Source organism: Pseudolactococcus hodotermopsidis, assembly GCF_011170085.1.
GTDB lineage: Bacteria > Bacillota > Bacilli > Lactobacillales > Streptococcaceae > Pseudolactococcus > Pseudolactococcus hodotermopsidis.
Genome location: NZ_BLLI01000004.1, coordinates 1 through 57,671, shown reverse-complemented (window position 1 = coordinate 57,671; position 57,671 = coordinate 1). Strand labels below are relative to the sequence as shown.

Genomic DNA, 57,671 nt, shown 5'->3' with positions numbered 1-57,671 from the left:
GCGGGAAATATTTCAGGCTTATTTTGATGATAAGCGTTTAAGTTGACTTAAAATGCCTAGTTTGGCATTTTTTAATACGCCAATACCTAAAAAATGTGATATGATTTAGCGCTATTTGATGAGTAATGTCTTTGTCATGCGTGCCGATGGCGTTGGTGAAAACTAATATCTAGTGGTGTTATGTATATATGAAACGTAATGTTATTTGGGAAAAATAAACAATTTTTCTTAGGCACTAGAATTTTGGTCTTGAAAATGTTATTATAATATAGGAGTATATATATCTTGTTTAGAATAAAAAATAATTGCAGTATTCAAAGGTTTCTTAGATGATGACAACTAAAAATAAAGATGATGAATTAGAAATCACGCTGACTTTTGTTGATGACGACAATGAGGGTAGCGTTATTACTGAAAAAGTTAGAAGAGGTTTACGTGGTTCAAGTCAGACGATTATCTTTGGGGAAGATAAACAACTGAAAAATTATGTTGCTGGTAAAAAGCAAATATTTAAGTGGGAGTTTGGTAAAGAGACGACAAAAACGATTCATCTGACTCATAGACACAGGGTAAGCATGTATATGACGACTGCAACGGTCGTCTATTTAGGCTTGCCTGATAATCTAGCTATTGAGCCAAATATTCAAACAATTATTTGGAACAAGGATAGAGATGAGGTAACAAAAGAAAGTCGCTTTACGCCACACATTGGCTCAAGTTTTTCTGAAGTAGTCAAAACGCCAATCGTTGTGGGCTTTAGACCCGATAAATTAAGTGTTGCGCCGATTGATATGACCTTAGATTATCAAACTGGCAATTCGGAAACGCCGATTGATAAGATTGATTTTGTGACTTATGTTGAAGATTCAAGAGTTTATGACATCAATGCCATCCTCACTTTTTACCGTGATAATACTTATTTCATCCACCGCGGCGGTGAACACGTTGACAATGCGGAGTTGGGTATTTTTTCGCATGTTTTTGAGACGATAATTGTCGGCAGTAGAAATGAGAGTGACCCAACTCATATTGAGTGGCTTGTTGATCGTGAGCAGATTTTGTCGTCAAATCATAAAACAGATCTGCCCATTATTTCAGGCTATTCACTTAGAGAGACGTCTGATATTCCTTTTTCGACTCATGTTGATTTGGGAACAGTCTATGATTTTTTTAGCGACAAATTAAAGGTTGTGCCGTTAGATGAAGACTATTTAGATATTTCAAATGAAGCAGTTGAAGAACGTGATGAGACAACTGTTGGTCCTTTTGATTATGATCCAAAGTCACAAAAAATGACGATTGATTTTGTATCTGAAGAAGATAGCAATAAGATTTTGCATACGCAAGTTATTGATGATGTGACAAATGAATATGCTGTCTCTGATGGTCAAATTAGGGATATTGCCGAGTATAATACCATTTTTCCAACGATTTTTGGCGAAACTTTAAAAGGTTACGAGTTTGTTAGCAGTAGTTTGCAAACGCCAGAGGCTATCTTGACGTTTGCTGCAGATGATGAACTTGAGCAAGTTGCGACGATAAAAGTAAGGGTTAAACATCAGGTTGAGGCACTTGAAACGATTGTTACGATTCACTATGATGGTCTGCCAGAAGCACTGAAACTAGAGGATAATGTTCAGACGATTTCTTGGGAATGTGATAAGGATGAAGTGACTGAGGTTGTTACCTATAAGCCTTTGACTGAGATGCTTGAGGTGTCAAGTCCTGTTATTGAAGATTATGCTGTGGATCAGGAAAATGTTGATGTTGCGGTAGTTGAGACAACTGTTCAGCCCGAAAATATAACATTAACGGTAACCTATAACTTGGTGGTTGAAACGCTTACGGCGCAATTGACTTATCAACGCGCCAATTTGTATTTTCTTGATAATGAACTTGAAGATGAATTGCAGCAGACTTTTGAGATCACGATTCAAGGTAAGCGTGAGGTTGAAAATACTTCTGAGATTTCTTGGGTGCTTGATCGCAAACAAGTGGTTGTGGCAAATGATGAAAATGTTGCCTTGCCAGAATTTTCTGGCTATAATTTGACAACGGCTGGCGAGACGGTTCTTAGTCATACGCTTGATTTGGGGACTATTTTTGATTATTTCGCTGATGAATTGACTAAAATTGCAGCGACTATTTCTGCGGATGAGCTGATTTCTTGTGGGACAACAGATATTGCTGAGAAAAAAGAATATTATTTTGAAGCGCAACCACAAAAAATAATTATCAACTATGTTGATGTGACTGATGATGATAAGATTATCCTGAGAGATGAAATTGATGGTAAGTTCAATCAAACGATTGCTTATGAATTTGTTGATATTGCTGGTTATGATTATATTTCAGGTAAGGAGGAATTACCGAAGTCATTTAATCATTTGGAGGATGTTGCGCAAACGATTACGATTCAACTTAAACATAAGTATGTTCAGGATACTTTTGCGACGACTTTGTTGGTCAACTACATTGGCTTGCCTGACTTGCTAAAGCCTGCGCCTGCTATTCGGACGATTAACTGGAAAGCAAATCTTGATGAGGCAACTGGTATTACGACTTATCAACCAGTGACTGTGCCAAAGACGATTGTAAGTCCGAGTATCGTTGGTTATACGGTTGATGTTGAGACGGTTGTAGCAGCTGAAGCTGATGAGGTCACGACGCGACCTGAAGATTTAGTCGTGACGGTCACGTATCGTCCGATGACGTTTACAGTTACTTTCCATGATGAAAGTATCGGGCAAGTACTGAAAACATTAGCGGTAACAGCTGATGCGTTTGAAAAAGAATTGGAACGTTATCAAGCTAAAGGTTATATTATCAAGGAAAATAATGTCCCAAGTGAGCGTTTGCCTGATGCGGAATATTCGGTTTTCTTAAGTCATAGTACGAAACGTGCGGTTGAGATGCGTCTTGCCAATTTCACGGCTAATTTGCTTGCCAAAGATAATCTTATTGCACCGCAAGAGCTTATTTTGACTGCTGAGATTTCGCGTGATTATTCGTTTGATTTGGTAACTGGAGATGAAGTCCCAAGTGCTGATTTGGCAAAATATGACGGTGCAAGTGCTGAAATTTATAGCTCAAATCAATCACAAATTATAATTGATAGTGCAACGGGTGTTATTAGTTTTGATATACCTGTTGAGGGCGAGATGTTAGGCATAACAGTTGATGGCGATGTGGCTGATTTTGATCATTTGCAAGCTAATTTGACTGTTAATTATGTCCCACCATTTCGGAAAATCACGCTATGTTATGTTGATGATGAGACTACCGAAGAAATAGGGACTGTTGTTCGAGAAGGGGCGGTTGGTTCTGTCATTCAACTTGATTTTGAAAGCGATGAAAAATTGAAAAAGTATCGTTATCATGGCGAGGGCGATTATTTTGATCGAGCTTTTGATGACAATGATACGGCTGACGAAACGGTGACTGTCCATTTGGCGCATCGGCATAGTCAAGGTGCTTTTGCAACAAGTGTTGCGATGTTTTATCGTGGTCTGCCTGAGACTAGGCAACTTGAGCCGACTGTTCAGACAATTTCGTGGACAACTGATACAGATGAAGTGACAGGTGTCATGACCTATATACCGTCTGCACCTGTTACGACTTTAGCAAGTCCTGAGATTTCTGGTTATACGGTTGAAAATGTGGAAAGTTTGACGCTTGAATTGCGTGAAACGACAGCGCAACCTGAATCTATTGAGATGACGATTACTTATGCGGCAAATGATCAGGAAGTGACGATAACTGTCGTTGATGATGATGCTAATGGGGAAGTTGTTGATAGCTACCACATTATAGGAAAAACTGATGCTAGTTTCGAGTTTCAGAAAAATTGGTCAGCTGATTATCTTGATGTGACAGATTATAGTGGTATTTCGACTCGTTATGAGGCAGATGATGACCGAACTATCACGCTTCATCTGAAGCATCAACACACGCAAGGAACGCATGAAACACAAGTTACGGTGGTCTATGCGAATTTACCCGAAGAACTTCAGCTAGCAGCAGTAAGTCAGACGATTGCTTGGGCAACTGATACAGACCAAGTGTTGGGGCTTACGACTTATACGCCACTTACGCCTGTAACGAGCGTGCCAAGCCCAGAAGTTTTGGGGTATAGGGCTGAAAAGTCAGAAATTTTACCTGCTGAACTTCTTGAAACAACGGTCCAACCCGAAGATGTGACGGCAACTGTTGCTTATATTGCAACTGAGAAAAAAATTCTTGTCAATATTATTGATAAGGATAAAGATGATGAAATTATTGATAGCCTTTTTATCACTGGAAAAATTGGCGAACCTTTTGAGTATCAGGGGACTTGTCCGGCTGATTATCTTGATGTGACAGATTATAGTAGTCTTGCGATTTTTTATGAGGAGGCAGATAAAGAACAGATTGTTGAGATTCATTTGAGACACAAGCATACGCAAGGCACGCATGAAACGACTTTGACTCTTAGCTATACTGGTTTGCCACTTGAGCTGACACCTGCGGCTATGATTCAGACGATTTCTTGGGAGTCGGATACGGATGAAGTCACGCATATCACGACTTATAAGCCTATTTCAAATGTTAGTGATGCGCCAAGCTCAGCTAAAGTTGGTCATGTCAACTACACTTTTCTCAGCAAAAAAATTGAAAAACGCATTGAAGGGATTCCAAGTCCACCTGTTGCAGGTTATACGGCTGAGAAGTCAGAAGTTTTACTTGATGACTTGCAAGAAACGACAACCAAGCCTGAAGATATAGTGATGACGGTTGCCTATACGGCAAATACCAAAGAAGTAACGGTAACGGTTGTTGATGATGATAAGAACGGTAAAATTATTGATAGCTATGTTGTCACTGGTAAAACAGGCGAATCGTTTGCTTATCAACAGAAATGGTCAACTGCTTATCAAGATGTGACAGATTATAGCAATATCTCGAACTACTATATAGCTGATGATAATGCGCAAACAGTAACGATTCATCTGATACATCATCATACAAAAGACACGTTTGAAAGCAAAGCGATAGTGTCTTATTTGGGTGTACCTGAGGATAGACAACCTACCTCAAATATTCAGGCGATTTCTTGGGAAGTTGATACTGATGATGTGACAGGCGATGTGCGCTACCGACCGCTGACGACACTTGTTGCGGTGCCAAGTCCAATTGTTTTAGGTTATACGGCTGATACAGCAGAACTTGCGGTGCTTGATTTGGATGAAACTTCGATAAAACCAGATGATATTGAAACAGGAGTAACTTATACGGCTAACGAGCAGAAAGTTATCGTAAATGTTGTTGATGATGACAATGACAATGACATTGTTGACAGGTATGAAGTTATTGGTAGAACAGATGAAGTTTTTGAGTTTCAGACGAATTGGCCACCTGAATATCTTGATGTGACGGATTATAGTACGCTTCCTAAGGTACATCAAGCCCCTAGGGATGAAGAAATCACACAGTTTGTAACGATTCATTTGACGCATACGCATACAGTAGGCACATATGAAACACAGGCAGTGGTGAAGTATGCAGGTTTGCCAAAAGCTAAACTACCAGCACCAACGATTCAAACGATTGTTTGGAACATTGATAGAGATGAAGTGACAGGTGTTACGCTCTATAAACCGACGATGTCTGCGAATCGTGTACCAAACCCTACTATCGCAGGTTATACTGCTGAAATAGCTGGCGTTGCCGCAATTGAGTTGACTGAAACGGAGACGAAACCTGAAAACTTGACAACGACGGTAGCTTATCTTGCCAATGAGCAAAGAGTGATGGTAACTGTCGTTGATGATGACAAACACGCTGAAGTTGTTGACAGCTATACACTTACGGGTAAAACTGGTGAGACGTTTGCCTATCAAAAAAATTGGCAAGCTGGCTATCTTGATGTCACAGATTATAACAATTTTGCGACTACTTATGATGATAATGACGGTATTGATCAAACGATAACGATTCATTTGGCGCATAATCATGTAAAAGGTAGGCTTGAAACCTTGTCAGTTATTGAATACGCTGGTTTGCCTGATGATAAAAAGATTGAACCAAAAACGCAGACGATTTCTTGGGAAGTTGACAAGGATGAGATTACAGGAGTTATGAGTTATAAACCTCTAACGTCTGCTGATCTCATTGTCAGTCAAGTTGTTGCAGGTTATACTGCTGATAAGAAGGAAGTTTCGGCGGCGTTATTTGAGACAACCACTGAACCAACAGATCTCACGACAACGGTAACTTACACGCCTGATATGCAAGGCATAAAAATCACTGTCATTGATGATGATCTGAATGAAACTATTGTTACTTACGTTGTGACTGGTAAAACAGATGAACCGATTGTGATTCATCCAAATTGGTCGGAAGATAACTATCTCGATGCGACTGATTATAGTCAAGTGCCAAATAAATTTGAGCCAGATGAGGAAAATAAGCAAGTCATCGCGATTCATTTGTGGCATAAACATAAACCAGGAACATATGAAACGAGTGTAACGGTAACCTATACTGGTTTGCCAGAAGATAAGCAACTAGAGTCAAGTGTTCAGACAGTTTCATGGGCAACAGATACCGATTTGGCTAGTGATGTGACGACTTATACACCGCTTACAAGTATCAATCTTGTAACAAGTCCTCTTGTCTTAGGTTACACTGCTGAAAGTGCAGATGTTTTTCCAGCAATATTGGCTGAAACGATGACTAAACCTGAAGATATTGAGAAACTTGTCGCCTATACGGCAGATGTTCAAAAAGTAACTGTTAGGGTCATTGATGATGACAAAAACGGCGAACTCGTTGACAGCTATGTTGTTGAAGGTAAGACTGATGAAACTTTTGAGTATCAAGAAAATTGGGCTGATGGTTATCAAGATGTGACGGATTATAGCGCTATCTCAAATCGTTATGAAGCTGATAGCGAAAATGAACAGACGGTAACGATTCATTTGACACATAAGCATAGTTTAGGGACACATGAAACCAGGTCAACTGTAACCTATTTTGGTTTGCCGCAAGCTAAAGAACTTGCGCCGACAACTCAGACGATTTCATGGAAAACTGATACTGATGAAGTGACTAAACTCACGACTTATGCGCCAGTTACGGCTATAAATGCTGTGCCAACTCCTGTTATTTCAGGTTATATAGCTGAAAAAGCTGAAATTTTGCCAGTTGATTTAAGTGAGATGACAACCCAACCTGAAGATTCATCAGAAACTGTGACTTACGTGGCAAATGAGCAAAAGGTGCAAGTGACAGTTGTTGATGATGATAATGATGGCGAGATTCTCGAAACTTATGTATTGACAGGTAAAACCGGTAGAAGTTTCACTTATCAGAAAAATTGGGCGACAACTTATGAAGATGTGACTGATTATCAGCTTTTGCCAACGCATTATGATGATAATGATGCAGCAGATCAACTTGTCAGGTTGCATCTGACACATAAGCACACGCAAGCTAAACTTGAAACAAATGCAAGTGTGATTTATTTAGGCTTGCCTGAGGCGCGTCAGCTTGAAAAAAATAATCAAACACTTACGTGGATAACGGATAAAGATGAGGTAACAGGCATAACGACCTATTATCCTAAGTCAGTTGTCAATGCTGTATCAAGTCCGAGTGTTTCGGGTTATTCGCCTGAAAAAACAGAAGTTTCGGCGATTAACTTAAAAGAAACGACGACCCGACCTGAAGATAGGACGGCGACTGTCGTTTACACGGCAAATGAGCAAAAAGTAATGGTAACTATCATTGATGATGAGCAAAATCAAACGATTGATAGTTACTTGATGACTGGAAAAACTGACGAACCTTTTGATTATCACAAAAAATGTTTGCCTGGCTATGTTGATGCGACGGATTACAACAGTTTTTCTAATTTCTATGATGATAAAGATGGTGTTAATCAAGTTGTCACGATTCATTTGACACATAAGCATACGGCGGCTACCTTTGAAACTTTGCTAACTGTTAATTATGTTGGGTTACCTGAGGATAAGGAAGTGGCAGTACATAGTCAAACGCTTGTTTGGCAAACGGACACAGATGAGGTAACGAGAGTTATCGCATATAAGCCTGTGATGACAGATGTTATTGTACAAAGTCCAGTTATTGCTGGCTATACAGCTAGTCAATTAGCATTTACGCTTGCCTTGACTGAGACAACAACTGAGCCTGAAAATGTCACTGCTACGGTGACTTATGAGGCGAATCATCAAGAAGTCAAAGTTAGTGTTGTTGATGATGAGGCAAATGGCGAACTTATTGATAGTTATGTCCTTATTGGTAAAACTGATGAAGTCTTTAAGCTCCATAAAAATTGGTCAACTAGCTATGTTGATGTGACTAATTATGATAACATTCCAAATTGTTATCAAGCAGATGAAAATGAGCAAATTATAACGCTTCATTTGGTGCATGACCATACGCAAGGCTCACTTGAAACCAAAGCGACTGTTGTTTATGCAGGTTTGCCTGATGATAAGCAATTAATGTCAAATATTCAGACAATTTCTTGGGCAACTGACAAGGACAAAGTGACTAGTATGACGACTTATACACCTGTCACGCCTGTTAAAACTGTACCTAGTCCTGTTGTTGTCGGTTACACGCCTGAAAAATCAGAAATTTTCTTGGCTGAACTGGCTGAGAGAACTGTTAAACCAGAAGAATTATTGGTGACTGTTACTTATACAGCAGATGTGCAAGATGTGACTGTAACTGTCGTTGATGATGATAATAAGGGTGAAATTGTTGACAGCTACATTGTCGAAGGTAGAACTGATGATAGTTTTGAATACCAAGTAAATTGGTCTGATAAATATGTGGATGTAACAGATTATACGCTTCTTTCAAATCGCTTTGCTGCAAGTGGCGGTCAAATGGTAACGATTCATTTGGCGCACAAGCATACGCAAGGAACGTATGAGTCAATGGCAAGAATTGTCTATACTGGTTTACCAGAAGATAAGAAACGTCAGCCGACTGTTCAGCCGATTTCTTGGACAACTGATACGGATGAAGTATCGGCATTTACAACTTACAAACCAGTTGATTCACTGCCGATTGTGCCGAGTCCGATTGTTTCAGGCTATACAGCCGAGTATGAAGAAGTGATGATCGAAGTGGCTGAAACGACAGATCAACCTGAAACGATTGAGATGTTAGTTGCTTATACGGCAAATGAGCAACAAGTGACTGTCAATGTTTTAGATATTGACAATGACGGTGAACTTGTTGATAGTTATGTGTTGATTGGTCAGACCGATGAACCGATTGACTATCATAAAAATTGGTCTGAGAGTTATGAGGATGTGACGGATTATCAGCAAGTTTCAAATCGCTATGATGATACAGTCGAGCAAATCGTAACGCTTCATTTGGCGCATAAACATACACGAGATACACTTAAAACAAGTGCAACCGTCTCTTATACTGGCTTGCCAAAAGCTAGAATGCTTGAACCAATTGTTCAAACGATTTCTTGGGAAAGTGATGAAGACGAAGTGACTGGTGTCACACTTTATACGCCAAGCTCGTCTATCAATTCTGTATCAAGTCCAGTTATTCCAGGTTATACACCTGAAAAAACAAAAATTGACACAATCAAATTAGTCAAAACAACGACAAAACCTGAAGATTTGCTCTCAACTGTTGCTTATACTGCTGATATGCAAAAAGTGACTGTGACGATTGTTGACGATGATGAACGTGGCGAAGTGATTGGGCGTTATGTTACGATTGGTAAAACGGATGAGCCGTTGGAGTACCAAAAGAAATGGTTACCTAGCTATGAAGATGTGACGAATTATGATAGCTTTGTCAATTATTATGAGGCAACGACTACGCGTGGTCAGGCGATTACAATTCATTTGGCGCATAGGCATACATTTGGTACGCTTGAAACAGTTGCGCAAGTTGCTTATGTTGGTTTACCAGATGATAAACAGCTCGACTCAAATGTGCAAACGATTAGTTGGGAAACTGATAAGGACGAAGTGACGGGCATTATTAACTATAAGCCTATTACAGTGGTTAATCCAGTGCCAAGTCCTCCTATTGATTTCTTTAAAGCTGACAAGCCGAGAATTGTTGCACCGAGATTTGGTCAATCAACAACTAAACCTGAAGATGTCTTTGCAACGGTTACCTATACTGCTTTGAGTTTCTATTTCACTTTCATTGATGAAACGATTGGTCGAACGCTTGCTAAGAGCAAATTGACAGCTGCTGAATTTAAAGTCGAATTAGCGCAATACCTGACGGATGGTTATCTGCCATTGCTTGACGGTAAGCCAGTTGATAGCTTAAATCTCAAGGATATTAATTTAAACGAGATACGTGGTTTGGTTCGTTTTGTTCACAATAGTAAACGTGTTGTTGAAACGAAAACTGCTGATTTTTCGGTTACGTTAATGGCGACAGGATTTGAGATAGATAAACAGATAGATTTGACGGCAGAGATTTCGCATGACTATTCCCTTGATTTGGTAACGAATCGAGCGGTAACCACTGCTAATATTGCCAAGGTCGCAAATGCGAGTGCTGAAACTTATCACTCAGACAATCGTCAAGTTGTGATTGATGTTGCAACAGGAGAGATTAGTTTTGACTTGCCGATTAATGGCGAGGTAACTGAGACAATCGTTGCAAGTGGCGAAGCGAATTTTACTAATCTTTTTGGTAATGTGACAATTGTTTATGAGCCAACTTTGCAAAAGATTACCTTGGCTTATGTGGATGATGATGATAATGGTCGAGTGATTGGCACGACAAAACGAGCTGGTTTGTCGGGTTCTGAACATACTTTTGTTTTGGCTGATGAAGCTGATGCCTTACTATCGCATTATGTTTATAATGGCGAAGGGGAGCAGTTTACTTGGATTTTTGATGGAGAGACGACAGCTGAGCAAACTGAGCAGATTCATTTGGCACATCGCCATACATCTGGTACTTTTGAAACAAATGTAGCGGTTATTTATGTTGGCTTACCTGATGAGAAAAAAATTGAACCAGTGATTCAAAAGGTTTCTTGGTCAACAGATACTGATGATGTAACAGGTCTTACAATTTATACGCCGCTTACGACTATTAATACTGTGGTTCATCCTATTGTATCAGGTTATATGACAGCAAAAGCAGAAATTGCGCCTGTCAAATTAACGGAGCGGACGACTGAACCAAAAGATATGTCAGCGCAAGTGACCTATACGGCAACCGAGCAACAAGTGCTTGTCACGGTTGTTGATGATGATACCGATGGCCAAGTCCTTGATAGTTATACCTTGGTTGGTAAAACGGATGATGTTATTAATTATCGTAAGAATTGGGCATCTATTTATGTTGAGGTAACAGACGAGAGCAATTTGCCTAGCTACTTTGAAGCGACTGATGGTGCTGCGCAAGCAGTTACGATTCATTTGGCGCATCGCCATGATTATGGCACTTTTGAAACAAGTAACCGAGTGATTTATACTGGTCTGCCTGAAGCTAATCAGCCTGAGCCAGTTGTTCAAACGATTGCTTGGAAAACTGATAAGGATGACGTAACGGGCGAATTGATGTATCAACTTGTGACAGAAATAACTCCTGTGGCGAGTCCTGTTATCTCAGGTTATACAGCTGATAAAGCGACTGTTCTTGTGACTATGCCACTGGAGAGTCTGACGACACCTGAATCTGTTGAAACATTTGTCAGCTATACGGCAACTGAGCAGACGCTGACGGTTACAATTGTTGATGATGAAAATAACGAGGAGATACTTGACAGTTATACTTTAACTGGTAAAACAGATGAACTGATTGATTATCGCAAAGAATGGTCTGATAGTTATTGTGACGTGACGGATTACAGCAGTTTGCCGACACATTTTCAGGAGACTGCTGCTAATAATGCTCAGAATGTGACGATTCATCTGACCCATAAGCATCACAAAGAATCTTATGAAAGTAAGGTCATGGTCGTTTATGTTGGCTTGCCAAAAGATCGAAAATTAGAACCAAATAATCAATCAATTGCTTGGGAGATAGACTATGATGACGTGACTGATGTAACGACTTATACGCCACTCACACAACCAATTTCTGTACCAAATCCACTTGTTTTAGGTTATGGGACTAAGTTCGCAGAACTCTCTGCGCCGACATTGACTGCAAGAACGACTGAACCTGGCGATTTGACGGCGAAAGTGACGTATACGGCAAATAAACAAAAAGTTGTCGTGATACTTGTTGATGATGAAAAAGATGGCGAAGTAGTTGAGACTTATACGTTAACTGGTAAGACGGATGAACAGATTGTCTATCCTAAAGATTGTCCAGCCATGTATCTTGATGTGACTGATTATCGTCACTTACCAAGCCATTTTGATGCCAATGATAGCGCTGATCAGAAGGCGACGATTCATTTGATTCATCAACATATGCGGGATACTTATGAAACTAAGTTTACCATTAGCTACGACGGTTTGTCGGAAGATAAAAAGTTGCCGCTAAATGTTCAGACTATTTCTTGGAAAACGAATTTGGATGAAGTGACTGGTATCACGACTTATCAGCCAATGCAACAGCCAATTTCTGTCCCCAATCCATCTGTTGTTGGTTATACGACACGTTTTGCTGAGGTAACAGCACCTGAGTTACTTGATACAATAACTCAACCTGAAGATTTGGTATTGACAGTTGCTTATACGGCAAATGCGCAACAGGTAACGGTTACAGTCGTTGATGATGATAATGACGGTGAAATTTTGGATAGCTATCCAGTGACAGGAAAAACGGATGAAACGATTATCCACAAACCTTATCCTGCTCAATATGTTGATGTGACTGATTACAGTCGTCAAGCAACGCGTTATGAGGCAGATGAGACGGTTGATCAGGTGCTGACTATTCATCTTAAGCATAAACATACACAAGTTGACTATGAGACCAAACTAATGGTTGTTTACGTTGGCTTGCCAAAAGCGCAACATTTGGCACCGACTGTTCAGGTTATTTATTGGAAAATTGATACTGACCTCGTAACAGGCGTGATAAGTTATCAACCTGTTACTGTTTTGCAACCGATAGCCTCTCCACTTGTGGTAGGCTATGCAACGGAAAGTTCGGAAGTCGTGGTAGATGCCTTACTTGAACAGCCAACTAAGCCTGAAAATATCGTGTTGACGGTAAACTATCATCCGATTTCGTTCACGCTTATCTGTGACTTTCCTAATCGTATGTTGACGATGACGGTTCTGACAGCCCGAGAATACGAGGTTGTTTTGGCAAGTTATCGTACTAGAGGTTATGTTATCAAATCAACTGATGTACCAAGCAATCCAGCAGAATGCCAAGCTGATACGATTTATTCTGTTCGTTTCGTTCATGGTACAAAACGTGCGTTTGAAACGAAAGAAGTGCAATTCACGGTTGATTTGCTTAAGCAAGGAGCTGAAAGCTCTCAAGAAATGCTCTTAAGCGCTCGACTTTCACGGGAATATTCGCTTGATTTATTAACGGGTAAACAGCTTGCAGCTGATGCTGAAATGGCGTATTTTGATGGTGCAAGTGCAACAACTTATAGCTCAGACAATGCACAAGTCGTGATTGACAGCATGACAGGTGCTATCAGCTTTGAAATAGCTGTTGACGGCTATAATGTTGAAACAACGGTTGATAACGCATTTGTAAGTTTTGATGACCCACAAGCAAATGTGAGTGTTCGTTATAGCTAGTCTTGTCGCAAGATAAGAATTTAAAAGTTAATGTAAAGTTCAATTTACATTAACTTTTTTTAATGCCTGATAAAAAAATCAAAAGTCGCTTTTATTCATCTGATGTTACAATAAAACTGATAGTAGCTTTAAGTCAGATACCTTGAAAATTAGCTTGAAGTCCAAATAAAGGAGGAAAATATGACATATGTAGCCACTTGGGCGACTGAAAAATTAAATAAAAACGAAATTGCCAAACTTGAAAAAGACGGATTGGCAGTTTTTGACGATTTTTCTAAAATAATCAACACACCTTGGGAGAACATCTCAAAATATTACTATATGTACTTCAAATATGCGGGTTTAACGGTGCAAAAGCCGCAAACTGATGGCAAGTTTATGTTACGTGTCAAAATTCCAGCGGGAATGATAACTGTTGCTCAGGCTAAATTGCTTGCTAATCTTGCTTTAAGGCGTGGCGGTGGTTTTCTTGACATCACAACGCGTCAATCTGTTCAATATCATAACATTAAATTTTCTGAACTACTTGATACTTTTTCTGAAATCGAGGCTGTTGGCTTGACAACACGTGGTGCTGAAGGCGATATTAATCGAAATGTTATTGGTAATCCGCTTGCGGGCATTGATAAGTTTGAATGTTTTGATGCGACACCGACACTCATGAAAGTACATACTTTTTTTCAAGGAAACACAGATTATTCTAATCTGCCACGCAAATTTAAGATTTCTGTTTCGGCATCTACGATGAACTCTGCCAATGCTGAAATTAATGATTTGGCATTTTTGCCTGCGACTAAGAAAATTAACGGTCAAGTCTATAAAGGTTTTGCCGTAAAAGTTGGCGGTGGTTTGGGCGCTAAGCCTTATTTAGCGCAATATTTGGACTTGTTTGTTAAGCCCTCTCAAGTGGTTAAGGTAGCTGAGGCAGTTGTGCGCATTTATCGTGACCATGGTTATCGTCGCAATCGTGCCAAGGCTCGAATTAAATTTTTACTGGAAGATTGGGGCGTTGCAAAATTTACAGATGAGTTACTTAAACTCACTGGACCACTTGCATCGGCAGGCGAAAATATAACGACTTCTTGGTCAAATGGTTTAGTTTTAGGTGTTCACCCCCAACGTCAATCAGGCTATTCTTATATTGGTGTTAGTGTGCCAACAGGTCGGATTGCTGCCAAGGATCTGGCAGAATTTGCCAAAATCGCTGAGCAGTATGGTCGTGATGAAATTCGTTTTGATCACTCGCAAAATCTGCTGATACCATTTATCAAAGATACTGATTTGGCGGAAGTTGTTGCGCAACCGATTTTCGAGAGGTTCTCGCTTGAAACGTCGCGTTTTCAAGATTACGGCATGACTTGCACAGGTAACGAATATTGCAATCTTGCCTTGACATCAACCAAAGATATTTCACGTCAACTTTTGACTTATCTGGACGATAACTTCCAGTTTGAACGTCCTGTTCGTGTAATTTTGACAGGCTGTATGAATGCTTGTGCCCATCGCAATATTGCTGATATTGGCATTCAAGGTGTTGCTGCGCGTGATAAAAATCGTCAGCCGATTGAGGCGTTTACAATTGCTATTGGTGGAACGTTATTAAATGACGGACACTTTAATGAGGACATCAAAGGCAAAGTACCTAAGTCAATCTTATTGCCAGTGGTTAAGGATTTGGTGTCAGTCTACGCAGAACAAAAACACGAAAATGAAACTTTTTATGACCTTTTTGAGCGAATTGGTCTAGTACCATTTCAAGATAAATTGAGTGAGAGTCTAGCGCGACATGACCAATAAAGTTTATCTCGTCGGTGCAGGAACTGGTGACCCTGAACTTTTGACGTTAAAAGGTTTGCGCTTGTTAAAATCAGCTGATGTAGTTGTTTATGATCGCTTAGTTAATCAAATTTTATTGTATCTAACCAAGGAGGAAGCCCAATTGGTCTACGTTGGTAAAGCTCCTAATGCGCATGCTAAAAGCCAATCTGAAATCGAAGACTTACTTGTGAATTTTGCCAAAAATAATAAATCAGTTGTTCGTTTGAAAGGTGGCGACCCCGCTATTTTTGGTCGCGTTGGCGAAGAAATGGCGCGTTTGCGAGCTGAGAATATTCCCTATGAAGTCGTACCAGCTGTGACTGCTGCAAGTAGTGTGAGTAGTTATGCGGATATTGCGATTACGCAGCGTGGTATTGCGGAGCGTGTTTTGATCATGACCCCGCATGAAACTTTGGCAGATTTTGCTGATTTAGATTTGGTCGCTACATTGACAGCGACAACACTTGTTTTGTATATGGCTGTTGGGAATTTACCAGCTATTTTACAAGCTCTATCAAGTCAAGCTGTTCCTGAAACCATGCCGATTGCTGTGATTGAAAATGGCACATTACCAAGTCAGCGAACAATTCTCTCAAATTTGGGAGACTTATCAGCTAATCTTGTTCAAAAAGCACCAAAAAATCCAGCACTGATAGTTATTGGTCATGCTGTTAAATTTGGCTCTGACAATTCATGGTTTCAACAATTACCAAAATTTGGCAAGCGAATTTTGCTTGTCAGGCGGCAACTACCAAAATTTGAAGAAATAATAAAATTTACGTCACAAGGTGCAGATATTTGGCTGACCCTTGTTGGAGAAAAGCGCCAAAATCGCTTTGCTAATCTTGACAAAGTAAGACTAACACAGAATTTTGATGAAATCGTTTTTCGTGACGGTACAAGCCAAGCAGATTTGGATGCGTTAATCTGATGAAGAAGGAAATTTTTACTTTCAAACGGCTTGTTCTTGTTATTGCGACAACGGTTTTCTCATTTTCTAGCTCAACCACAGCTTTTTTTACAATGGGACTAAAATCGCTGATTTGGTTAGCAGTAGCAGCCGTTTTCTATTTTCTGCCTTTTGCGATTATCAATTCCGAGTTTACCAGTGCCTATCCCAAATCTCAAAGCTCGCTTTATGATTGGTTGGCGGATAATTTATCGGCGAAAATCGCTTTTATCACGACTTTTATCTGGTATGCTAGCTATTTTGTTTGGATGACGTCACTTTTTCTCAAACTTTGGATTCCTTTTGGTTTGCTTATTTTTGGAAAAGATATATCGCAAATGACTACGATTTTTGGGGTTTCTGCTAAAATGGTGCTGACGATATTGACGATATTTGGCATTGTAATGCTAACGACCATTATCAATCGCGGTTTTTTGAAAATCGCAAAGCTCATGTATGTATCAAGTATTTTGATGATTGGTCTCCTGATATTGACAGTTGGGACAAATCTTATTTTGTCACTTAGTCACCCAGACATGATTCTGCCGAATCTGAAAAAAGCAGCAACCTCTAAAACTTTTTTTGAAACGACAAATCTGACAGGTTTTATCTCACAGTTGCCTTTTTTGATTTTTGCGATAACCGCTTTTGGTGGGCTTGACACCGTGTCAAGTCTTGTCGAGAAAGTCGGTAATCAGCACAATAAATTCTCCAAAGCGCTCTTAGCAGGTGGCGGTATCGTCTTGATTTTCTACTTTTTGGCTATTGTCAGCTGGAGTATGGGGACGACTGTCACGACCAACACGCAGACACATCTCGGTAATCTCATGTATGCGCTAATGTCTCAGCTTGCACGTAACATTGCGCCAAACAGTCCGCTGATTTCGGAACTCTACGTCCGCTACACCGCCCTTGTCATGTTTACCGCCTACCTCGCGCTCCTTGCTACGATTGGTTATGCGCCGTTGAAGGTTTTGCTCCATGCGGGTAACAGGCAGATTTTTCCAGATAAGTTGCTGAAAACGAATGAAAACGGTATCCATTTTAAAGCAGTTCGTGCGCAAGCTATGATTATAGGGGCTTTTGTCTTGCTGGTTTCAGTCGGTACACCTCTTGTGACCACGCTCTATAATCAGTTGACCTTGATGACAAATCTCGCAAGAAGTTTGCCCTATTTGCTAGTTGCGACAGCCTATCCATTTTTCAAGGAAAAATTTACCTCAGATTATCTGAAATTAGTCAAACATTCAGCAGTAGCAAGGGTGTTAGCAAGTTCAGTTGTCATGACCGTTTTACTTGCAATTGGTTTTGAAATTTACACAACAATCGTCTCTAATGGTGTGATAGCAACGCTGTTTCTCATCATCGGACCCCTTATTTTTGCCATTTTAGCCAACTACTTATATGAAAGAAAAGCCAATGAAATCAATCCTCTACGTCGTTCACGGCAGTCAAATTCCTGAAAAAAATGCGCAATTAGCTGATCTTCTTATAAAAGTTGGTCAAGAAACAGCAACAATTATAAATTTGCAAGAAATTGCTTATTTGGAGCGCCAAACTGATACGATTGAAATTGTCGCTGAACGCTTGATAGAAAAGGGGACTAGCGAAATTCTTGTCGTGCCAGTTTTACTTTTTCCAGCCATTCACACCTTGGTTGATATACCAAACGAACTAGCCTTTATTGCAGAAAAATATCCGCATGTTCAAGTCACATTACTCAAAAATTTTGGCGACGAACAGCCGATTTTTGAGATTCTCAGTGATAAAGTGGCGCAAATTACCTCAGATGAGGTGATATTATTGGCACACGGTACGCGACATTTTGCAGAATCTTCAGTTATGTTAGAGACTATTGCCCGAAATCTCTCAGAAAAAACGAGTAAAATTGTTCGGGCAGTAGATTATCTAGGTAAAGGCAATTATGATAAAGCAATTAGCGAAAATTTAGAAAATAACATTAGTCAAACCGTTATTCCTTTCTTTTTGTATGACGGCGATTTGGTTAAAAAACGCATTCATAAGAGCGTTTGGGCGATTGACCCGACGATTGCTTTTACGACACCGCTCAATTTTGATTCTCGCATGATAACTGCACTTGCCGACATTATCCGCGAAAGGAAACAGTATGATACCGATTTTATACGACTTACGTGACACAAAAATCCTTGTTATTGGTGGCGGAAAAGTCGCAACGCGCAAGATTTTACGGCTATCACAAGAAAATGCGGACATTACCGTGATTGCACCTGACATTTCTCAGACGATAGCAAGTCTTGTCTCAGCTAACAAAATATTGCGCAGACCCTTTCAAATAGGCGATACCACAGGATATGATATGATTTTTATCTGTACGTCTGATCAACTAACCAACCAAAAAATTGTCAAAGAAATTCAGCCTTATCAATTGCTCAATGACACGACCAATCACGATAAGTCAACCTTTTTTTCGATGGCAGAAATTGATTATAAAAATATTAAAATAACTCTGAGTTCTGGTGGTCTCAACCCATCTGAAATTAAAAAAATAAAAGAAAAGTTAGTCACATTTTTACATGAAAAAAATTAGAATCGGTACGCGGGAAAGTCCGCTTGCCATGCGCCAAACACAGATTATCATTGACTTGCTCCGAGAAAAAATCGGGCTTTTTGACTATGAAATCATTTCAACCAAAACCTTGGGCGATAAATTATTAGATATTTCTTTGAAAGAAATTGGCGGAAAAGGTGTCTTTGTTAAGGATATTGAGGCGGGACTTTTGACGGGCGAGATTGATCTGGCGGTGCATTCGGCTAAAGATATGCCTTTCAAACTTCTGTCGGGTTTGACGATTGGAGCAATTGCGCCAAGGGCTGTGGTAAATGATGTGCTGATTTTTAGAGATTCAGCTGTTAAGTCTTTAGCTGATTTACCGCCGAATGCTGTGATTGGCACGTCAAGTTCACGGCGAGATTTGCAACTTTTGGCGCTGAGAGCAGATTTAAAAATCACAGATAGTCGTGGCAAAATAGAAACGCGATTAGCTAAGCTCCAAAATGGCGAATTTGATGCGATTATCTTAGCCGAGGCAGGACTTGCGCGCATGGCTTACTTAAAAGACTTGACTTTTCAGCGTTTCAGCATTTCTGAATGTGTGCCAGCTGTCGGACAAGGAGCTTTAGCAGTTGAATGCCGAAAAGATGATATTGAAATGTTGACTATATTAGAGAAAATCACAGATAATGTCTCTGCACAAGCAGTTGCCATAGAACGCGAATTTCTCGAAGTTTTAAATGGCAATTGCGAGTTACCACTTGGTGCCTATGCGGAAAAAATTGGCGAAACTTGGCAATTAACAGCTTTTTTAGCAGAAAATCGCGAAATTTCGGGGAAAAAAGTCATCTTGATGAGTGAAACCCCTCAAAATTTAGGTAGAAAAGCAGCGGAAAAATTGTTATGGAAAAAATGATTTATACAGGTTTACCACGGCATTTCAAACGCAAGGCGGAAAATTTTGCCAAACGTGGCTTTGAGCTGATTTCAGTTCCTTTGATTGAAATTCTTCCTATTTCCTTTGACGAACCGGAATGTGAGTGGGTTTTATTAACGAGCCAGTCGCCTCTTGAGTTTTTGTCGTCGTTTTTTTTAGCAGATAAGAAAATCGCTGTGATTGGCAAGGAAACGGCTGCAGCAGTGACAGAAAAGTTAAATCGCAAAGTTGATTTTATCTCATCTGTTGCCACTAAAGTTGATTTTGTGCAGTCATTTTCTAACGCCAAGCCAGTGGGGGCGATTTTTTATCCCAAGTCCAACTTAGCAGATAATTATATCGAAAAACACTTACCCAACCTCATATCTGCCAGTGTTTACGAAAATCATTTGCCTGAAAATGCGAGAGAAACGCTTAAAATTCAGTTATTTGATGCGCAAGTCAAGGCTTTGTATTTCAGCTCGCCGTCAACTTTTCAGCGTTTTATTGATATGGAAATAAAAGCTGAAAATCTCAAATTTTATGCTGACGGTAGGACGACACGGGAATTTGTGGCTAATTATTCTTCTAAAAATATTTAAAATCATGCGAGCAAATCGTTTTTTTTTACGTATAAGATAGTGAGAGGTTATCTTATGCTAGTGGCACTTGGCGAAACGAACGAAATTGTGAATTTGCTAGAGATCAAGAAAAGTGATTTGGCTGAATTGTCAAAACAGTATTTGCGTTGTCCTGCTTGCAAAAGTCAGGTTCGTTTAAAAAATGGTGCTGTCAAAATGCCACATTTTGCACATATTTCTTTGCAAGTTTGTCAGCATTTTTCTGAAAATGAAAGTTTTCAACATTTAACCCTGAAAAAGCGTTTGTACCAGTGGTTCAAACAGACCGAAAGAGTTGTTGTTGAGCAGTTTTTGCCTGACTTGCAACAAACGCCAGATTTGCTAATCAATAATCAAATTGCCATTGAAATCCAGTGCAGTCATTTGACAACGCAACGTTTGCGCGAGCGAACTGACAATTATCGAGTGCATGGCTATACTGTTTTATGGCTTATGGGAAAGGACTTGTGGCTAGGCGAGTCGCTTTCGACACTCAAGAAAAATTTACTTTATTTTTCGCAAAATGCTGGCTTTTATTATTGGGAATTGGACTTAAAATATGAGAAAATTCGTCTGAAATATCTAATTCATGAAGAGTTGACTGGAAAATTGCAGTATTTGACACGAGAATTTGATTTTGGTTCTGAAAATTTACTGCAAATTCTAAGAACGCCATTTGATAAAACTTCTGCAAAATTGGCGATTAAAATTCAGCAGAATATACCAAAATTTATCGCACGCCAACTTTATTATCAGAATCCCAAATGGTTGAAAATTCAAGAAAAATATTATCGAAATGGTCGGAATCTCTTGACTATCGCGAATTTCCCAATCACGATAGCACCCGTTGGTTTGAAGATGTTGACTTGTCAATTTGAAGCGTTATCAAGTGATGATTTTTGTCAAATAACAGCTGACCTTACAAGTTACTACCACCATTTTCTAAATTATAAAAATAATAAAATGGTGTATCCGCCTGCTTTTTATGCTAAAATAGAAAGTGAAAAAGGAGCAAAAAATGGTAAAAAAACGTGATGAAATTGATGAAAAATATAAATGGGATTTGTCAACAGTTTTCGCAACGGATGCGGACTTTGAGGCAGAACTTGCGACGATAAACGATAAGCTGGATGGTGCGCGAGATTTGGTGGGGCGTTTGACGCAATCAGGTGCGGAATTGTTGCGCGTGACGGAGTCTGAGCTTGCACTAGAGCGGGCGGTTGAAGGGCTCTATGTTTATGCGGCAATGAAAAATGACCAAGATACAACTGTTAGTCTTTATCAGGAATATCAGGCCAAAGTGACATCGCTTTATGCCAAATTCAGTGAAGTTTTCGCTTTTTATGAGCCAGAATTTATGACCTTGTCAAGTGAAAAATTGGCAGAATTTGTCGCAAGTGAACCTATGCTTGAAAAATATACTCATTTTTTTGAAAAACTATTGGCAAATAAAGCACATGTTTTGTCAAATGTTGAAGAAGCCTTGCTTGCAGGTGCCAGTGAGATTTTTGGTGCGGGTGCTGAAACTTTTGAAATTCTTGACAATGCTGACATCATTTTCCCAACAGTCAAAAATGACAAGGGCGAAACCGTGCAATTAACGCATGGTAATTTCATTTCTTTGTTAGAATCTCCTAATCGTGAGGTGCGAAAGGGTGCTTATCAGGCGCTTTACAGTGTCTACAAGCAATATCAACATACCTATGCGAAAACGCTCCAAACCAATGTTAAGGCGCACAATTTTACTGCTAAAACGCGCAAATATCGCTCAGCGCGTGAGCTAGCACTTGCTGCTAATCATGTGCCAGAGACGGTTTACGATACGTTAGTTTCGGCGGTCAATAAACATTTGCCTTTGTTGCAACGTTATCTGAAACTTCGGGCGGAAGTCCTTGGTATCACTGACCTTAAGATGTCAGATATTTATGCACCTTTGTCTGACTTAGATTACAATTTTACCTACCCAGAAGCCATTATCAAAACACAGGAAACACTAGCGATTTTTGGTAGCGAGTATAGTAAAAATGTCGCACGTGCTTTCAATGAACGTTGGATTGATGTTGAAGAAAATAAAGGTAAGCGTTCAGGTGCTTATTCGGGTGGTTCTTATGATAGCAATGCTTTTATCCTTTTAAATTGGCATGATACGTTGGACAATTTATTTACCTTGGTGCATGAAATGGGGCATAGCATGCACTCAACTTTTACACGTGAAACACAGCCTTATGTTTATGGTGATTATAGCATTTTTCTCGCCGAAATTGCGTCAACGACTAATGAAAATATCTTGACTGAGACTTTACTTGCAGACATAACGGATGATAAAACACGTTTTGCTGTACTCAATCATTATCTTGACGGTTTCAAAGGCACTGTTTTTCGTCAAACTCAGTTTGCTGAATTTGAGCATGCCATTCATCAAGCCGATCAAAATGGGACTGTTTTAACGAGCGACTATCTTAATAACCTATATGCGCGTCTCAACGAAAAATATTATGGTTTGAAAGCGGTTGACAATCCTGAAATTCAATATGAATGGGCGCGGATTCCACATTTTTATTATAATTATTATGTTTTTCAATATGCGACTGGTTTTGCTGCGGCAAGTGCTTTGGCAAATAAAATTGTCCACGGAAAAGCTAGTGACAAGGAAAATTATCTCAATTATTTGCGTGCGGGAAAATCAGATTATCCGCTAGATGTGATTAAACGTGCTGGTGTTGATATGTTGTGTGACACCTATCTTGAGGAGGCTTTTGCTGTTTTTGAGGAACGTTTGACTGAGCTTGAAACGCTTGTCAAAAAAGGTGCGCACAAATAAATGACAGAAATTAGAACTTTAAAAAGACAAGACGAAGTCGCTTTCATGCGATTTCAACAAGAATTATTGACTGAAAATAACATTTTTGTGCAAATAACAGAACACACAGATTTTGTCGCTTATCTTGATGACTCTAAAAAATACGAAACATCGCCGAACAGCCCTGAGCATTCGACGATGACGGTTTATTATCATATCACGGATGAGGGCGATATTGCTGCAAGTATCACTTGTTGTTGGCAGCTTGAACAAGGTAATTTGAGCCAAATTGGTCATATCAGCTATCGGACAGCTTTGTCTTATCGAAAACAAGGTATTATGACCGAACTTTTACAGTTTGCATTTGAAAAATACCGTCAGCGTGGTATTTTTGACGTGCTAATTACAGCGCTTGAGGACAATCTTCCTAGTCGTAAGACGATTGAAAAAGTTGGTGGTTTGCTTGAAAATATTATCGAATTTGATGAAAATGGCAAAACAAAACGTTTAGCGCGTTATTGGATTCATCTGAAGAAGGCAAAAACAGTCAAATCTTACACGAAGCATGCTAATCCTAATATGCGTAGACCTGTTGTTAAGCCTGAAATTGTTGACTTTATGAGAACTGAGCAAAAACAGTTGCATGGTTTTTTAGCTGAGATTGAAAATTTTGCACATGCTGAAAACGTGCCAGTTATTCCGCATGAAACGGTTGTTTATTTTCAATTTTTATTGCAGAGTTTGCAGCCTAAAAACATCCTAGAAATTGGGACAGCGATTGGTTTTTCTGCACTTTTAATGGCGCAAGCCTCGCCAAGTGCTAAGATTACAACCATTGAGCGAAATTCTGAAATGGCTGATTTGGCGCGTGAAAATTTTGCCAAATATGATGTGCGTAGGCAGATAAAACTGCTTGAAGGCGATGCGGTTGATGTTTTGACGAGTCTGAGTGATACCTATGATTTTGCTTTTATGGACTCAGCGAAATCAAAATATATCGTTTTTTTGCCAGAAATTTTAAAACGTTTGTCAATCGGCGGTATTGTTGTCATTGACGATGTTTTTCAAGGTGGCGATGTGACTTTGGATGAATCTGAGATTAAACGTGGTCAACGTGCGATTTATCGTGGTTTGCGAAAATTGTTTGAGGCAACTTTAACAAATCCAGATTTAACAGCGACTTTGCTCCCGCTTGGTGACGGCATTTTGATGATTCGTAAGAATATAGCAAGCATTAATTTAGCTTAATTTAAGTTATTAAATAGAATTTGTGGTATAATGATCAAGAATGATTATGAAAGGTAGTAAAAAATGAAATTGAAAAAAATGGGGCTTGTTGTTGTGACAGCTCTTTCGGCGATGATGTTGGTGGCGTGTTCTAAAGATAGTACAAATACTGATATTGTGACGATGAAGGGGGACACGATTACTGTTCTTGACCTTTATGAACAGGAAAAAATTCAACCAACAACTGGTGCAGAAACGATTTTGCAAAATATGACATTGAACAAAATTTTTGAAAAAGAATTTGGTAAAAAATTGACGAAAGCTGATGTTCAGAAAGATTTTGACAAACAAAAAGAATCTATCGGGGAAAATTTTGTAGCTGCTTTGGCGCAGGCCAACTTGACTGAAAAGAGCTTTAAAGCGTCTATTCGCGCTGGACTTTTGCAACAAATGGCAATCAAAAAAGACATCAAAATTACAGATGACGATTATAAAAAAGCTTTTGAAACTTATCATCCAGAAGTTGAGGCTTATATCATCTCAACGCAAAATGAAGAAGAAGCTAAGACAACAATCGCTGATGGTAAAAAAGATGGTGCAGCTTTTGATAAGACGGCTAAAGAAAAAGAAGCTGAAACGAAGTTCACTTCTGCTGATACGCAAGTACCAATTGAGGTAAAAGAGGCTGCTTGGAAGCTCAAAGAAGGCGAAATTTCAGCCGAACCGATTCCTGTTGCTGACCCAACATATGGCACAACTTCTTATTATGTTGTTAAAATGATTAAAAGTTCTGACAAAGGAACTGACTGGAAAAAGTATAAAAAAGAGCTTAAAGAAGTTATTACGTCAGAAAAAATGTCTGATATAACTTTTGTGAATAGTATCTTTGCCAAATATTTGACAAAATACAATGTTAAAGTGAAACCAGAAGAGTTTTCAGCGATTTTCTCAGATTATGAAGCAGCAGTGACAGCTTCGACTGAAACCTCTAAATAATCAAAACAACCAGAGAGATAGCGGTGGTGAGAGTTATCGGTTTTTGATGTGTGCAAATTATATACTTGCTTAATTATAAAAAGCGAACGTAACTTTTGAGATAGATTAGTCAACGGCGAAGTGGTGGCTCTAACCAAAAGTGTTAATTTTTATAGTTAAACGACTATAACGTGTAGAGCTAACTACCTTATCAAATGCTATACCTTAACCAAATGATTGGTTGAGGATACTGAGACGATGATTCATCGTGAATAAGGGTGGTACCGCGGTTTTGCGCCCCTTGCTTACGGTGTATTGTTGTCTTTTATATTTGATAAAAACTTCACAAAGATACTTGTCATGAAGAAGTATCAAATTTGAACGGAATCCTTGGTCAAGCGGTGGCAAATTTGAAATAACTGATAAACTCGGCAATCATCAACGGCATTTTATGGGAAAGTTCCAAGCCTTTTATGATGACGAAGCCTGACGGCAGTCAGATTTTGGAGATTTAAAGTAACTCTTTCAAGTTGCGAGGTGACTTTGGCAAATAAAGCTATTTAGCTTTTTCAAGGCGAAACTCAAGATTAATAATCTCGGACTTGCTGTTCAAGGTGATTTTTGAGATACGGATTTTGAGCTTTCGCAAGAATGGGGCAACTTAGTTCGACTTATAACCTTGAAGTTTACGATAATAACTTTGCTGTTGCAATTGATTTTGTTAAAACAATAACATATACTTAATAATTAAAGGAAAAATAAAATGAAAAAAATGACATCCCAAGAAGTACGCCAAATGTTCCTAGACTTTTTCAAGTCCAAAGGTCATACAATCGAGCCATCAGTGAGCTTGGTGCCAGTCAATGATCCGACTTTGCTTTGGATTAACTCGGGTGTTGCGACGCTCAAAAAATATTTTGATGGGTCAGTCATTCCCGAAAATCCTCGGATGACCAATGCGCAAAAAGCCATTCGGACAAATGATATTGAAAATGTTGGGAAAACAGCGCGTCATCATACCATGTTTGAAATGCTGGGTAATTTCTCAATTGGCGATTATTTTCGTGCGGAGGCAATTGAATGGGGCTTTGAGCTTTTGACAAGTCCTGATTGGTTTGATTTTCCAGCGGATAAGCTCTACATGACTTACTACCCTGATGATAAAGATTCCTATAATCGTTGGCTTGAAGTCGGCGTATCAGCGGATCATTTGATTCCAATTGAAGATAATTTTTGGGAAATTGGTGCTGGACCAAGTGGACCAGATACGGAAATTTTCTTTGACCGTGGCGAATCATTTGACCCCGAAAATATTGGGATTAAACTTTTGGCTGAAGATATTGAAAACGACCGTTATATTGAAATCTGGAATATTGTTTTGAGTCAATTTAACGCTGATCCAAGTGTGCCGCGTAGTCAATACAAGGAATTGCCGCATAAAAATATTGATACAGGTATGGGGCTTGAGCGCATGGTTGCGGTCATTCAAGGGGCGCATACCAATTTTGAGACGGATCTGTTCATGCCAATTATCCGTCAGATTGAGCAACTTTCTGGCAAAACTTACGATCCTTATGGCGATAACATGAGTTTCAAAGTCATTGCCGACCATATTCGCTCGTTGGCTTTTGCTATTGGCGACGGTGCCTTGCCTGGAAATGAAGGGCGTGGCTATGTTTTGCGCCGTTTACTTCGTCGTGCCGTTATGCACGGTCGAAAACTTGGGATTAACGATACTTTCCTTTACAAGTTGGTCAAGATTGTTGGCGAAATCATGCAGTCTTACTATCCAGAAGTGCTTGAAAAACGTGACTTTATTGAGAAAATTGTCAAACGTGAGGAAGAAACTTTTGCGCGTACGATTGATGCGGGAAGTAAACTGTTTGACGAAGTTGTTGCTAAGCTGAAAACTGAAAATAAGACGGAGATTTCAGGTAACGATAGTTTCAAACTTTATGATACTTACGGTTTCCCGCTTGAATTGACGAAAGAGCTGGCTGAGGATGCAGGTTTTACCATTGACCAAAATGGTTTTGATGTGGCGATGAAGGCGCAACAGGAACGTGCGCGCGCAGCCGTTGTCAAAGGTGGTTCGATGAACAAACAATCAGAGGTCTTGACGGCGTTACAAGACAAGTCTGTTTTCTCTTATACAGAAAACACGTTGGTAACAACTTTGACAGCTATTATTCAAGAGGACAAGCGTGTCAAAACGGCAAAAAATCTAGCGCAAGTCGTCTTTGCTACAACACCGTTTTATGCTGAAATGGGCGGTCAAGTTGCTGACCACGGTGTCATCAAAGATGCGGCGGGCGAAATTGTCGCAAACGTCACAGATGTACAGAAAGCGCCGAATGGTCAGCCGTTACATACGGTTGACATCTTGACAGAGCTGTTTGAGGGTGAAACTTACACGCTTGCTATTGATCGGAAACGTCGCAATGGGATTGTCAAAAATCACACGGCAACACATTTGCTCCATGCCGCGTTGCACAATGTTTTGGGGAATCACGCCACACAGGCTGGTTCACTTAATGACGTTGACTTTTTGCGTTTTGACTTTACGCATTTTGCGGCGGTAACGGCTGATGAATTGGCTGAAATCGAACGTCAAGTTAATGAAGAAATTTGGCATGCACTTGACGTTTTGACCGTTGAAACGGATGTTGCAACTGCCAAGGAAATGGGTGCTATGGCGCTCTTTGGCGAAAAATACGGTAAAGTTGTGCGTGTGGTTACCATTGGCGACTATTCAGTCGAGCTTTGTGGTGGGACGCATGTGGCAAATACAAGTGAAATCGGTCTGTTCAAGATTGTCAAAGAGGAGGGAATTGGCTCTGGCACACGTCGGATTTTGGCGCTGACTGGCAGACAAGCCTTTGAGGCATTTAAAGCACAAGAAACGATTTTGAAAGATGTGCAAATTTTGGTTAAATCGCCACAGCCTGCGCAAATCGTTGCCAAAATCGAAAACTTGCAAGCTGAGCTGAAATCAGCTCAAAAAGAAGTCGACAGTTTATCAGCGAAAATGGCATCAGCGCAATCTGATGAGCTTTTCCAAAATGTTCAAACTGCAAACGGTACAAGCTATATCGCTGCTAAAGTGGCAGCAAGTGATGCGGGGGCATTGCGTCATTTGGCGGATGTTTGGAAAATGAAAGAGAGTTCAGAGATTTTAGTGCTGGTTGCGCAAATTGGTGAGAAAGCGACTCTCTTGGTGGCAAGTAAGTCAAGCGACATCAAGGCTGGTAATCTGGTCAAAGCGCTTGCGCCGTTTATTGACGGTCGTGGGGGTGGTAAACCTGATATGGCCATGGCTGGTGGGACGAAACCTGCGGGAATTGCTGAACTTCTTGACAATGTTGGGGCGAATTTGTAAGGAGTAAATTAAATAGAAAGAATGAATGAGTATGCAAAAAGAAAAAGTTTTACTTTTAGGAGCGAATGGTTTCCTTGGTAGTCATGTGACGGATGCGCTGATTGCTGAAGGTTTTTCGGTGCGGGCGATGGATATGTTTTCTGACTTTAAGAATGCACGGTTCAATCCTAGCGTGGACATTGAGATGGTTTCGGGCAATTTTTTGAATCAAGCTGATGTTGAGGAGGCGATTGGGGGTGTTGACTATGTTATTCATCTTGTGACAACGACGAATCCAGCAACTGCTGAATCTGATCCCTTGATTGATATTGATACCAATATCCGTGGCAGTGTTGAGTTATTTCAAAAAATTGTGGCGAACGGCAAGATTAAAAAAATTATCTATTCTTCATCCGGCGGGACAGTTTATGGTGATCAGGATGTCAATCATCCGATTTCGGAGCTTGAGCATACTTGGCCTGTATCGCCGTATGGCATTGGCAAGCTGACGATTGAGAACTATCTGCATTATTTTGACAAAAAGTTTGTACAGCCATACACAGTGTTTCGGATCGCTAATCCTTACGGCGAGCGCCAGCCTAAGGTTCGTAAACAGGGGGTTATTCCCATTTTTATGGACAAAATTCTCAATGATGAACCAATCACGGTACTTGGCGACGGCGAAATGGTTCGAGATTATATCTATGTTAAGGATGTTGCGCAAGTGATTGCCAAGTCCTTAAAGAAAGAGTTGCAGCATAGTATTTATAATCTAGGATCAGGAAGTGGGCATTCAGTTAATGAAATTGTTGCCGAAATCGAGAAAGCGACGGGGAAAAAGGCTAAAATTGACTACAAACCAGCACCGTCAACTTTTGTGAATTTTTCTGTTTTGGATAATACACGTTGCGCAAAAGAATTTCCTGAGGTCACTTTAACTAGCTTAGATATTGGTATTAAACATCTCATCAGAGAAATTGAAAGTGAGTAGTCCTTTGCAAATCCCCGTCATCGGGGATTTTTTGGTATAATGAAATTATGATTTATGGAAATGGTGTTGATAATATTGAATTATCGCGAATTGCGCGGGCTTTGGAAAGAAATCCCAAATTTGCGACGCGTGTCTTGACTAAAACGGAGTTGCTCAACTTTGAAAGTCTGTCGCCACATCGAAGAATTGAATTTTTAGGTGGCCGTTGGGCGGCTAAAGAGGCATATGCCAAGGCTTACGGTACTGGAATTGGTGGCAAACTATCTTTTCAAGATTTGGAAATTGTCCCTGACAAGCTAGGTGCGCCGAAATTTACGAGACATCCCTTTTCAGATAGGGGAGCTGCCCATCTGTCAATCAGCCATAGCAATTTGGAGGCTGTGGCATTTGTAATATTAGAAAGTCAAGATAACGTATGAAACCGAGTACACATCGACCAACACAGGCGATTATTAATCTGGCTGCGATTCGGTCAAACATCGAAAATTTTAAAGCATATATCAATAAAAAAACTGAGATTTGGGCGGTTGTTAAGGCAAATGGTTATGGTCATGGTGCGATTCGTGTTGCGCAGTGTGTAAACGATTTGGTCGAAGGTTTTTGTGTCTCTAACCTTGATGAGGCGATTGAGCTACGCAGTCATGGCATTGTTAAACCGATTTTGGTGTTGAGTGGCATTATGCCCGAGGATGTCAAGATTGCGATAAATTTGCGTGTGACTTTGACAGTGCCGTCATTGGCTTGGTTCAAACTTGTTGTGGCAAATCTTGACGAGACTATTGCGATGCAACATCTGAAATTTCATATCAAGGTTGATTCGGGAATGGGTAGAATTGGTGTGACAAGTGTTGATGAAGCTAATGCGATTATTGACTTGGCAGATAAACTTGGTATTGATTTTGACGGTATTTTCACACATTTTGCGACGGCTGATGAGCTTGCCAAAGAAAAGTTTGACCAACAAAAAATGATGTTTGATAACATTGTGGCTGATTTGCTACGTCGGCCGAAGTACGTGCATTCGAGCAATTCTGCGGCTGGTATTTGGCACAAAGAGTCAATTCAGGATATTGAGCGTTTAGGCGAGGCGATGTATGGCTTAAATCCGAGTGGTCACACGCTTGAGATGACTTATAATATAACGCCAGTGCTTGAGTTAAAATCAGAATTAACGCACGTGAAAGTGATTCAAAAAGGTCAAACAGTTGGTTATGGGGCAGATTTTGTTGCGCCAAAAGAAACGATTATTGGGACGGTTCCGATTGGTTATGCAGACGGCTGGACACGTGACATGACTGGATTTTATGTGCTTGTCAATGGTAAAAAATGCTTGATTGTTGGGCGTATTTCAATGGACCAGATGACAATTGAACTAGATGAGAGGTATCCGATTGGTAAAAAAATAACATTAATTGGTCAAAATGGTGATGAAAAAATAACAGTAGATGACATTGCAGCGCATCGTGGGACAATTAATTATGAAGTTGTCTGTTTGTTAAGCGATAGAATCAAGCGGAAGTATATAAATGACTAGAGATATTTTACGTGGAGATGTTTTCTTTGCTGATTTATCGCCTGTTATTGGCAGTGAACAAGGGGTGTCAGACCAGTCTTGATTATCCAAAATGATGCGGGAAATACCTTTGCACTGACAACAATTGGTGCTGATTCAGTTATTTTATGTGAGCAAATTAGAACAATTGAAAAATCGTGATTACGTGATAAAACTGGCGTTTGTCAGTCTTGCAATTACGAAGAGTTTGTCTATTTAATTTTAATCTTTTTTGTTATATATCTGTAATAGAAAAATAATAAAATAACAAAATAAAATGCCGATTACCATATTTACAAGTATGAACATCCGTGATATAATATATTTTATAAGGTAATAGAATTACTGTTACAGCCAGTGAGACACAAAAGGGAAAAGTTTGTCTCACGTTCAGAAATCCATGGGGGATAAGACTATGATAAAAATCTACACAGTGGCATCGTGTTCGTCTTGTAAAAAAGCAAAAGAATGGTTGCGGGAACATGACCTCGAATACGAGGAAGTGAATCTGATTACGGATCAGTTGACCAATGAGGAAATGCTTCGGATTCTGTCTTTGACAGAAGAGGGAACGGAGGAAATCATTTCACGGCGCAGTAAGGCATACGCCAAGCTCAACATTGACTTTGATGAGTTGTCAATTAGCGCCTTGCTTGAAATTATCGAAAAAAATCGGACTTTACTAAGACGTCCACTGATTATTGATGATAAACGTTTGCAAGTTGGTTACAATGAAGACGACATCAGGAAATTTCTGCCACGCTCAGTTCGGGAAATTGAGTGTCAGACGGCTGGGAGCAATATTAAAGAAGAAATGTTATCACAAGGAATTATCTAAATTAGATAAAATAACAGAAAAAACAGCAGAAATTTTGCTGTTTTTTTGTTAAAATGGTATTTATATAAAAAAATTTGGAGAAGAAAATGACCTTAATTGATGGCAAAGCGCTCGCTGATAAGATGGCGATTGCGTTGAAAGTAAAAGTTGATGACCTAAAAAACTTTGGTGTGACACCTGGTCTTATCGTGATTTTGGTGGGTGAAAATCCTGCCAGTCAAGTCTATGTGCGCAATAAAGAACGTCGTGCGACAGCTGCTGGCTTTAATTCGGAAGTGATTCGGTTGGCTGAAGAAACGACAGAGACAGACTTATTGGCTTTGATTGCTGAGTTAAATGCTGATGGCAAATGGCATGGTATTTTGGTGCAGTTGCCCTTGCCCAATCACATTTCTGAAGAAAAGGTGCTGCTCGCCATTGATCCAGATAAGGATGTGGACGGTTTTCACCCGACCAACATGGGGCGTCTGTGGTCGGGCAATCCTGTCATGATTCCCTCAACGCCTGCGGGAATTATGGTCATGCTTGATGAGTATGGCGTTGACCTTGAGGGCAAAACTGCTCTTGTTATTGGGCGCTCGAACATTGTTGGCAAACCCATGGCACAAATGTTGCTGGATAAAAATGCGACGGTAACGATTGCGCATTCGCGGACGAAAAATCTGTCTGAATTGGCTAAACAAGCCGATATTTTAGTCGTGGCAATTGGTCGTGGTAATTTTGTGACAGCTGATTTTGTGAAAAAGGGAGCAGTTGTTATCGATGTCGGCATGAATCGTGATGAAAACGGTAAATTGATAGGTGATGTCAAGTTCGATGAAGTTGAACCACTTGCAAGTCTGATTACGCCAGTACCTGGTGGCGTTGGGCCGATGACGATTACCATGCTCATGGAGCAGACTTATGAGGCAGCTAAACGGACTTTGACTAAAAATTAAGATAATCTAAACGGGAAAAACTACCCGTTTTTTGATATAATAGTGAGTATGACAGAATATTTGAGTGTGTCAACATTAACAAAATATTTAAAGACCAAATTTGACCGCGATCCCTATCTGGAGCGGGTTTTTCTGACGGGTGAAATTTCAAATTTTAGGCGTCGGCCTAAGCACCAGTATTTTGCGATTAAGGACGAGAAATCGGTCATTCAAGCGACCATGTGGGGTGGTATTTTTGCAAAGCTCAATTTTGCGCTTGAAGAAGGCATGAAAGTCAACCTTATTGGGCGCGTACAGCTTTATGAGCCGAGCGGTTCTTACTCGATTATTATCGAAAAAATTGAGCCAGACGGCATTGGTGCGCTCGCCGTTCAGTTTGAGCAACTCAAGAAAAAACTGACTGCAGAAGGACTTTTCAATCCCGATTTCAAGCAAGCGATTCCGACTTTTTCGCGTAAGATTGGCGTGGTGACAAGTCCGAGTGGCGCGGTTATTCGCGACATCATAACGACCATCAATCGCCGATTTCCGATGACGGAAATTCTCCTTTTTCCTGCGAAAGTTCAAGGAAATGGTGCAGCTGAAGAGATTGTGTGTCGCATTCGCGAAGTAAATGAACGTGAGGATATTGACACGCTGATTATCGGACGTGGTGGTGGGTCTATCGAAGACCTCTGGGCATTTAACGAGGAAATCGTTGTTCGTGCCATTTTTGAGTCACGGATTCCTGTGATTTCGTCAGTTGGACACGAAACGGACACGACTTTAGCTGATTTTGTGGCAGACAGTCGAGCAGCAACACCAACAGCAGCAGCAGAACTTGCCACAGCAAACACCAAACTTGACATTTTACAATATCTGACAACGACAGAAACGCGTTTGACTTCAGCGGCACAACGTCACATCAATCATCGACGTGAGCGATTGGTCAGATTGCAGGAGTCAGTTATTTTTCGTCAACCAGAACGTTTATATGACGGTTATTTGCAGAAATTAGACAGTTTGACAACAGCATTGACCCAGCGTTTGCGCCAAAATTATCAAGAAAAGCAACAAGCACAAGCAATTTTAACAAGTCGTCTGACCAGTCTCAGATTAGATGAAAAAGTAGCGGTTAGAAGGCACAATTTGACACGTGAAACGGCCTTGCTCAAAAGTAATTTTGCTAACTTTTTTGACAATAAGAAATCACAAGCTGAAAAAGCTTACGAAAATCTGACCTTGATTGACCCCGAAAAAATCGTTAAACGTGGCTTTTCAATTGCACGAACGGCGGAAAATAAAGTGGTTAAATCAGTCAAAGAGGTCAAAAATGGCGACACATTGAATTTAGAATTATCAGACGGCAAGATAAATGTAGAGGTGAAAAATGGTTAAAAAAGTAAGTTTTGAAGAAAATTTGACAGCGTTAGAAGAAATTGTTAAGCGTTTAGAAAATGGCGATGTTGCCTTGGAAGAGGCGATTGCTGAATTTCAAAAAGGGATGAAATTGTCAAAAGATTTGCAAAAAACGCTAAAGGCTGCCGAAGATACTTTGGTAAAAGTCATGGCAGATGACGGCACTGAACAGGTTTTCGATGCAGAGTAGAGATTTTGTGTCAGAATTGACCGCCATTTTTGCTGATTTTTATGGTGCTAAGTCTCTTGTTGCACCCTTAAATGAGAGTATTCAGTATTCGATAAAAGCTGGTGGTAAGCGAATTCGCCCCATACTTTTGCTTGAAACTTTGCAAGGTTTTGGCATAGATATTTTAGAAGAACATCTCAAAGTGGCGGCGACGGTTGAGTTGATTCACACCAGCTCGCTGATTCATGACGACTTGCCAGCCATGGATAATGATGATTTTCGTCGTGGCAAGCCAACCAATCACAAGATTTTCGGCGAGGCGCAAGCGATTTTGGCGGGAGATGCGCTCTTACTTGACCCTTATTTGCTTTTGGCAAATGTTGCTTTAGCACCAAGTATTGTGGTCTCACTCGTGAAAGAACTAGCCCTAGCCTCTGGCAGTTATGGCATGGTAGCAGGGCAAGTATTGGATATGGCAGGCGAAAATCAAGCGCTGACATTTGCGCAACTCAAACAAATTCATGCCTTAAAAACGGGAAAAATGTTGACTTTTCCATTTGTTGCAGCTGGCATCATAGCGGAACAATCTGATGAGGTTATCTCACAACTTCGCCATTTAGGTGAAACAGTTGGTCAGGCTTTTCAGATTCGTGATGATATTTTAGATGTTACGGCAACATTTGCCGAAATCGGAAAAACACCAGGTAAGGATGAAGTTGCTGACAAATCAACCTATGTTAAATTGTTAGGTTTAGCGGGTGCTAAAGCAGAATTGGCTGAAAATCTTGACAGTGCTGAAAATATTTTACAGAAAATTTCTGAAAAAGCAACATTTACATCTGAAAATGTATTGAAACAAATTGAAAGATTAAGAATTGACTAAAGAACGAGTAGACGTCCTAGCCCTAAATCAAGGACTTTTTGAGACACGAGAACAGGCAAAACGTGGTGTTATGGCAGGTTTGGTCATTAATGCGCACAATGGCGAGCGCTTTGACAAGCCAGGCGAGAAAATTTCTGATGCGATTGACTTGATGCTTAAGGGCGAAAAAATGCCTTATGTTAGCCGCGGTGGCTTGAAATTAGCCAAGGCATTAGCTTTTTTTGAGATTTCTGTTGCCAATCAGACGGCGATTGACATCGGTTCGTCAACGGGTGGTTTTACAGATGTTATGTTGCAAAATGGTGCAAAACGTGTTTATGCGGTTGATGTTGGCACGAATCAGTTGGCTTGGAAAATCAGACAAGATGAACGGGTTGTCGTCATGGAGCAATTTAATTTTCGTTATGCTAAAATGGCAGATTTCAGTCATGGTGCGCCTAATTTTGCCTCAATTGATGTTTCTTTTATCAGTTTGGCGCTGATTTTACCAGCTTTGCATGCTATTTTGTGCAATGGTGGTCATGTTGTTGCGCTGATTAAACCGCAATTTGAGGCGGGACGTGAGCAGATTGGCAAGAATGGAATTATCAAGGATGCCAAAATTCATGAAACTGTTATTGAAACTGTTGTGAAACTGGCAAATGACCTAGGCTTTTCAAGTCTTGGGCTGACAAGTTCTCCGATAAAAGGTGGCCATGGCAATATTGAATTTCTGCTCCATTTAATCAAAGAAAATAATCCGATAGATAAGGTAGTTGAGCTGATAAAACCAGTCGTTGCAACTGCTCATGGAGAATTAGATGAAAAAGAATGAACGCATTAAACAAATTGAAAGCTTGTTGATTGCGCGTGAAATTAAGACACAAGATGACTTGGTTAATGCGCTTTTGGCATTGGGAATCGAGGTAACACAAGCAACTGTTTCACGTGATATGCGTGACCTTCGTTTGATAAAAGTGCCCGCAAAAATGGGTGGTTATCGCTATGCCTTGCCTGAAACGAGCCGTCAAAATGCTGATATTGAACTACTCAGCTCAGAAATTGAAACAATCAAGATTCAAGGAAATCAGCTTGCGGTAAAAACTAGACCTGGATCGGCAATGATTCTCAAAAATCGTTTGATAAGGCGTTTTGAGCAGTTGATTTTTACGGTACTTTCAGATGATGATACTGTTTTACTTATTGCAAATTCGGATGAAAATGCTGTGAAAATTCATGAAAATTTGACAAATTGATTAGAGGTAGTAGCTAGCCCAACAGCTAAGCGATAACTCGCTAAGCCACGTTGTGTCTAGCTACTTTCCTAAGCTCTTTGCGACTTTGTCGCTCAATCGCTAAAGGAGTAGCCATGTTACAAGAAATTTCAATCAAAAATTTTGCTATTATTGATACGATTTCGATGCAGTTTGACCAAGGCATGTCGATTTTGACTGGGGAAACTGGTGCGGGTAAGTCGATTATTATTGATGCGATGAATCTGCTTTTGGGCTCGCGGGCTCAGACGTCTTTTGTGCGTCATGGTGCAGATAAGGCTGAAATTGAGGGCTTGTTTTTCTACAAAGATAGTCCTGAAATCTCAGATAAATTGGCGGAACTTGGCTTTGAAAATACAGGCGAGTTGATTTTGCGGCGGGAAATTTTTGCAAATGGTCGCTCATCTTGTCGGATTAATGGTGTGATGACACCATTGTCAAATTTGCAAGCGCTGGGGAGTTTTTTGGTTGATATTCATGGTCAACATGACCACCAAGAATTAATGAGTCCTGCACATCACTTGACGATGTTGGACGAGTTTGGTGACAAGGCATTTCTGGAAATTAAACAAGCGTACATTGAGCAGTTTACGACCTATAAAAATTTGCGGCAAAGATTAGTTACACTCAAAAAAAATCAAGCTGAATTTGCCCAACGGATTGATGTGTTAAGTTTCCAAATTGAAGAAATTTCCTCTGCTGAGATTGATGTCAAGGCTGATGAACAATTCTATCAAAGACGTGATGTTTTGACGCATATCAATCATATTGCTGAGCATTTAAATTCGGCATATTATTCACTAGATGATGATGAAAATTCGAGTTTGGCCATGGTCAGAAATGCTATGAATGAATTGGAATCGGCTAGCAATTTCGATGAAAAATCTTACATGAAACTTTCTGAAAAAATTGCTGAGGCTTATTATTTGCTTGAAGATGTAGCAGCTGATTTGGAAAATCAGATTGATGATTTGGCGTTTAATCCATCTGAGCTTGCTATGATGGAGGATCGGATTTCGACATTGACGACGCTTAAAAAGAAGTACGGTCCTGAATTGTCTGATGTTTTAGTTTATCTGGAAAATTGTCAAAAGGAGCTTGAGTCGCTCACTGGCGATGAAAACTCGTCTGAAAATCTGGAAATTGCTTTCAAAAAGGCTGAAAAGGCTTTGATTGCTAGCAGTATACGCTTGTCAGAGTCTCGGGCAACCATTGCCGAAAAACTTGAGAAGGATGTCAAGCACGAACTTGCCGATCTTTACATGGAAAAGGCTGATTTCAAAGTTAGCTTTGAGCCTGCAAAATTCTCCAGAAATGGTAATCAGCACGTCGAATTTTTCATTCAAACTAATCCGGGCGAAGGTTTTAAACCACTGGCCAAAACGGCATCTGGTGGCGAAATGAGTCGTATCATGTTGGCAATAAAATCAAGCTTTGCTCGTCAAGAAAATAAAACATCAATCGTTTTTGATGAAGTTGATACAGGGGTTTCCGGACGTGTGGCACAAGCTATTGCCAATAAAATCTATAAGATTTCACAAAGCGGACAAGTTTTGTGTATCTCACATTTACCACAAGTTGTGGCGGTTGCAGATACGCAATTTTACATCGAAAAAGTACAGCTTGCTGACTCGACAACCTCAAGTGTCAGAAAATTGAGCGAAAATGAACGTGCAGTAGAGATTGCTAAAATGCTTGCAGGCGACGATATTACACCCGAGGCCATGGCACAAGCCAAAAAATTATTGGAAAAATGAAAATGAATCGTGAAAAAATTAAAAAAGCAAAAAGAATTGTGATTAAAATAGGCACATCTAGTTTGATTTTGCCAAATGGTCATCTTAATCTGAAAAATATTGACGACTTAGCTTTTACTTTGTCAAGTCTGCAACATGAGGGATATGAGATGATTCTTGTCACATCTGGTGCTGTTGGTGTCGGGTTGAATGTTCTTGAAATGGTAAAACGACCAACTGATATGGCGCAACAGCAGGCCTTGGCAGCTGTTGGGCAAGTTGAGTTGATGAGCTTATACAATCAGCTATTTTCACGTTATCAACAAAAAGTTTCGCAGTTATTGTTGACACGTGATGTTGTTGATTTTCCAGAAAGTCGTAAAAATGCGACAAATGCGATTAATGCGCTTCTTTCGCTTGATATTATCCCGATTATTAATGAAAATGATGCGGTGAGTGTTGAGGAAATGGCACATCGGACTAAATTTGGCGATAATGATAAACTTGGTGCGCTTGTCACGGTGCTGACGGATGCTGATTTATTGATTATGTTATCAGATATTGAGGGGCTTTATGATAAAAATCCTAACATTTTTGATGATGCCAAGTTGATTGAAAATGTTACAGAGATTACTGAAACAATTATGAAAACAGCTGGTGGTGCGGGAAGTCGTTTTGGTACGGGTGGCATGACGAGTAAGCTAGAGGCGGCAAAAATTATTTTTGATGCTGATAAACAAATGGTGTTGACCAATGGTGCGCGTATTCGTGAAATTCGTGATGTGATTGACGGGAAAAAAAGAGGAACTTATTTTGAAAAAAGTGAAAATAAAAAGAGAATCTTATGAAATAGTGAGTGAGGAATTTGCTGAATATCTTGAATATGGCATTGCTGATGAAAGAATTAATTTTCAGCAAACCAAGGCATTTGGTGACTTGCAAGAAGTGCTTGGTCACAAGGTATTTTACTTTGTTCTTGATAACAGTGGCTTCCAAGCTGCGATATTAGTCACGCTTACCAAAATACGTTTTGGTTATCTAGCTGAGGCGTATGGCAATCCATATTTTTCGGAAGATCTAGCAGATAATCAATACTTGATTCGCAGTCTTAAATCATTTTTGAAAAAACGAGGTGTTTTGAAACTTGTCATCCATTCTAATCAAATGATTGAAAAATATGATGATAATTGGGAAACAATTGGCAAATTTAATCAAGATTTGACTGATTTTTACGCCCAAATAGGTTTGTCTGAAAGTCAGCTAACTGATTTTGAAAAGGGATTTCATTTCAATTATAGTAAAAACTTGGCTGATTTTGAGTTTTTGTCTCAGCTTGAAAAGTCTTACAAGAGAAAAGGCTTACAAACTGTTAAAAAGGCGCGAAAGCTGGGAATTGATATTGTTGAAGCGACTTTTGATGAGTTAGATGATTTCAAGAAAGTTGTTGATGAAGCGGGAGAACGTCGAGATTTTCAAACGCGAGATTTGACTTATTATCAGTCGGTTTACAAAGCTTATGGCAATGATGTCAAGTTTATATTTGCTAAAATGAATTTTCAAGAGGCGCTTGAGGCGAATCAACTTGAAATTGAGGAAATTAAAGTTGCCATTGACAAAGCTCAGGTAAAAAATAAGATGAAAAGCTTGGATACACTTTATCAAAGACTGGCGCGTGCGGATAAATTACAGTTAGAATTTGAAAAATTTGTTGAAAAATATGGCAATAAGTCTGTTATTTTATCAGCAGCACAATTTTTTATTATGCCATGTGAGATGACATATATGTTCAGTGGCATGTATGATGAGTTTCGTGATTTTTCAGCACAATTTTTAATTCAAGATGAGATGCTAAAATTTGCCTTTTATGAAGAAATTGATACTTTTCATTTTTTAGGTGTCAATGCAAAAGATGAGTCAGATCAAGGCGTATTGAAATTCAAGCAAAATTTCGGAGGCTATATTTGGGAATCTTCTGGAAATTATGAACTTATTGTCAAGCCGATTCTATATAAAGTGACAGAGATTTTAAAAACAATTACAAAACGTTAGGAAACTTAGCATGAAATTTCAAACAGCAGTCCCTGCGGCTGAACATGATGAATTTGTCGGAAAAAATCCGCTCAATCATTTGTTACAATCAAGTACTTGGGCAAAGGTAAAAGATAATTGGGACTCGAAAATTGTTGGTGTTAGGGATAATTCTGGAAATTTACTTGCCTCTTCTCTTGTTTTGATAAAAAAATTACCACTTGGTTTTACCATGTTTTATACGCCACGCGGTCCGATTATGGATTATGAAAATGTTGAATTAGTGACATTTTTCTTTGATAATCTCAAAAAATTTGCCAAAAAACATCGGGCGCTTTTCATCAAGAGTGATCCAGCAGTCATTTATCGGACTTCAAAATTTGGTCAAAAAGAAGTTGCTGAGATTACGCCAGAATCTTTGGAAATTATCAACAATATCAAGGCTTCTGGTGGGCAACATGTTGGGTTTAATCTGACGATGAGTGAGACGATTCAGCCCCGTTTTCAGAGCAATGAGCCATTGAATGAAAAGATGGATTTGATTTATCCAAAGCATGCTAAGCGTATCATGAAAGATGCTGTGAATCGTGGTGTGACAGGTCGTCGTGTGGGACTTGATAAAGTGCAAGCTTTCAGCGATGTTGTCAGCATGACTGAGAGTCGAAAAGGTGTTGCGCTCCGCAATCATGACTATTTTGAGCAACTGATGACACTTTATGGCGAGGATGCTTATTTGCATTTGGCAGAGGTTAATCTCAAAGAAAAATATGCGGCACTTCAAGCGCAATTTGTGCAACTCGAAAAGGATATTGCGGCAACACCTGAAAATCAGAAAAAACGGTTTAATCGCTTAAATGATCAGAAAAAATCAACTGAGAAATATCTGAAAGAATTTGCTGATTATGACACAACGAGTGATAAAGCAACAGTTATTGCAGGCATTTTGTCAATTAAATTTGGCGATACTATGGAAATGCTTTATGCAGGTATGAATGATGATTTCAAGAAATTTTATCCGCAATATTTACTTTATCCTAAAGCATTTGATGATGCTTTTGCTAGCGGTGCGCACTGGGCAAATATGGGAGGAGTTGAAGGCGATTTAGCTGATGGTTTATCGAAATTCAAGAGTAATTTCAATCCTGATATTCAAGAGCTTATCGGAGAATTTAACTTCCCGGTTAATAAATTATTTTATGGTTTGAGCAATTATGCTTATAAATTTCGCAAAAAAATGAGGTAATCAGATGATTGAAACACTTGGAAAAAAAGCTAAGGCAGCTGCTTTTGAATTGGCAAAACTGACAACACTTGAAAAAAACGATTTTCTTTTGAAATTAGCGACGGCACTTGTTAGGCAAACTGATTTTATCTTGAGCGAAAATGCTAAAGATATGATAAATGCACAGAAAAATGGTATCAACGACATCATGCTTGATCGCTTGCGCTTGACATCTGAGCGTCTTTTAGATATAGCTGAGGGTGTTCGGCAAGTGGCGACTTTACCAGATCCTATCGGACAAATCATGAGTGGTTATACCAATCTTGACGGTCTCAATATCTTGCAAAAGCGTGTGCCTTTAGGGGTTGTTGGGATGATTTTTGAGAGTCGACCAAATGTTGCAGTTGATGCTTTTTCCCTGTGTTTCAAAACTAATAATGCCGTTATTTTGCGCGGTGGCAAGGATGCGATTCATGCTAACAAAGCGCTTGTTCAGGTCATCAAAGAGACTTTAAAAGCTGAAAATTTACCTGAAAATGCGTGTGGGCTTGTGACGGATACAAGCCACGAAGTGGCACGCCAAATGATGCAAGCCACAGAATATCTGGACGTTTTGATTCCACGTGGAGGTGCGAGCCTTATCCGCACAGTCAAGGCGGCATCTCGTGTGCCGATTATTGAAACTGGGACTGGCAATGTCAGCATTTATGTTGATGAATTTGCAGATTTAGAGATGGCGATAAAAATCGTTATCAATGCTAAAACGCAACGTCCAAGTGTTTGTAATGCGGCAGAAAGTCTTGTTGTTCATGAAAAAATTGCAAGTGACTTTCTACCAAAATTGCAAACGGCGATTAACCAAGTTCAGCCAGTCGAGTTTTATTTGGATGATATGTCAGCGAGATTGATAACGGGTGTTCCTGCAACGGATGAAGATTTTGGGACTGAATATTTGGACTATAAGTTGTCTGTCAAGGTGGTTGCTACCATTGATCAAGCGATTAAACATATCAATCGTTATAGTACAAAACATTCGGAGGCTATCATTACTGAGAATCTTGGTCATGCCGAACAATTTCAGGCGCAGATTGATGCTGCAGCGGTTTATGTCAATGCCTCAACACGCTTTACAGATGGGTTTATTTTCGGACTCGGCGCTGAAATCGGTATTTCCACACAAAAACTCCATGCTCGTGGTCCAATGGGACTTGAAGCTTTGACTTCTTATAAATATCTTATCAATGGTCAAGGGCAAATTCGAGGTTAAAAAGGCAGATAACATTTTCAAATTACCAAAATGTTACATTTCCTTAAAAATCTGGCTATTACCAGTTTTTTTTGGTATAATGGTAGTTGTTTAGAAAGTGAGATGATATGACGAATCAGACAAATTTCAAGCATGATACTGTTCTACTTCATGAAACCGTTGATATGCTTGAGATTAAGCCTGATGGTATCTATGTTGATGCCACACTTGGTGGTGCTGGTCACAGTGATTATCTGCTGAGCAAGCTCACGACGGGGCATTTGTATGCCTTTGATCAGGATGAAAATGCTCATGAAAATGCTAAAATAAGATTAAAAATGCAGCTTGACCAAGGATGTGTCACGCTGATTAAAGATAATTTCCGAAATATTCGTCAAGCACTCGCAGAACTTGATGTAACTGAATTTGATGGTATTCTTTATGATTTGGGGGTGTCTAGTCCACAATTTGATGATAGTCAACGCGGTTTTTCTTATAAAAAAGAGGCTCGTTTGGACATGCGCATGGATCAGTCGCAAGAGTTGAGCGCACATGAAGTTGTCAATACCTACGCTTTCAACGATTTGATGCGAATTTTCAGTCGGTATGGCGAAGAAAAATTTTCCAAGCAAATTGCAAGGAAGATTGAGCAAGCACGCAGTGTAAAAACGATTGATACAACTTTAGAATTAGCTGAAATCATCAAGTCTGCGCTACCACAAAAAGAACTCAAGAAAAAAGGACATCCAGCCAAAAGAATATTTCAAGCCATTCGTATTGAAGTCAATGATGAACTTGGTGCAGCGGCTGAATCTATTGAAACGGCGATTCATATGCTGAAAAAAGACGGTAGAATTTCAGTGATTACCTTTCATTCCTTGGAAGATAAGCTGACTAAGTCGCTGTTCAAGGAATATGCAACGATTGATATTCCGCGTGGCTTACCTATGGTACCAGATGAGATGAAACCTCTCTTAACCTTGGTTAATCGTAAGCCAGTATTAGCTAGTCAAGCAGAGTTAGAATTTAATAATCGTGCGCATTCTGCAAAATTAAGGGTGGCACAAAAAAACTAAAGTAGAAAGGAGAAAACTTGAAATGGCAGCAAAACCAAAAGAATATTTTGATATAAGAACAGCAAAAGAAAACGGAAGCTATAATATATCAGCTGATTCAATTGCCCCAGAGCTTTTGAGAAGAAAATTTAGCAAATTATCAACTGTCGAAAAAGTTTTCTACCTTTCGATTATTTTTTCAGCGGTCATGCTTGCAGTTGGGATGGTTTTTGTCAGAACAAAAATTATTGAGGTTGAGCAAAATACATTGGAAATTCAAACAGAAGTTTCGACTAAGGAAGACACACTCAAACTTTATGACCAACAGATTAATGAGTTGATGAATCCTGATCGTGTCTCAGGACAAGCCAAAGATAATGGCCTCAAATCTAATAATGAAAATGTAATAAAGGCAACGAAATAAATGATAGATTTTCTAAAAAAACTTTTTAAATTGCCATTTAGAAAGGTCGCTAAAAATGCGGCTAAGTCTCATTTGACCCCAGAAGCCAACCGTAAACGGATTGCGCAGGACATTTTGATTCTCGCTATCCTTGTGTTTACGGTTTTTATCGTTAGATTTTCGTGGCTTGTGGTCACAGATTCTAGTAATGGTGTTAAGCTCTCAGAGCGTGCAACAGCAAATTATTCTGAAACAGTCACAATTTTTGCTAAGCGAGGCTCAATTCTTGACCGTGAAGGTACGCCTATTGCAACAGATTCTAGTGATTACTCGGTTTATGTTATCTTAGATAAGGCTTATGTTTCTGGTGATGGTAAAAAACTTTATGCTGCGCCAGCAGATTTTGCTAAAATCGCCAAAATTTTTAAAGATAAGTTGGAGTTAGATGAGAGCTATACTAAAGAACAGTTGAGTCGAGAAGGTGTCAGTCAGGTTGAATTTGGCACGAAAGGGAAACACATTTCCTATACTAACAAGGAAGAAATTGAAGAAGCTGCCAAAGCCGTAGGTATTACGGGAATTGGTTTTACATCGCATTTGGCACGTTCTTATGGTGGAAATTTTGCATCAAACTTTATCGGATTAGCTGGTTTGAAAGACGGGGATGATGATACCAAAGGTTTAGTTGGTCAATTTGGAATAGAGGCTGCCCTAGATGATATTTTATCTGGTAAAAATGGTGTTGAAACATTAGAAAAAGATAAAAATGGTCAAGCTTTGCAAGGGGTAGCAAAATCAATTGTCCCTGCTAAGGATGGTGAGGATGTTTATACGACACTCTCAGCGCCTTTGCAGATTCAGTTAGAACAGCTTATAGATACGGCTTTGGAAAATTCAGGAGCTGAGGAAATCGTTGCGACGCTTGTCAAGGCTAATACAGGTGAAATCTTAGCAACAACTCAACGTCCAACTTTTGATGCGTCAACACAGACTGTTATTGGACCAAAAAATGATAAGAAATCAGACAAAGAAAATCTTTTTTATCAGATGAACTTCCTTTATCAAACAGTTTTTGAGCCGGGTTCTACCTTTAAGGTATTCACTTTAGGTGCAGCGATTGATACTAATAAATTTAGTGCTAATAGTACTTATGTTTCAGCACCGTTAGAGGTAGCAGATACTATTGTTCGCGACTGGGATGTTGAGGATGTACCGTCTGGTAATAGGATGACTTATGCCCAAGGTTTCGCTCACTCTTCAAATGTTGGCATGTCGAATCTTCAAAAGGCAATGGGAGATGAGGTTTGGGATGATTATCTGAAACGTTTCAAATTTGGTGTGCCGACACGAATGGGCGTTATCGAGGAAAGTTTTGGTAATTTACCTGAGCCCAATATTGTTGCTCAAGTCAACTCATCTTTTGGTCAGGGGGTTAGTGTGACGGAACTCCAAATGCTCCGCGGTTATACAGCGATTGCCAATGGTGGTGAGATGCTAGAGCCACATTTTATTTCCAAAATAGCAAATATCAATGATAATACTGAGCGTGTAACTAAACGTGAGATTGTCGGTAAACCTATTTCTGAAAATGCGGCAGATTCCGTTTTGAAGTATATGGTTGGTGTCGGAACGGATAATGTTTTTGGTACGGCTTATAACTGGTTTGCTGGTGAGCCATACTTTCGTGTTGGTGGTCGAGAAGTTTCGGTCAAGACTGGTACAGCAGAAGTTGCAAATCCGACTGGTGGCTACTATAAAGGCCTTACTTCTTATCTTTACTCAGCAGTTGCTATGGTACCAGCTGAAAATCCTGATTTCATTTTTTATATGACGGTTAAATTGCCTAGTAATTGGACTTTGGCATTTATTTCTGATGTGGCAAATCCTTTGTTGGAACGTGCCTATGAACTGAAATCATCACTTGATACACAAGTAACCTCAAATGATAGGGTCAAAGAGGCGAAAATTACTTTGAAAGATTATAAGGGGAAAGCGCCTGGCTTGACACTTGAACAATTACGTCGACTAATTTTAAAACCAGTTGTTATTGGTAGTGGTGATGCAATTACTGAGCAATCTATCGAAGCAGGCACAAAATTAGGTGCTAATGAACGTATTTTATTGTTGACAAATGGTGAGATTACGATGCCTGATATTTATGACTGGTCCAAACAAGATGTTGAAACTTTGGCAAAATGGACAGGACTAGAGGTAATTTTTGAGGGCGATGATGTAGGAAAAGTCACGGAACAAAGTATTAAAATGAATGAAGAAGTCAAGAAAGGTCTGAAATTGACCGTGACTTTGAAATAAAAAATTAACGGAGATTTGCGAAAAATAATATGATATTAAACGCTATTACCGCTGGTATTGTGGCTTTGATTATGACGAGCCTTTCAATTCCAGCCTTTATCCAATTTTTTCAGAAAAAGAAAATTGGTGGTCAACAAATGCACGAAGATGTCAAGCAACATGCCGATAAAGCTGGGACACCAACTATGGGGGGCTTTGTTTTTGTTGTTGTCAGCTTAACGATCTCCTTGTTTTTTGCGCTGATTTTTGGCAAGTTGACACCTGCTTTTATTACGATGTGGATTGTCTATGCTGTTTATGCAGTTGTTGGCTTTTTGGATGATTTTCTGAAAATTTTCAAGCAAGTCAATCAAGGCTTGACGACGATTCAAAAGTTCACGGCGCAGATTATTACGGGGATTATTGCTTATTTGGTTTATGCGCATGAAAGTGGTGCGAATTATCTCAATATTTTTGGATACCCGATCAATCTGGGTGTTTTCTTTGTACTGTTCCTCGTTTTTTGGCTCGTTGGCTTTTCAAATGCTGTTAATCTGACGGACGGTATTGACGGTCTAGCCTCGATTTCAGTTGTCATCTCCCTCCTTGCCTATGCGGTAATTGCCTATCATCAAAAACGTTTCGATGTCTTGCTGATGATTGTCACGGTCATCGGGAGCCTGCTAGGTTTCTTTGTGTTCAATCATAAGCCAGCCAAGATTTTCATGGGCGATGTCGGCAGTCTTGCACTGGGCGGCTTACTTGGGATTATCTCGATTATTCTCAATGTTGAGTGGACACTCCTCTTGATAGGGATTGTCTACGTTCTTGAAACGCTAAGTGTCATCATACAAGTGCTTTATTTCAAGCTGACTCACGGCAAGCGCATTTTTCGCATGACACCAGTACATCATCATTTTGAACTTGGTGGTTTTTCGGGCAATGGTAAACCTTGGTCTGAGTGGCAAGTTGACTTCTTTTTTTGGAGTGTTACCTTGCTTGGATCAGTGCTTGCGCTAGTCATTTATTTCATACAAAATTAAGTCTTGATTAACAGAGACTTTTTCTTTGATTAAAAAAGAATAAAGCGTATAATAAAAGTATAGTAAGTATTTTTAAAATCGAGGAGGAAAGTCATATGTCAAATACAATCAATGCAGGTGTCGCAGCAGTTAAGGTGTTGGAAGAATGGGGAGTGAAACACATCTACGGCATTCCTGGTGGGTCGATTAATTCGTTCATGGATGCGCTTTTGCATGAAAAGGATGAAATAACTTATATTCAAGTGCGTCATGAAGAAGTGGGTGCTATGGCTGCGAGTATGCACGCTAAATTCACAGGGCATATTGGCGTGGCTTTTGGTTCAGCTGGACCTGGTGGGACGCATTTGCTCAATGGTCTTTATGATGCGCGTGAGGATCATGTGCCTGTTCTTGCTATTGTTGGGCAATTTGCGACGACTGGCATGAATATGGATACTTTCCAAGAAATGAATGAAAATCCGATTTATGCGGATGTTGCTGTCTATAATCGCACTGTTACAACGGCTGAACAGTTGCCCCATATCATAGATGAGGCGATTCGTCAGGCTTATGCTAAAAATGGTGTTGCTGTCGTTCAGTTGCCTGTTGATCTTGGCACGAAAGAGATACCGAGCCAAGCCTTTTATTCGGCAGCGAATGCGTACAGGAAATTGCCGCGTCCTAGTCTCCATTTTGCTGACATTGAATCAGCAGTAGAAATTTTAGAAAATTCTGAAAAAACGGTCATCTACGCAGGCATCGGGGCGCGTGGCGCAGGGGACGACATTGTTGCGCTTGCGCGCAAAATCAAAGCGCCTGTCGCTGTGACGGGAATTGCTTATGATGTGTTTGACTCAGACTTTGAGGGCTTGCTCGGTTCAGCCAATCGTGTCGCTATTAAGCCTGCAAATGATGCCTTTCCAAATGCTGATACAGTTCTTTTTGTTGGCAATAATTATCCATTTGCCGAAGTTACAAATGTTTTTGAAAATGTCAAAAATTTTATCCAAATTGATCTTAATCCCGCTAATCTCGGCAAACGTCATCATAATGATGTGACTATTTTGGGCGATGCGGGAGATGCCATTCGTGAAATAACGCGACAAATTAGTGAAAAAGCTGAAACGCCTTGGTGGCGCGCTAATCTTTTGAATATCCAAAACTGGCGTGATTATGTGACTAAACTTGAGACGAAAACGGCTGGTAATTTGCAACTTTACCAAGTCTATCATCAAATCAATCAACATGCCGCTGCTGATGCGATTTTTTCTATTGATGTTGGCGATGTGACGCAAACTTCTGTTCGGCATCTGCACCTCAATCCTAAACAAATGTGGCGGACGTCTAACCTGTTTGCAACGATGGGGATTGGCATTCCTGGTGCGATAACAGCAAAACTTGATTTTCCTAATCGCCAAGTCTGGAATCTGGCTGGTGACGGCGGTTTCAACATGGTTATGCAGGATCTCGCGACCCAAGTTCAGTATAACTTGCCGATTATCAACCTCGTTTTCAGCAATCAGCAGTTCGGCTTTATCAAAGATGAGCAAGAGGATACAAATTCAGGTTATTTCGGTGTCGAGTTTGCTGGTGTTGAGTTTGCCAAAATTGCAGATGCCATGGGTGCAAAAGGCTATACTTTAACAAGGTTAGCGGATGCGAAAACTGTTTTTGAGCATGCCTTAGCTGATGTGGCAAATGGGTTGACCGTCTTAATTGATGCCAAAATCTCAACTGATCGGCCGATACCAGTTGAAAGTCTGATTTTGGACGATAAAATTCACACAGCAGCTGATATTGCTGCTTTCCGTAAACGTTATGAGGCTGAGGACTTAGTGCCATTTGCAGATTTCCTAAAAGCTGAAGGGATTGAACCTGAATATAAGGCAACAGATTTGGGTGGTTTCTGAAAATAGTGCTAAAATATGATATAATAATCTCATTGCTTGTGAGATTATTTTTATTATCTCACGATAATTTTTGAAAAGGGTAAGAAGAAAATGATAATCACAAAAACTTTTTCATTTGATATGGCGCATATGTTGGATGGTCATGATGGCAAATGCAATAATTTGCATGGTCACACTTATCAGCTCAAAGTTGCGTTACAAGGTAATGTTTGCCAAACTGGTGCGAAATCAGGTATGATACGAGATTATGGCGACATTAAGCAGTGTGTCAAGATGACGATTTTAGACTTTTTCGACCATGCTTTTGTTTATGATGAAACGCGCGAGATTGAAAGGCAGATTGCGACGCTTTTGGCAAATGATGGTAGGAAAATTTATCGGCTGACAAAGCGAACAACAGCAGAAAATATCAGCCAAGTTATTTTTAGACTGCTGAAATCTCACATGCCTGAGTTGACTTATATTGAGCTGTTTGAAACTCAGAGTAGTTCTTGCATTTACGGAGAAGTTGATGAAAAATAACCAAGGAAATTTTCCAATTGTTGAGATTTTTGAGTCAATTCAAGGCGAGGGTGCAAATACCGGCCGTCCCGCTATTTTCATCCGCCTTGGCAAATGTAATCTGGCTTGTCCATGGTGTGATACTGATTTTAATACTTTTGAAACTTGGACGTTGGCGCAAATCATGATAGAAATTGCCCCTTTTCAAGCTAAAAATATCATTATCACAGGTGGCGAACCAACGGTTCATCAAAATTTAGCGTTTTTAGTTTCAGAATTAAAAAACGCCAATTATCAAGTTTGGTTAGAGACAAATGGCTTGTTGGATGTACCAAGGCAAGTTGATTATGTGGCGACAAGTCCCAAACGTCTGTATCGTAAAATGTATGAGAAACATAGTATTTCAAAGGCAAATGAAGTCAGAATTGTTATTGATGACAGTGAAACGAGCTTTGAGTTTTGTCAATTTATTGAGCAAAAAATCGCAGCTGAGCATTATTTTGTTTCACCTTGCGAGGTAGACGGCGTGATTAACTGGGAAGAAACTGTGCGTGTTTTGGGGCAGTTGAATAATCGCCAAAATCGCTTGAATAATTGGTTTTTGAGTATTCAGACACATAAGATAATGGCTATTCGTTAATGGAAAATTTGTTAGGATTGTAAATACCGTAGCTAAATTTGGCGAAAATTAGCTTGAGATTACATAGGGTATCTTTGAGTATACTTTAAAGTTTAGGAGAAAAAGATGACAATTAAAACAATTATTTTTGATTTAGATGACACCTTGCTGTCGGATTCGGCAGCGGTGCAACTTGCTTTCGAGAGAACAACGGCTTTTGTGGCAGAAAAATTTCCGCAAGTTGAGGCGAAAATACTTGAGGAAGCGCTGAGAAAACGGGCGATTGATCTTTTTTCGACTTATGATTTCTATGATTTTACTGTGCAAATCGGTATTAGTCCATTTGAGGGACTTTGGGGCGAATTTTCTGATCAAACTTTGCGATTTCCTGAAATGGCGCGTCAAATCAATGCTTATCGCCAAATAGTTTGGACGACGGCTTTGGCAGATGTTGGCATCTCAGATAGGCGGTTAGTGAAATTGTTGAGTTTAATGTTTATTGCGATTCGGATGGAAAATTCAATTAGCTATGAGGATACTTATGCTACTTTGGCGCATTTGTATGAGACATATCAGCTAATTCTCTTGACGAATGGTGCGCCTTCTTTGCAAAATCTTAAACTTAATAAAGCGCCTAAATTCCGAAAATATTTTGATAAAATCATCATTTCAGGTGACTTTGGCAAGGGTAAACCATCGCTAGAAATTTTTGATTTTGCCATTTCTCGTGCCAAAGCTGATAAAAAAACATCAGTCATGGTGGGGGATAATCTATTTACAGATATTTTGGGGGCAAATACGTCAGGCATTAGGTCAATTTGGCTTAATCGTGATAATCTGCCTGCAAATGAAGCAGTCACACCAGATTTTACAGTAACAAGTTTGACGGAAGTTGTCGAATTAGTGGAGAAAGAAAATGGCAATTGATAAGAAATATTTAACCAATCGTGTCACGGGAGAAATCGGGCAAGCGAGTGCGATTCATTTTCCAAAAACAAGACAAGAAGTTGTAAAAATCATCCAAGAAGTCAGGGATAATCAGCAAAAACTCATCACAATTGGCGCACATACTGGACTTTCAGGGGCAACATTTCCCGATGATAATCAGGTACTGATGAGTTTGGAGAAACTTAATAAAATCGTCAAACTAGACATTGAAACGCAGACCTTGACGGTTGAGGCGGGCGTGACAATCGCTGAAATTTCAAATTTTCTTGCTGATACACCGTATTTTTATGCACCAGATCCTGGCAGTAAAGCCGCAAGTATCGGTGGCAATGCGGCGACAAATGCGGGTGGTATGCGTGCTGTCAAATATGGTGTGACACGTGATAATATTCGGGGTATGCGCGTGGTTTTAGCTGATAGTAGCGAGATTCAAGTCGGCTCTATCAATCGAAAAGATAGCTCGGGGTATGACCTCAAAGATATTTTTATTGGCAGTGAAGGCACCCTAGGGGTAATAACCGATCTGGACTTAAAAATTCAACCTAAACCACAGTTTACGCGTGATATTTTACTTGGTTTTGAGTCACTGACAAGTCTTGCGCCGAAAGTTTTTGAGATTCTTTCGTCAGGGCTTGTGCCTGCCACTTTGGAATTTTTTGAGCGTGATAGCATTGCCTTTTCAGAGCGTGCCTTGGGGCTTGCTTTTCCAAAAATCGTTGGCCAGGCTTTTTTGCTAATTACTTTGGATGGTAATGATAGTGTCCAACTTGATAAAGAGCTGACTTATTTGACAACTTTGAGTGAGCATGCCTTGGTTTTGACTAAAGAAACACGAGAAAATGTTTGGCAGCTTCGAGGGGCGATTGTCTCATCAGTTGAACTTGAAACGATTCAAGAACCTTTGGATGTTGTTGTACCGATAAATAGCGTTGCACCGACGATTTTGGCGCTCAAAAAAATGGCAAAGGCTGAGGCCTTGTCAGCTATCTTTTTCGGACATGCTGGTGATGGCAATATCCACGCCAACATTCTCAAAAATCAACTGACTGATGAAGAATGGATAGGAAAACTGAACAAATATTTGGATCAACTTTACGCTTATATCGCAAAAGTTGGTGGTAAGCCGTCGGCTGAGCATGGCATTGGTATTTTGAAAAAGAAATATTTTCAAAACTATATCGGGAAAAATGAACTTAGCGCAATGAAACGGTTGAAGTCTGTATTTGATCCAACGAGTCTGCTCAATCCTGGTAAAATATTTGATTAAGATAAGAAGTTATGACAAGTTCATAACTTTTTTAAGTTTCAGATAAGATCTGCATAAGTTTCAATTTAGCTATAAATGATATTATAATAATATCAAACAGATTTGAGAGGATTATGATGCAAGCCCTTAAGAAATTTTTGACGAAAAAACGTTTGCGCAACATTGGGACAATTCTTGTCGTTTTTAGCTTGGGATTTGGTAGTGGTTTGCTAGCAAAGTCGCAAGTTAAATCTAAAATTCCTGAAAGAATTAAGCGGCAGACTTTTGATGTTCAGTTACCAAGTGGCAATGACAGTCGTAATTTTAGGACGATACGTCCGGATGTTGAAAGCGGACCGACTGCTGATTTGGCTGATAAATTAACGGCAGGAACTGAAACTGGCACATTTTAAATGTGAGTTTAATTAAGGAGAAAAAATGGATTTTATAAGACGTGCTTGCTTATTTAGCAAGGCAAAAATTGGGCGGACGCTACTTTTGATTGTGACTTTTTCAGCGATTCTGATTTTTGTTTTATCAGGACTTGTGATTCACAATTCGGCTAAAAAAGCAATTGAAACTGCTAAAAAGGAAACGGGTGCAACGGTCACTTTGTCGGTCAATCGTGAGGCGATGATGAAAAAGGCGCGTGAAGCGATGTCTGAATCATCTGAGGGTAAAAATATGATGAAGCTTGAAATGACACCAGTCAAATTATCTGATGCGACTGCTATTTCTGAGCTTTCGGGTGTTAAATCTTACAATTTTGTCAAAGAGGCAACTGCAACAAAAGGCAACATTGAACCAGTTGCTAATAATGAGAAGGCAACTGAGCCAACGATTGAACAAGGTGGTGTTGAAGTTGAAGAGATAGAAGGTGACGGTGGTCGTCAAGCAGGTGGTCGTGGTGGAAAAGTTGAGATGAGTGGTATGACGATGCCTGATTTTACCATTTCTGGGACGAATAATCTTAAAACGGTCAATGCTTTTGCGGATGGGAGTAGTGAGCTGACGAGTGGTCGGCTGCTAACAGCTAATGATGAAAAGACAAATAATGTTGTGATTGAGGCTGATTTGGCTGAGGCAAATGACCTGAAAGTTGGCTCAACATTTACAATCACTGACGAATCAGATAAAGTCTATACTTTGACTGTTATCGGTATCTTTAAATCAACAGCGAGCGCTGATAGCATGGGGATGACTTTTAACTTTATGAACCCGAGCAACAAAATGTATACGAGTTTGACTTTTGCAAACACGCTTGAAGGGACGACTGATACACTTGAAAGTGCAACCTATCACTTGGAAAATCCTGAAAAGAGCGAGAGTTTTGTCAAAGCCGCTCAAAAATTGGTTGACACCGAAACTTACAGTGTGACAAGCAATGATGCCATGTACCAACAAATGCTTGCTCCACTCAATAATGTTGCGAAATTTGCGCGCAATATTGTTCTTTTGGTGGCGATTGCTGGCACGATTATTTTAAGTCTTATTGTTATCTTAACGATTCGTGAACGCCGTGGCGAGATTGGCATTCTCATGAGTATGGGCGAAAGCCGTTTCAAGATTATCGGTCAATTTTTTGTTGAACTTTTCCTTGTTATGCTTGTGGCGGTCGGACTTGCGGCAACATCTGGTAATCTTGTTGGCAATGCGATTGGCAGTCAGCTTTTGAGTAGCCAAACGGCAAAAACGGCAGAAACAACTAGCTCTGGTCAACCACAAGTCGGTGATGTTCAAGTTTTCGATACAAATGGTGGCGGTCATGAAAAAGGCGGTCGAGCTAGCAGAAAGCCATTTGGACAAAGTGCAGCTGAGATTAAAGAAATCAATGAATTAAATGTGAAAATGACTGGCTCACAACTTACAATTTTGGCAGCCATTGCGCTTGGTATTATCGTGGTTGCGATTATCATTGCAAGCCTTGGCATTATCAGACTCAATCCAAAAGAAATCTTGACGGGAGCTTAAATATGACACTAAAAATTGAAAATTTGACGTATTATTATACGCAAAATGCTGATGATTATCTGTTCAAAGATGTTACGGAAACTTTTGACGAGGGTGTCATGTATGCGATTCTTGGCAGTTCGGGTAGTGGAAAAACGACCTTGCTTTCATTATTGGCAGGACTTGATACGCCAAAATCTGGTACTGTTAAATTTGATGAGACTGACATTAAAAAACAGGGACTTACTAAGTACCGTCTTAATACTGTTTCAACTGTTTTTCAATCCTTTAATCTTCTGACTTATATGACTGCTTTTCAAAATGTTAAAACAGCTATTAATATTTCAGGTGTTAAATATGCTGATGAAAAACAAGCAATTATTGATATTTTTGCTAAGGTTGGCTTGGGCGAAGAGTTGATTTATAAACCTGTCAAGCAACTTTCAGGCGGACAACAGCAACGTGTGGCGATTGCGCGGAGCTTGATTACCAAGTCGAAAATTATCATCGCTGATGAGCCGACAGGGAATCTTGATGAACAAACAACGCAAGACATTGTTAAAATTTTCCAAGATATTGCTCATAATGAAAATAAAATCGTGATTGTTGTCACACATGAAAATGAAGTTGCTAAGGCGAGTGACGTGATTTATGAATTGAAAGATAAGGTATTTGCTCGGAAGTTAGCTTAATAAAAAAACTCATCAGATTAGAAAAATCTGATGAGTTTTTTATATCAGTCCAAAATGCTGACAAGCCTTGAAAATGCCATCATTTCCGACAATATCTGTCACATAATCAGCTTTTTCCTTGAGTAAGTCAACGGCATTTCCCATGGCAACAGCAGTGCCAACCGCCTCAAACATCTCAAAATCATTTGCCTCATCGCCGAAACAAATCGCTTGGTTGGGCGCAATATTCATGATTTGGAGCATTTCGTGAATGCCCGTTGCTTTGCTCGTGTCAGTTGCATGAATATTGACGACGTTTGGCGCAACTCTCACAGCAACAATGTCAGGTAAATGAAGTTCAAAAGGTTCGCCGACAGGGATAATGCAAGAAAATTGCAAAATGCCTTTAGGCAACGCCTGTCCTTGTTGAAGTCGCAAAATGCTTGTCGCTGTTTGGCTTGGAAAATCGTCGCCCTCAAAGCCATAAATATCTGATTTTGTCTCAACTAAAAAGGGAATTTCTCGTTCAGTCAAGCGATTGCTGATGTTGCTAATATGTTTGGCACTCAAGGTTTTTTCGTAAATATCAGTGCCTTTATAAGTAACCAGTTGCCCATTTGAGCTGATTAGACTGTCAAGTTGGAGCTGTTTGATGACTGGCTCAACCATATTTTTATTGCGTCCAGTTGCGATAACAGGCTCAATTCCATTTTCCTTGAGCTGTAATAAAGCCTGTTTAGCGGAGTTTGGAATGCGCTCGAAAAGTGACAAATGATGTGGCAAGTCATTATCAGCAAGTGTTCCGTCAATGTCAAAGAAAGCGATTTTGTAGTCTGTCATTTTTAAAATTCCTTTCGATATTTATTTTAATTTATTCCGTAATTTTTCAATAAAAAGATAAGTTGCAGGACAAGTCAAAGTGTTTTTGAGTGTCAGATGATTAATCTGATAAAATTTTTTGCGATCAGTATGTGGGAACTCGCGACAAGCTTTGGGGCGAACATCGTAAATATCACAAAGATTATCACATCCCAAAAACGGACAAGGCATGCACTTAAAAATTTTGTCACCGTCCTCATCAACTTGTAGATAAGTTGTCTCAAAATTGGCGAGTTTCAGTCGCATATGTTTTGCGATTCGCTCAATATCAGCCTCTGTAAACAATGGTCCTAAAGATTTGCAACAATTAGCACATTGGGTACAGTCAATTTCTCTAAAAACAGCCTCATGTATTTCTTTTGTCAATTGATCCAGATTTTTCGGTGGTTTCTTTTTGAGAGATGCCAAAAATTGTTTGTGCTCTTTTTGCTTTTGAAGCGCTAATTCCTTATAATGTGCAATATCCATGTTTCTTATTTTATCATAAAATGTGATGAAAACTTCTGTTTTGTTATGGATTTTATGGAAAATAGTTGGAAAAGGGCTTGTGTTTTACATTTGTTTTATGTATAATGGTTTAGTTGGCGGTGTCAACTTATCAATCTTACTATTTGGAGGTCAATATGACTGGTGCTGATATTTTTCTTATTTTATTATTTACGATATGGTATGTTTTAACGATTGTGCAAATTTTTTTCGCGCTCGGAACTGCTTACCGTCGGACGAAACGCGGTGGTGATAACGGTGTTGCACTTTATGGTTGGATGTTTGTTTACGCTCTTGCAAGCATGGTACCAGGTTTAGGTATTTGGCTTTGGCTTAAAAGTAAAGATGATCAAAATAATTAACCCAAAACACTGTCAAGCGAAATTGAAAATGTCCCAAAAAAAGTCTAAACATGAGTTACGTTTTGCTAAAGCAAAATTTGCTTTTAGATTCCATTTTTGATATGATTGAGTTATGATTTATGCTGAATTTTCAGCTTGATATTC

44 protein-coding genes and 2 pseudogenes (1 of these 46 running past the window's edge) are annotated in these 57,671 nt (G+C 39.6%); 44 read left to right on the top strand and 2 right to left on the bottom strand.

What is annotated here, in order from left to right; genetic code table 11:
• From Hs30E_RS01465 to Hs30E_RS01255, 43 genes and pseudogenes are all read left to right on the top strand, one after another.
• On the top strand, positions 1–27 hold the 3' end of the coding sequence (locus tag Hs30E_RS01465) for a formate--tetrahydrofolate ligase (protein ID WP_172207449.1). It extends 1,644 nt beyond the left edge of the window; only the last 27 of its 1,671 coding nucleotides appear in the window; its start codon lies off the left edge, out of view; its stop codon occupies positions 25–27.
• A 305-nt stretch (positions 28–332) separates the two neighbouring features.
• Positions 333–13,733, top strand: a complete 13,401-nt coding sequence (locus Hs30E_RS01460) for a mucin-binding protein (protein WP_172207448.1) — start codon at positions 333–335, stop codon at positions 13,731–13,733.
• A gap of 180 nt (positions 13,734–13,913) precedes the next feature.
• On the top strand, positions 13,914–15,530 hold the full coding sequence (locus tag Hs30E_RS01455) for a nitrite/sulfite reductase (RefSeq protein WP_172207447.1): 1,617 nt from the start codon (positions 13,914–13,916) through the stop codon (positions 15,528–15,530).
• Positions 15,520–16,482, top strand: a complete 963-nt coding sequence (cobA, locus tag Hs30E_RS01450; RefSeq protein ID WP_172207446.1) for a uroporphyrinogen-III C-methyltransferase — start codon at positions 15,520–15,522, stop codon at positions 16,480–16,482. The genes Hs30E_RS01455 and cobA overlap by 11 nt, the downstream gene beginning before the upstream one ends.
• A complete protein-coding gene (locus Hs30E_RS01445; protein ID WP_172207445.1) occupies positions 16,482–17,963 on the top strand; it encodes an amino acid permease in 1,482 nt (493 codons plus the stop codon). The genes cobA and Hs30E_RS01445 overlap by 1 nt, the downstream gene beginning before the upstream one ends.
• The gene (locus Hs30E_RS01440) at positions 17,905–18,657 is read left to right on the top strand and encodes a sirohydrochlorin chelatase (protein ID WP_172207444.1); all 753 of its coding nucleotides are present in this window, start codon (positions 17,905–17,907) and stop codon (positions 18,655–18,657) included. The genes Hs30E_RS01445 and Hs30E_RS01440 overlap by 59 nt, the downstream gene beginning before the upstream one ends.
• The gene (locus Hs30E_RS01435; protein WP_172207443.1) at positions 18,629–19,069 is read left to right on the top strand and encodes a precorrin-2 dehydrogenase/sirohydrochlorin ferrochelatase family protein; all 441 of its coding nucleotides are present in this window, start codon (positions 18,629–18,631) and stop codon (positions 19,067–19,069) included. Before Hs30E_RS01440 ends, Hs30E_RS01435 begins: the two co-directional genes overlap by 29 nt.
• Positions 19,056–19,949: a hydroxymethylbilane synthase gene (gene hemC, locus Hs30E_RS01430; protein WP_172207442.1), complete on the top strand. Its 894-nt coding sequence runs from the start codon at positions 19,056–19,058 to the stop codon at positions 19,947–19,949. The genes Hs30E_RS01435 and hemC overlap by 14 nt, the downstream gene beginning before the upstream one ends.
• Positions 19,937–20,551: a uroporphyrinogen-III synthase gene (locus Hs30E_RS01425; protein WP_172207441.1), complete on the top strand. Its 615-nt coding sequence runs from the start codon at positions 19,937–19,939 to the stop codon at positions 20,549–20,551. Before hemC ends, Hs30E_RS01425 begins: the two co-directional genes overlap by 13 nt.
• A gap of 54 nt (positions 20,552–20,605) precedes the next feature.
• Complete coding sequence (locus tag Hs30E_RS01420; RefSeq protein WP_172207440.1) at positions 20,606–21,604, top strand: competence protein CoiA; 999 nt, start codon at positions 20,606–20,608, stop codon at positions 21,602–21,604.
• Positions 21,588–23,390 carry an oligoendopeptidase F gene (gene pepF / locus Hs30E_RS01415; protein WP_172207438.1) on the top strand — a complete coding sequence of 601 codons (1,803 nt, stop codon included), beginning with the start codon at positions 21,588–21,590 and terminating at the stop codon, positions 23,388–23,390. The genes Hs30E_RS01420 and pepF overlap by 17 nt, the downstream gene beginning before the upstream one ends.
• Positions 23,391–23,813: pseudogene (locus tag Hs30E_RS11455) on the top strand (GNAT family N-acetyltransferase); the annotation flags it as partial.
• Between the two features lie 135 nt (positions 23,814–23,948).
• Positions 23,949–24,617 carry an O-methyltransferase gene (locus tag Hs30E_RS11060; protein ID WP_172207466.1) on the top strand — a complete coding sequence of 223 codons (669 nt, stop codon included), beginning with the start codon at positions 23,949–23,951 and terminating at the stop codon, positions 24,615–24,617.
• Between the two features lie 63 nt (positions 24,618–24,680).
• Complete coding sequence (locus tag Hs30E_RS01400) at positions 24,681–25,592, top strand: peptidylprolyl isomerase PrsA (RefSeq protein ID WP_172207437.1); 912 nt, start codon at positions 24,681–24,683, stop codon at positions 25,590–25,592.
• 742 nt (positions 25,593–26,334) lie between these two features.
• On the top strand, positions 26,335–28,950 hold the full coding sequence (alaS, locus tag Hs30E_RS01395; protein WP_172207436.1) for an alanine--tRNA ligase: 2,616 nt from the start codon (positions 26,335–26,337) through the stop codon (positions 28,948–28,950).
• Between the two features lie 31 nt (positions 28,951–28,981).
• Positions 28,982–29,920: an NAD-dependent epimerase/dehydratase family protein gene (locus tag Hs30E_RS01390; protein ID WP_172207434.1), complete on the top strand. Its 939-nt coding sequence runs from the start codon at positions 28,982–28,984 to the stop codon at positions 29,918–29,920.
• Positions 29,921–29,967: 47 nt separating this feature from the next.
• The gene (gene acpS / locus Hs30E_RS01385) at positions 29,968–30,339 is read left to right on the top strand and encodes a holo-ACP synthase (RefSeq protein ID WP_172207432.1); all 372 of its coding nucleotides are present in this window, start codon (positions 29,968–29,970) and stop codon (positions 30,337–30,339) included.
• Positions 30,336–31,454, top strand: coding sequence for an alanine racemase (gene alr, locus Hs30E_RS01380; protein WP_172207430.1), 1,119 nt, complete (start codon positions 30,336–30,338; stop codon positions 31,452–31,454). Before acpS ends, alr begins: the two co-directional genes overlap by 4 nt.
• Positions 31,447–31,628 (top strand): annotated as a pseudogene (locus Hs30E_RS01375) (type II toxin-antitoxin system PemK/MazF family toxin); the annotation flags it as partial. The gene alr and the pseudogene Hs30E_RS01375, both read left to right, overlap by 8 nt.
• Positions 31,629–31,887: 259 nt before the next feature.
• Complete coding sequence (gene spx, locus Hs30E_RS01370; RefSeq protein ID WP_172207428.1) at positions 31,888–32,310, top strand: transcriptional regulator Spx; 423 nt, start codon at positions 31,888–31,890, stop codon at positions 32,308–32,310.
• 86 nt (positions 32,311–32,396) lie between these two features.
• Positions 32,397–33,248 (top strand): bifunctional methylenetetrahydrofolate dehydrogenase/methenyltetrahydrofolate cyclohydrolase, encoded by an 852-nt coding sequence (locus tag Hs30E_RS01365; protein ID WP_172207426.1) that lies wholly within the window; start codon positions 32,397–32,399, stop codon positions 33,246–33,248.
• Positions 33,249–33,296: 48 nt separating this feature from the next.
• Positions 33,297–34,625: an exodeoxyribonuclease VII large subunit gene (xseA, locus tag Hs30E_RS01360; RefSeq protein ID WP_172207424.1), complete on the top strand. Its 1,329-nt coding sequence runs from the start codon at positions 33,297–33,299 to the stop codon at positions 34,623–34,625.
• The gene (locus Hs30E_RS01355) at positions 34,618–34,836 is read left to right on the top strand and encodes an exodeoxyribonuclease VII small subunit (protein ID WP_172207423.1); all 219 of its coding nucleotides are present in this window, start codon (positions 34,618–34,620) and stop codon (positions 34,834–34,836) included. Before xseA ends, Hs30E_RS01355 begins: the two co-directional genes overlap by 8 nt.
• Positions 34,826–35,698, top strand: a complete 873-nt coding sequence (locus Hs30E_RS01350; protein WP_172207421.1) for a polyprenyl synthetase family protein — start codon at positions 34,826–34,828, stop codon at positions 35,696–35,698. Before Hs30E_RS01355 ends, Hs30E_RS01350 begins: the two co-directional genes overlap by 11 nt.
• Positions 35,691–36,512, top strand: a complete 822-nt coding sequence (locus Hs30E_RS01345; RefSeq protein ID WP_172207419.1) for a TlyA family RNA methyltransferase — start codon at positions 35,691–35,693, stop codon at positions 36,510–36,512. Before Hs30E_RS01350 ends, Hs30E_RS01345 begins: the two co-directional genes overlap by 8 nt.
• On the top strand, positions 36,499–36,933 hold the full coding sequence (locus tag Hs30E_RS01340; RefSeq protein WP_172207418.1) for an arginine repressor: 435 nt from the start codon (positions 36,499–36,501) through the stop codon (positions 36,931–36,933). The genes Hs30E_RS01345 and Hs30E_RS01340 overlap by 14 nt, the downstream gene beginning before the upstream one ends.
• Positions 36,934–37,046: 113 nt before the next feature.
• Entirely contained in the window at positions 37,047–38,708 is a 1,662-nt protein-coding gene (gene recN, locus Hs30E_RS01335; protein WP_172207416.1) for a DNA repair protein RecN, read from the top strand.
• Between the two features lie 2 nt (positions 38,709–38,710).
• Complete coding sequence (proB, locus tag Hs30E_RS01330; protein ID WP_172207414.1) at positions 38,711–39,535, top strand: glutamate 5-kinase; 825 nt, start codon at positions 38,711–38,713, stop codon at positions 39,533–39,535.
• On the top strand, positions 39,510–40,736 hold the full coding sequence (locus Hs30E_RS01325) for a peptidoglycan bridge formation glycyltransferase FemA/FemB family protein (protein ID WP_228461963.1): 1,227 nt from the start codon (positions 39,510–39,512) through the stop codon (positions 40,734–40,736). The genes proB and Hs30E_RS01325 overlap by 26 nt, the downstream gene beginning before the upstream one ends.
• 10 nt (positions 40,737–40,746) lie before the next feature.
• Positions 40,747–41,958: a peptidoglycan bridge formation glycyltransferase FemA/FemB family protein gene (locus tag Hs30E_RS01320; protein ID WP_172207411.1), complete on the top strand. Its 1,212-nt coding sequence runs from the start codon at positions 40,747–40,749 to the stop codon at positions 41,956–41,958.
• A gap of 4 nt (positions 41,959–41,962) precedes the next feature.
• Positions 41,963–43,204, top strand: a complete 1,242-nt coding sequence (locus Hs30E_RS01315) for a glutamate-5-semialdehyde dehydrogenase (RefSeq protein WP_172207409.1) — start codon at positions 41,963–41,965, stop codon at positions 43,202–43,204.
• A 107-nt stretch (positions 43,205–43,311) separates the two neighbouring features.
• Positions 43,312–44,259 carry a 16S rRNA (cytosine(1402)-N(4))-methyltransferase RsmH gene (gene rsmH, locus Hs30E_RS01310; protein WP_172207408.1) on the top strand — a complete coding sequence of 316 codons (948 nt, stop codon included), beginning with the start codon at positions 43,312–43,314 and terminating at the stop codon, positions 44,257–44,259.
• A 22-nt stretch (positions 44,260–44,281) separates the two neighbouring features.
• Positions 44,282–44,662, top strand: a complete 381-nt coding sequence (locus Hs30E_RS01305) for a cell division protein FtsL (protein WP_172207407.1) — start codon at positions 44,282–44,284, stop codon at positions 44,660–44,662.
• Positions 44,663–46,954: a penicillin-binding transpeptidase domain-containing protein gene (locus tag Hs30E_RS01300; protein ID WP_172207405.1), complete on the top strand. Its 2,292-nt coding sequence runs from the start codon at positions 44,663–44,665 to the stop codon at positions 46,952–46,954.
• A 29-nt stretch (positions 46,955–46,983) separates the two neighbouring features.
• Positions 46,984–47,976 (top strand): phospho-N-acetylmuramoyl-pentapeptide-transferase, encoded by a 993-nt coding sequence (gene mraY, locus Hs30E_RS01295; protein WP_172207404.1) that lies wholly within the window; start codon positions 46,984–46,986, stop codon positions 47,974–47,976.
• 95 nt (positions 47,977–48,071) lie between these two features.
• Complete coding sequence (gene spxB / locus Hs30E_RS01290) at positions 48,072–49,865, top strand: pyruvate oxidase (protein WP_172207402.1); 1,794 nt, start codon at positions 48,072–48,074, stop codon at positions 49,863–49,865.
• A gap of 90 nt (positions 49,866–49,955) precedes the next feature.
• A complete protein-coding gene (queD, locus tag Hs30E_RS01285; RefSeq protein WP_172207401.1) occupies positions 49,956–50,387 on the top strand; it encodes a 6-carboxytetrahydropterin synthase QueD in 432 nt (143 codons plus the stop codon).
• A complete protein-coding gene (locus Hs30E_RS01280; protein WP_172207399.1) occupies positions 50,377–51,006 on the top strand; it encodes a 7-carboxy-7-deazaguanine synthase QueE in 630 nt (209 codons plus the stop codon). The genes queD and Hs30E_RS01280 overlap by 11 nt, the downstream gene beginning before the upstream one ends.
• A gap of 105 nt (positions 51,007–51,111) precedes the next feature.
• Positions 51,112–51,912, top strand: coding sequence for an HAD family hydrolase (locus tag Hs30E_RS01275; RefSeq protein WP_172207398.1), 801 nt, complete (start codon positions 51,112–51,114; stop codon positions 51,910–51,912).
• Entirely contained in the window at positions 51,902–53,200 is a 1,299-nt protein-coding gene (locus Hs30E_RS01270; protein ID WP_172207396.1) for an FAD-binding oxidoreductase, read from the top strand. Before Hs30E_RS01275 ends, Hs30E_RS01270 begins: the two co-directional genes overlap by 11 nt.
• 113 nt (positions 53,201–53,313) lie before the next feature.
• Entirely contained in the window at positions 53,314–53,592 is a 279-nt protein-coding gene (locus Hs30E_RS01265) for a hypothetical protein (RefSeq protein WP_172207395.1), read from the top strand.
• 25 nt (positions 53,593–53,617) lie between these two features.
• A complete protein-coding gene (locus tag Hs30E_RS01260; protein ID WP_172207393.1) occupies positions 53,618–55,150 on the top strand; it encodes an ABC transporter permease in 1,533 nt (510 codons plus the stop codon).
• 2 nt (positions 55,151–55,152) lie between these two features.
• Complete coding sequence (locus Hs30E_RS01255) at positions 55,153–55,821, top strand: ABC transporter ATP-binding protein (RefSeq protein ID WP_172207392.1); 669 nt, start codon at positions 55,153–55,155, stop codon at positions 55,819–55,821.
• A 39-nt stretch (positions 55,822–55,860) separates the two neighbouring features.
• On the opposite strand, the gene Hs30E_RS01250 is transcribed toward Hs30E_RS01255, so the two are convergent.
• Positions 55,861–56,640 (bottom strand): Cof-type HAD-IIB family hydrolase, encoded by a 780-nt coding sequence (locus Hs30E_RS01250; RefSeq protein ID WP_172207391.1) that lies wholly within the window; start codon positions 56,638–56,640, stop codon positions 55,861–55,863.
• A 21-nt stretch (positions 56,641–56,661) separates the two neighbouring features.
• Positions 56,662–57,147: a YkgJ family cysteine cluster protein gene (locus Hs30E_RS01245; protein WP_172207389.1), complete on the bottom strand. Its 486-nt coding sequence runs from the start codon at positions 57,145–57,147 to the stop codon at positions 56,662–56,664.
• A gap of 119 nt (positions 57,148–57,266) precedes the next feature.
• On the opposite strand from Hs30E_RS01245, the gene Hs30E_RS01240 reads away from it, so the two are divergent.
• Positions 57,267–57,527 carry a hypothetical protein gene (locus Hs30E_RS01240; protein WP_228461962.1) on the top strand — a complete coding sequence of 87 codons (261 nt, stop codon included), beginning with the start codon at positions 57,267–57,269 and terminating at the stop codon, positions 57,525–57,527.
• The last annotated feature ends 144 nt before the right edge of the window (positions 57,528–57,671 follow it).

Excerpts from the sequence above, each read along its gene's own strand:
- Hs30E_RS01440 (WP_172207444.1), top strand. The coding sequence starts at position 17,905 with ATGAAAGAAAAGCCAATGAAATCAATCCTCTACGTCGTTCACGGCAGT.
- Hs30E_RS01315 (WP_172207409.1), top strand. The coding sequence starts at position 41,963 with ATGATTGAAACACTTGGAAAAAAAGCTAAGGCAGCTGCTTTTGAATTG.
- acpS (WP_172207432.1), top strand. The coding sequence starts at position 29,968 with ATGATTTATGGAAATGGTGTTGATAATATTGAATTATCGCGAATTGCG.
- spx (WP_172207428.1), top strand. The coding sequence starts at position 31,888 with ATGATAAAAATCTACACAGTGGCATCGTGTTCGTCTTGTAAAAAAGCA.
- Hs30E_RS01245 (WP_172207389.1), bottom strand. The coding sequence starts at position 57,147 with ATGGATATTGCACATTATAAGGAATTAGCGCTTCAAAAGCAAAAAGAG.
- pepF (WP_172207438.1), top strand. The coding sequence starts at position 21,588 with ATGGTAAAAAAACGTGATGAAATTGATGAAAAATATAAATGGGATTTG.
- rsmH (WP_172207408.1), top strand. The coding sequence starts at position 43,312 with ATGACGAATCAGACAAATTTCAAGCATGATACTGTTCTACTTCATGAA.
- mraY (WP_172207404.1), top strand. The coding sequence starts at position 46,984 with ATGATATTAAACGCTATTACCGCTGGTATTGTGGCTTTGATTATGACG.
- Hs30E_RS01400 (WP_172207437.1), top strand. The coding sequence starts at position 24,681 with ATGAAATTGAAAAAAATGGGGCTTGTTGTTGTGACAGCTCTTTCGGCG.
- Hs30E_RS11060 (WP_172207466.1), top strand. The coding sequence starts at position 23,949 with ATGCGTAGACCTGTTGTTAAGCCTGAAATTGTTGACTTTATGAGAACT.
- Hs30E_RS01355 (WP_172207423.1), top strand. The coding sequence starts at position 34,618 with ATGGTTAAAAAAGTAAGTTTTGAAGAAAATTTGACAGCGTTAGAAGAA.
- queD (WP_172207401.1), top strand. The coding sequence starts at position 49,956 with ATGATAATCACAAAAACTTTTTCATTTGATATGGCGCATATGTTGGAT.
- cobA (WP_172207446.1), top strand. The coding sequence starts at position 15,520 with ATGACCAATAAAGTTTATCTCGTCGGTGCAGGAACTGGTGACCCTGAA.
- Hs30E_RS01320 (WP_172207411.1), top strand. The coding sequence starts at position 40,747 with ATGAAATTTCAAACAGCAGTCCCTGCGGCTGAACATGATGAATTTGTC.
- alr (WP_172207430.1), top strand. The coding sequence starts at position 30,336 with ATGAAACCGAGTACACATCGACCAACACAGGCGATTATTAATCTGGCT.
- Hs30E_RS01425 (WP_172207441.1), top strand. The coding sequence starts at position 19,937 with ATGGAAAAAATGATTTATACAGGTTTACCACGGCATTTCAAACGCAAG.
- Hs30E_RS01260 (WP_172207393.1), top strand. The coding sequence starts at position 53,618 with ATGGATTTTATAAGACGTGCTTGCTTATTTAGCAAGGCAAAAATTGGG.
- proB (WP_172207414.1), top strand. The coding sequence starts at position 38,711 with ATGAATCGTGAAAAAATTAAAAAAGCAAAAAGAATTGTGATTAAAATA.
- Hs30E_RS01300 (WP_172207405.1), top strand. The coding sequence starts at position 44,663 with ATGATAGATTTTCTAAAAAAACTTTTTAAATTGCCATTTAGAAAGGTC.
- Hs30E_RS01250 (WP_172207391.1), bottom strand. The coding sequence starts at position 56,640 with ATGACAGACTACAAAATCGCTTTCTTTGACATTGACGGAACACTTGCT.
- Hs30E_RS01420 (WP_172207440.1), top strand. The coding sequence starts at position 20,606 with ATGCTAGTGGCACTTGGCGAAACGAACGAAATTGTGAATTTGCTAGAG.
- Hs30E_RS01455 (WP_172207447.1), top strand. The coding sequence starts at position 13,914 with ATGACATATGTAGCCACTTGGGCGACTGAAAAATTAAATAAAAACGAA.
- Hs30E_RS01270 (WP_172207396.1), top strand. The coding sequence starts at position 51,902 with ATGGCAATTGATAAGAAATATTTAACCAATCGTGTCACGGGAGAAATC.
- Hs30E_RS01460 (WP_172207448.1), top strand. The coding sequence starts at position 333 with ATGACAACTAAAAATAAAGATGATGAATTAGAAATCACGCTGACTTTT.
- Hs30E_RS01275 (WP_172207398.1), top strand. The coding sequence starts at position 51,112 with ATGACAATTAAAACAATTATTTTTGATTTAGATGACACCTTGCTGTCG.
- Hs30E_RS01265 (WP_172207395.1), top strand. The coding sequence starts at position 53,314 with ATGATGCAAGCCCTTAAGAAATTTTTGACGAAAAAACGTTTGCGCAAC.
- xseA (WP_172207424.1), top strand. The coding sequence starts at position 33,297 with ATGACAGAATATTTGAGTGTGTCAACATTAACAAAATATTTAAAGACC.
- Hs30E_RS01390 (WP_172207434.1), top strand. The coding sequence starts at position 28,982 with ATGCAAAAAGAAAAAGTTTTACTTTTAGGAGCGAATGGTTTCCTTGGT.
- recN (WP_172207416.1), top strand. The coding sequence starts at position 37,047 with ATGTTACAAGAAATTTCAATCAAAAATTTTGCTATTATTGATACGATT.
- Hs30E_RS01445 (WP_172207445.1), top strand. The coding sequence starts at position 16,482 with ATGAAGAAGGAAATTTTTACTTTCAAACGGCTTGTTCTTGTTATTGCG.
- Hs30E_RS01365 (WP_172207426.1), top strand. The coding sequence starts at position 32,397 with ATGACCTTAATTGATGGCAAAGCGCTCGCTGATAAGATGGCGATTGCG.
- Hs30E_RS01340 (WP_172207418.1), top strand. The coding sequence starts at position 36,499 with ATGAAAAAGAATGAACGCATTAAACAAATTGAAAGCTTGTTGATTGCG.
- Hs30E_RS01350 (WP_172207421.1), top strand. The coding sequence starts at position 34,826 with ATGCAGAGTAGAGATTTTGTGTCAGAATTGACCGCCATTTTTGCTGAT.
- Hs30E_RS01280 (WP_172207399.1), top strand. The coding sequence starts at position 50,377 with ATGAAAAATAACCAAGGAAATTTTCCAATTGTTGAGATTTTTGAGTCA.
- hemC (WP_172207442.1), top strand. The coding sequence starts at position 19,056 with ATGAAAAAAATTAGAATCGGTACGCGGGAAAGTCCGCTTGCCATGCGC.
- spxB (WP_172207402.1), top strand. The coding sequence starts at position 48,072 with ATGTCAAATACAATCAATGCAGGTGTCGCAGCAGTTAAGGTGTTGGAA.
- Hs30E_RS01435 (WP_172207443.1), top strand. The coding sequence starts at position 18,629 with ATGATACCGATTTTATACGACTTACGTGACACAAAAATCCTTGTTATT.
- alaS (WP_172207436.1), top strand. The coding sequence starts at position 26,335 with ATGAAAAAAATGACATCCCAAGAAGTACGCCAAATGTTCCTAGACTTT.
- Hs30E_RS01305 (WP_172207407.1), top strand. The coding sequence starts at position 44,282 with ATGGCAGCAAAACCAAAAGAATATTTTGATATAAGAACAGCAAAAGAA.
- Hs30E_RS01255 (WP_172207392.1), top strand. The coding sequence starts at position 55,153 with ATGACACTAAAAATTGAAAATTTGACGTATTATTATACGCAAAATGCT.